Source organism: Paraburkholderia aromaticivorans, assembly GCF_002278075.1.
GTDB classification, from domain to species: domain Bacteria; phylum Pseudomonadota; class Gammaproteobacteria; order Burkholderiales; family Burkholderiaceae; genus Paraburkholderia; species Paraburkholderia aromaticivorans.
The window spans coordinates 1654710-1712380 of sequence record NZ_CP022989.1 but is presented as its reverse complement, the minus strand read 5'-3'; the positions used below and the strand labels follow the sequence as shown (position 1 = coordinate 1712380).

At 63.5% G+C, this 57671-nt stretch carries 53 protein-coding genes and 1 tRNA gene (2 of these 54 cut by a window edge); 23 read left to right on the top strand and 31 right to left on the bottom strand.

The features are described from left to right. The 9 genes from CJU94_RS07850 to CJU94_RS07810 all read left to right on the top strand — a co-directional run. Positions 1 to 186, top strand: partial view of a TlpA family protein disulfide reductase gene (locus CJU94_RS07850; RefSeq protein ID WP_095418202.1) — the final stretch only. The gene continues 366 nt to the left of window position 1, outside the view; the window shows 186 of its 552 coding nt (coding positions 367–552); its start codon lies off the left edge, out of view; it ends in the stop codon at positions 184 to 186. Between the two features lie 195 nt (positions 187 to 381). Then, positions 382 to 837, top strand: a complete 456-nt coding sequence (aroQ, locus tag CJU94_RS07845; protein WP_091799017.1) for a type II 3-dehydroquinate dehydratase — start codon at positions 382 to 384, stop codon at positions 835 to 837. Positions 838 to 905: 68 nt separating this feature from the next. Then, positions 906 to 1376, top strand: coding sequence for an acetyl-CoA carboxylase biotin carboxyl carrier protein (gene accB / locus CJU94_RS07840; RefSeq protein ID WP_012434379.1), 471 nt, complete (start codon positions 906 to 908; stop codon positions 1374 to 1376). 129 nt (positions 1377 to 1505) lie between these two features. Beyond that, positions 1506 to 2873: an acetyl-CoA carboxylase biotin carboxylase subunit gene (gene accC / locus CJU94_RS07835; protein ID WP_007180351.1), complete on the top strand. Its 1368-nt coding sequence runs from the start codon at positions 1506 to 1508 to the stop codon at positions 2871 to 2873. Positions 2874 to 2876: 3 nt separating this feature from the next. Continuing rightward, positions 2877 to 3779 carry a 50S ribosomal protein L11 methyltransferase gene (prmA, locus tag CJU94_RS07830; protein WP_095418201.1) on the top strand — a complete coding sequence of 301 codons (903 nt, stop codon included), beginning with the start codon at positions 2877 to 2879 and terminating at the stop codon, positions 3777 to 3779. A gap of 48 nt (positions 3780 to 3827) precedes the next feature. Further along, positions 3828 to 5096 carry a zinc-ribbon and DUF3426 domain-containing protein gene (locus tag CJU94_RS07825; RefSeq protein WP_095418200.1) on the top strand — a complete coding sequence of 423 codons (1269 nt, stop codon included), beginning with the start codon at positions 3828 to 3830 and terminating at the stop codon, positions 5094 to 5096. Between the two features lie 73 nt (positions 5097 to 5169). Beyond that, positions 5170 to 5670, top strand: coding sequence for a thiol peroxidase (gene tpx / locus CJU94_RS07820; RefSeq protein WP_091799005.1), 501 nt, complete (start codon positions 5170 to 5172; stop codon positions 5668 to 5670). A gap of 94 nt (positions 5671 to 5764) precedes the next feature. After that, positions 5765 to 6703, top strand: a complete 939-nt coding sequence (locus tag CJU94_RS07815; RefSeq protein ID WP_095418199.1) for a carbohydrate kinase family protein — start codon at positions 5765 to 5767, stop codon at positions 6701 to 6703. Between the two features lie 26 nt (positions 6704 to 6729). After that, positions 6730 to 7206 (top strand): outer membrane lipoprotein, encoded by a 477-nt coding sequence (locus tag CJU94_RS07810; protein WP_095418198.1) that lies wholly within the window; start codon positions 6730 to 6732, stop codon positions 7204 to 7206. 263 nt (positions 7207 to 7469) lie between these two features. Here the strand turns inward: CJU94_RS07810 and CJU94_RS07805 are convergent, their stop codons facing one another. From CJU94_RS07805 to CJU94_RS07775, 7 genes are all read right to left on the bottom strand, one after another. Continuing rightward, positions 7470 to 8087, bottom strand: coding sequence for a histone H1-like DNA-binding protein (locus CJU94_RS07805; RefSeq protein WP_095418197.1), 618 nt, complete (start codon positions 8085 to 8087; stop codon positions 7470 to 7472). 30 nt (positions 8088 to 8117) lie between these two features. Then, positions 8118 to 8444 carry a hypothetical protein gene (locus tag CJU94_RS07800; RefSeq protein ID WP_091798993.1) on the bottom strand — a complete coding sequence of 109 codons (327 nt, stop codon included), beginning with the start codon at positions 8442 to 8444 and terminating at the stop codon, positions 8118 to 8120. 86 nt (positions 8445 to 8530) lie between these two features. Further along, a complete protein-coding gene (locus tag CJU94_RS07795; protein WP_035518486.1) occupies positions 8531 to 9766 on the bottom strand; it encodes a ribonucleotide-diphosphate reductase subunit beta in 1236 nt (411 codons plus the stop codon). Between the two features lie 558 nt (positions 9767 to 10324). After that, on the bottom strand, positions 10325 to 13330 hold the full coding sequence (locus CJU94_RS07790) for a ribonucleoside-diphosphate reductase subunit alpha (RefSeq protein ID WP_095418196.1): 3006 nt from the start codon (positions 13328 to 13330) through the stop codon (positions 10325 to 10327). 563 nt (positions 13331 to 13893) lie between these two features. After that, complete coding sequence (gene ampD / locus CJU94_RS07785; RefSeq protein ID WP_095418195.1) at positions 13894 to 14490, bottom strand: 1,6-anhydro-N-acetylmuramyl-L-alanine amidase AmpD; 597 nt, start codon at positions 14488 to 14490, stop codon at positions 13894 to 13896. Then, the gene (locus tag CJU94_RS07780; RefSeq protein ID WP_095418194.1) at positions 14487 to 14813 is read right to left on the bottom strand and encodes a PP0621 family protein; all 327 of its coding nucleotides are present in this window, start codon (positions 14811 to 14813) and stop codon (positions 14487 to 14489) included. Before CJU94_RS07780 ends, ampD begins: the two co-directional genes overlap by 4 nt. Positions 14814 to 14822: 9 nt before the next feature. After that, on the bottom strand, positions 14823 to 15752 hold the full coding sequence (locus CJU94_RS07775; protein ID WP_095418193.1) for a cytochrome C assembly family protein: 930 nt from the start codon (positions 15750 to 15752) through the stop codon (positions 14823 to 14825). An 81-nt stretch (positions 15753 to 15833) separates the two neighbouring features. Between CJU94_RS07775 and ffh the strand changes: the two genes are divergently transcribed. Then, positions 15834 to 17201 carry a signal recognition particle protein gene (ffh, locus tag CJU94_RS07770; protein ID WP_095418192.1) on the top strand — a complete coding sequence of 456 codons (1368 nt, stop codon included), beginning with the start codon at positions 15834 to 15836 and terminating at the stop codon, positions 17199 to 17201. A gap of 142 nt (positions 17202 to 17343) precedes the next feature. Beyond that, positions 17344 to 17895, top strand: a complete 552-nt coding sequence (locus tag CJU94_RS07765) for a hypoxanthine-guanine phosphoribosyltransferase (RefSeq protein ID WP_007180337.1) — start codon at positions 17344 to 17346, stop codon at positions 17893 to 17895. A gap of 176 nt (positions 17896 to 18071) precedes the next feature. Here the strand turns inward: CJU94_RS07765 and CJU94_RS07760 are convergent, their stop codons facing one another. Together CJU94_RS07760 and CJU94_RS07755 are read right to left on the bottom strand one after the other, a co-directional pair. Further along, positions 18072 to 18671, bottom strand: a complete 600-nt coding sequence (locus tag CJU94_RS07760; RefSeq protein ID WP_095418191.1) for a MarC family protein — start codon at positions 18669 to 18671, stop codon at positions 18072 to 18074. A gap of 12 nt (positions 18672 to 18683) precedes the next feature. Then, entirely contained in the window at positions 18684 to 20420 is a 1737-nt protein-coding gene (locus CJU94_RS07755; protein ID WP_095418190.1) for a proline--tRNA ligase, read from the bottom strand. A 303-nt stretch (positions 20421 to 20723) separates the two neighbouring features. On the opposite strand from CJU94_RS07755, the gene CJU94_RS07750 reads away from it, so the two are divergent. After that, positions 20724 to 21464 (top strand): RNA pyrophosphohydrolase, encoded by a 741-nt coding sequence (locus CJU94_RS07750; RefSeq protein ID WP_095418189.1) that lies wholly within the window; start codon positions 20724 to 20726, stop codon positions 21462 to 21464. A gap of 77 nt (positions 21465 to 21541) precedes the next feature. After that, a complete protein-coding gene (locus CJU94_RS07745) occupies positions 21542 to 22099 on the top strand; it encodes a CNP1-like family protein (RefSeq protein ID WP_095418188.1) in 558 nt (185 codons plus the stop codon). Positions 22100 to 22231: 132 nt separating this feature from the next. On the opposite strand, the gene proB is transcribed toward CJU94_RS07745, so the two are convergent. The 4 genes from proB to rplU all read right to left on the bottom strand — a co-directional run bounded on the left by proB (position 22232) and on the right by rplU (position 25379). Further along, complete coding sequence (proB, locus tag CJU94_RS07740; protein WP_095418187.1) at positions 22232 to 23350, bottom strand: glutamate 5-kinase; 1119 nt, start codon at positions 23348 to 23350, stop codon at positions 22232 to 22234. A 69-nt stretch (positions 23351 to 23419) separates the two neighbouring features. Then, positions 23420 to 24541, bottom strand: a complete 1122-nt coding sequence (gene cgtA / locus CJU94_RS07735; RefSeq protein WP_095418186.1) for an Obg family GTPase CgtA — start codon at positions 24539 to 24541, stop codon at positions 23420 to 23422. A 237-nt stretch (positions 24542 to 24778) separates the two neighbouring features. Then, positions 24779 to 25042, bottom strand: a complete 264-nt coding sequence (rpmA, locus tag CJU94_RS07730; protein ID WP_095418185.1) for a 50S ribosomal protein L27 — start codon at positions 25040 to 25042, stop codon at positions 24779 to 24781. Positions 25043 to 25067: 25 nt separating this feature from the next. Next, positions 25068 to 25379 (bottom strand): 50S ribosomal protein L21, encoded by a 312-nt coding sequence (rplU, locus tag CJU94_RS07725; RefSeq protein WP_007180329.1) that lies wholly within the window; start codon positions 25377 to 25379, stop codon positions 25068 to 25070. Positions 25380 to 25618: 239 nt separating this feature from the next. On the opposite strand from rplU, the gene CJU94_RS07720 reads away from it, so the two are divergent. The 9 genes from CJU94_RS07720 (at position 25619) to yacG (ending at position 33773) form a co-directional block, all read left to right on the top strand. After that, positions 25619 to 26611: a polyprenyl synthetase family protein gene (locus CJU94_RS07720; protein ID WP_011489900.1), complete on the top strand. Its 993-nt coding sequence runs from the start codon at positions 25619 to 25621 to the stop codon at positions 26609 to 26611. A gap of 48 nt (positions 26612 to 26659) precedes the next feature. After that, a tRNA-Pro gene (locus tag CJU94_RS07715) sits at positions 26660 to 26736 on the top strand. Positions 26737 to 26967: 231 nt separating this feature from the next. Continuing rightward, entirely contained in the window at positions 26968 to 28266 is a 1299-nt protein-coding gene (locus CJU94_RS07710) for an HlyC/CorC family transporter (RefSeq protein WP_095418184.1), read from the top strand. A gap of 130 nt (positions 28267 to 28396) precedes the next feature. Beyond that, positions 28397 to 29692: a GspE/PulE family protein gene (locus tag CJU94_RS07705; RefSeq protein WP_095418183.1), complete on the top strand. Its 1296-nt coding sequence runs from the start codon at positions 28397 to 28399 to the stop codon at positions 29690 to 29692. Continuing rightward, positions 29689 to 30918: a type II secretion system F family protein gene (locus tag CJU94_RS07700; RefSeq protein WP_095418182.1), complete on the top strand. Its 1230-nt coding sequence runs from the start codon at positions 29689 to 29691 to the stop codon at positions 30916 to 30918. Before CJU94_RS07705 ends, CJU94_RS07700 begins: the two co-directional genes overlap by 4 nt. A gap of 27 nt (positions 30919 to 30945) precedes the next feature. Further along, complete coding sequence (locus tag CJU94_RS07695) at positions 30946 to 31896, top strand: prepilin peptidase (RefSeq protein ID WP_095418181.1); 951 nt, start codon at positions 30946 to 30948, stop codon at positions 31894 to 31896. Positions 31897 to 31899: 3 nt separating this feature from the next. Further along, positions 31900 to 32502, top strand: coding sequence for a dephospho-CoA kinase (coaE, locus tag CJU94_RS07690; protein ID WP_095418180.1), 603 nt, complete (start codon positions 31900 to 31902; stop codon positions 32500 to 32502). Between the two features lie 194 nt (positions 32503 to 32696). Then, positions 32697 to 33452 carry a cell division protein ZapD gene (zapD, locus tag CJU94_RS07685; RefSeq protein ID WP_095418179.1) on the top strand — a complete coding sequence of 252 codons (756 nt, stop codon included), beginning with the start codon at positions 32697 to 32699 and terminating at the stop codon, positions 33450 to 33452. Between the two features lie 123 nt (positions 33453 to 33575). Beyond that, entirely contained in the window at positions 33576 to 33773 is a 198-nt protein-coding gene (gene yacG, locus CJU94_RS07680) for a DNA gyrase inhibitor YacG (RefSeq protein WP_095418178.1), read from the top strand. 147 nt (positions 33774 to 33920) lie between these two features. Here yacG and mutT read toward each other — a convergent pair whose 3' ends face one another. The 4 genes from mutT to secA form a co-directional block, all read right to left on the bottom strand. After that, positions 33921 to 34346, bottom strand: a complete 426-nt coding sequence (gene mutT, locus CJU94_RS07675) for an 8-oxo-dGTP diphosphatase MutT (RefSeq protein WP_095418177.1) — start codon at positions 34344 to 34346, stop codon at positions 33921 to 33923. Positions 34347 to 34354: 8 nt separating this feature from the next. Beyond that, entirely contained in the window at positions 34355 to 35224 is an 870-nt protein-coding gene (locus CJU94_RS07670; protein WP_095418176.1) for an ATP-binding protein, read from the bottom strand. 54 nt (positions 35225 to 35278) lie between these two features. Continuing rightward, positions 35279 to 36520, bottom strand: coding sequence for a bifunctional glutamate N-acetyltransferase/amino-acid acetyltransferase ArgJ (gene argJ, locus CJU94_RS07665; RefSeq protein WP_095418175.1), 1242 nt, complete (start codon positions 36518 to 36520; stop codon positions 35279 to 35281). A gap of 151 nt (positions 36521 to 36671) precedes the next feature. Continuing rightward, positions 36672 to 39482 carry a preprotein translocase subunit SecA gene (secA, locus tag CJU94_RS07660; protein WP_095420254.1) on the bottom strand — a complete coding sequence of 937 codons (2811 nt, stop codon included), beginning with the start codon at positions 39480 to 39482 and terminating at the stop codon, positions 36672 to 36674. Positions 39483 to 39770: 288 nt separating this feature from the next. Between secA and CJU94_RS07655 the strand changes: the two genes are divergently transcribed. Further along, positions 39771 to 40256 (top strand): DciA family protein, encoded by a 486-nt coding sequence (locus tag CJU94_RS07655; RefSeq protein ID WP_095418174.1) that lies wholly within the window; start codon positions 39771 to 39773, stop codon positions 40254 to 40256. A gap of 86 nt (positions 40257 to 40342) precedes the next feature. Here the strand turns inward: CJU94_RS07655 and lpxC are convergent, their stop codons facing one another. The 14 genes from lpxC to CJU94_RS07585 form a co-directional block, all read right to left on the bottom strand. After that, positions 40343 to 41260, bottom strand: a complete 918-nt coding sequence (gene lpxC / locus CJU94_RS07650; protein WP_095420253.1) for a UDP-3-O-acyl-N-acetylglucosamine deacetylase — start codon at positions 41258 to 41260, stop codon at positions 40343 to 40345. 289 nt (positions 41261 to 41549) lie between these two features. Next, on the bottom strand, positions 41550 to 42053 hold the full coding sequence (locus CJU94_RS07645) for a peroxiredoxin (protein WP_095418173.1): 504 nt from the start codon (positions 42051 to 42053) through the stop codon (positions 41550 to 41552). A gap of 263 nt (positions 42054 to 42316) precedes the next feature. Continuing rightward, complete coding sequence (gene ftsZ, locus CJU94_RS07640; protein WP_095418172.1) at positions 42317 to 43513, bottom strand: cell division protein FtsZ; 1197 nt, start codon at positions 43511 to 43513, stop codon at positions 42317 to 42319. A gap of 162 nt (positions 43514 to 43675) precedes the next feature. After that, positions 43676 to 44908: a cell division protein FtsA gene (gene ftsA, locus CJU94_RS07635; RefSeq protein WP_007180311.1), complete on the bottom strand. Its 1233-nt coding sequence runs from the start codon at positions 44906 to 44908 to the stop codon at positions 43676 to 43678. Positions 44909 to 44935: 27 nt separating this feature from the next. Next, positions 44936 to 45688: a cell division protein FtsQ/DivIB gene (locus tag CJU94_RS07630; RefSeq protein ID WP_095418171.1), complete on the bottom strand. Its 753-nt coding sequence runs from the start codon at positions 45686 to 45688 to the stop codon at positions 44936 to 44938. A 24-nt stretch (positions 45689 to 45712) separates the two neighbouring features. Continuing rightward, positions 45713 to 46654, bottom strand: coding sequence for a D-alanine--D-alanine ligase (locus CJU94_RS07625; protein WP_095418170.1), 942 nt, complete (start codon positions 46652 to 46654; stop codon positions 45713 to 45715). 1 nt (position 46655) lies between these two features. Next, on the bottom strand, positions 46656 to 48059 hold the full coding sequence (gene murC, locus CJU94_RS07620) for a UDP-N-acetylmuramate--L-alanine ligase (RefSeq protein WP_095418169.1): 1404 nt from the start codon (positions 48057 to 48059) through the stop codon (positions 46656 to 46658). Next, a complete protein-coding gene (gene murG, locus CJU94_RS07615) occupies positions 48056 to 49174 on the bottom strand; it encodes an undecaprenyldiphospho-muramoylpentapeptide beta-N-acetylglucosaminyltransferase (RefSeq protein WP_095418168.1) in 1119 nt (372 codons plus the stop codon). The genes murC and murG overlap by 4 nt, the downstream gene beginning before the upstream one ends. Continuing rightward, positions 49171 to 50448: a putative lipid II flippase FtsW gene (gene ftsW / locus CJU94_RS07610; RefSeq protein ID WP_095418167.1), complete on the bottom strand. Its 1278-nt coding sequence runs from the start codon at positions 50446 to 50448 to the stop codon at positions 49171 to 49173. Before ftsW ends, murG begins: the two co-directional genes overlap by 4 nt. Further along, positions 50445 to 51959 carry a UDP-N-acetylmuramoyl-L-alanine--D-glutamate ligase gene (murD, locus tag CJU94_RS07605; protein ID WP_095418166.1) on the bottom strand — a complete coding sequence of 505 codons (1515 nt, stop codon included), beginning with the start codon at positions 51957 to 51959 and terminating at the stop codon, positions 50445 to 50447. Before murD ends, ftsW begins: the two co-directional genes overlap by 4 nt. Before the next feature lie 26 nt (positions 51960 to 51985). After that, positions 51986 to 53155, bottom strand: a complete 1170-nt coding sequence (mraY, locus tag CJU94_RS07600) for a phospho-N-acetylmuramoyl-pentapeptide-transferase (RefSeq protein WP_095418165.1) — start codon at positions 53153 to 53155, stop codon at positions 51986 to 51988. Between the two features lie 17 nt (positions 53156 to 53172). Beyond that, complete coding sequence (locus tag CJU94_RS07595) at positions 53173 to 54585, bottom strand: UDP-N-acetylmuramoyl-tripeptide--D-alanyl-D-alanine ligase (protein ID WP_095418164.1); 1413 nt, start codon at positions 54583 to 54585, stop codon at positions 53173 to 53175. Further along, a complete protein-coding gene (locus tag CJU94_RS07590) occupies positions 54582 to 56129 on the bottom strand; it encodes a UDP-N-acetylmuramoyl-L-alanyl-D-glutamate--2,6-diaminopimelate ligase (protein WP_095418163.1) in 1548 nt (515 codons plus the stop codon). Before CJU94_RS07590 ends, CJU94_RS07595 begins: the two co-directional genes overlap by 4 nt. Beyond that, a protein-coding gene (locus tag CJU94_RS07585) for a peptidoglycan D,D-transpeptidase FtsI family protein (protein ID WP_095418162.1) crosses the window boundary here: on the bottom strand, positions 56126 to 57671 show its 3' portion. Its footprint extends 320 nt past the window's final position; 1546 of the gene's 1866 nt are visible here — the last part of the coding sequence; its start codon lies off the right edge, out of view; it ends in the stop codon at positions 56126 to 56128. Before CJU94_RS07585 ends, CJU94_RS07590 begins: the two co-directional genes overlap by 4 nt.

The following is a 57671-nucleotide window of genomic DNA, read 5'->3' as shown; positions in this document are numbered from 1 at the left end:
AAAGTGAAAGTTGCCTACCCGGTTTATGTCACCGGCTTCGGCGGCGCCGACCTCGCGCGAGCCTTCGGCAATACGGCGGGCGGCCTGCCCTTCACCGTCGTAATCGACGCAAAAGGCGAGATTCGTTCGACAAAATTGGGACAAATCGACGCTCAAGCGCTGAAACAGACCCTCGACGCGCTTTAAATTTCACATTCTTTTGACACTCAATTAGCCTCCGAACGCGCGAAAAATACGCGCAAATCGCACGGATTTGAGAGAAGATGGGCGCCCGGTGCGGCGGCAAATCGCCGCCGTCATCCTGCGGTATGTTCGGGAAACTAGACAAGTTTCTCTAATCAGCGCTAAAGTGCGCCCAATTCCACGGAAAAAGAAGCGACCATGACGCGACTGCTGGTACTGCACGGACCCAACCTCAACCTTCTCGGCACCCGGGAACCCGAGGTCTACGGTCGCGTGACCTTGCCGCAGATCGATCAGGCGCTGGCGGACCGCGCAGCGGACGCCGGCGTCGAACTGGCGTCGTTCCAGAGCAATCATGAAGGCGCTCTGGTGGACCGCATCCAATCCGCCCGGACTGAACAGACCGATTTCATACTGATCAATCCCGCCGCGTACACGCACACCAGCGTGGCCATTCGGGACGCACTGGCGGGGGTCGGCATCCCGTTCGTCGAGATTCATCTGTCGAACGTGCATCGTCGCGAACCGTTCCGGCATCACTCGTATTTCTCCGACCAGGCAGAGGGCGTGATTTGCGGCCTCGGCTGGAAGGGCTATCTGTACGCGCTCGAATTCGCGCTCGACCGGCTCGCCGCCGGCTCGTCGCGCGGCTGATTCCAAACACGTCTAATTTGCGCCGGCTGCGTATGCGCCGGCACTTTTCGCATTGAAAGGGGCTCCTGATGGATCTACGTAAACTGAAAACTCTGATCGACCTCGTCTCGGAGTCCGGTATTTCCGAACTCGAAGTGACCGAGGGCGAAGGCAAGGTTCGCATCGTCAAGAATGCGCCGCCGGTTTACGTGCAACCGTCCGCCTCGTACGCGCCGCAATACGCGCAACCGGCGCCGGCTATCGGCGGCGAAGCGCCGGCCGCTGCCGCGGCTGCGCCGGCCACGCCGGCCGCCGCCGCGCCGCAAGGCCACGTGGTGACCTCGCCGATGGTCGGCACCTTCTACCGCGCACCGTCCCCGGGCGCCGACCCGTTCGTCCAGGTGGGCGACACGGTCAAGGAAGGCCAGACGATCTGCATCATCGAAGCCATGAAGCTGCTCAACGAAATCGAGTCGGACAAGTCCGGCGTGGTGAAGGAAATCCTCGTCGAAAACGGCCAGGCGGTCGAGTACGGCCAACCGCTGTTCGTGGTCGGCTGACGCGGCACGCCCAGCGCTCTGTTCTGCGCATGCCGCCCGCGCGCCCGCTATCCAGGGCGCGCGACCGATCCTCTGAGGCAGCCGGCGTTGTGATCAACCCGGCGCCCATTGATGAGTCGAAAACCCGCTATGTTTGAAAAAATCCTCATTGCCAATCGTGGCGAGATCGCGCTTCGTATCCAGCGCGCTTGCCGCGAGCTTGGCGTCAAGACAGTCGTCGTCTATTCGGAAGCCGACAAGGAAGCCAAGTACGTGAAGCTCGCCGACGAGGCGGTCTGTATCGGCCCTGCGCCTTCGAACCTGAGCTATCTGAACATGCCCGCGCTGATCAGCGCGGCGGAAGTGACCGACGCCGAAGCGATCCACCCCGGCTACGGCTTCCTCTCGGAAAACGCCGACTTCGCCGAGCGTGTCGAACAGTCCGGCTTCACCTTCATCGGCCCGCGCCCGGAAACCATCCGGATGATGGGCGACAAGGTCACGGCCAAGCAGACCATGATCAAGACCGGCGTGCCTTGCGTGCCGGGCTCGGAAGGCGCATTGCCGGAAGATCCCAAAGAGATCGTGAAGATTGCCCGCCAGGTCGGCTATCCCGTCATCATCAAGGCGGCCGGCGGCGGGGGTGGCCGCGGCATGCGCGTGGTCCACACGGAAGCGGCGCTCGTCAACGCGGTCAACATGACGCGCGAAGAAGCCGGCCGCGCGTTCGGCAACCCGCAGGTCTACATGGAGAAATTCCTGGAGAACCCGCGGCACATCGAAATCCAGGTGTTGGCGGATTCGTTCAAGAACGCCGTCTGGCTCGGCGAACGTGACTGCTCGATGCAGCGGCGTCACCAGAAAGTGATCGAAGAAGCGCCGGCGCCGGGTATTGCACGCCGCCTGATCGACCGCATCGGCGATCGTTGCGCGGACGCCTGCAAGAAGATGGGCTATCTCGGCGCGGGTACCTTCGAGTTCCTGTATGAAAACGGCGAGTTCTACTTCATCGAAATGAACACGCGCGTGCAGGTCGAGCACCCGGTGACCGAGTTGATCACGGGCGTCGACATCGTGCAGGAACAGATCCGCATTGCGGCCGGCGAAAAGCTCGCCTTCCGTCAGCGCGACATCGTGTTCAAGGGTCACGCGATCGAATGCCGGATCAACGCGGAAGATCCGTTCAAGTTCATTCCGTCGCCGGGACGCCTGACGTCGTGGCATATGCCGGGCGGCCCCGGCATCCGCGTCGACTCGCATGCATACAATGGCTATTTCGTGCCGCCGAACTACGATTCGATGATCGGCAAGCTGATCGCTTACGGCGCGACGCGCGAGCAGGCGATCAAGCGCATGCGCATCGCGCTCTCGGAGATGGTGGTGGAAGGCATTCAGACCAACATCCCGTTGCACCGCGAGCTGATGCTGGACGCGAAATTCGTCGAAGGCGGCACCAGCATTCACTACCTCGAAAACCGGTTGGCCGCGAAGCAGCAGGCCGCGCCGGAAGAAGCGTAACTCATGAGCTACCGGGAACTGATCGCCGAGCTGGCACGCGAGCACGCGGAGGAATTCTCCGACGCGCTGCTCGAGTTGGGCGCGCTGTCCGTATCGGTCGAAGATGCGGACGCCGATACGCCCGACGAACAGCCGCTGTTCGGCGAGCCCGGTCTCACGCCGGATCGCACGGCGTGGCAGCGTTCGCGCGTGATCGCGCTGCTCGCGCCGGAGCACGACCCGGCGGTGTTGCTGACCGCCGCGGCCAATGAAATCGGCCTGGAGGCGGCGCCGTCTTTCACCGTGCGTGAAGTCGAAGAGCAGGATTGGGTTCGGCTTACGCAGTCGCAATTCGATCCGATCAAGATCGGCGAACGCATCTGGGTCGTGCCGTCGTGGCACGATGCGCCGGACCCCGAAGCACTCGTGCTGGAACTCGATCCCGGCCTTGCGTTCGGCACCGGCAGCCATCCCACCACGCGGTTGTGCATGGAATGGCTGGAGCAATCGGTGACGCCCGGGCAGTCCGTGCTCGACTACGGTTGCGGCTCTGGCATCCTCGCGATCCTCGCGAAGAAGTGCGGCGCCGATCCGGTGTACGGCATCGACATCGACCCGCAAGCGGTGGAGTCGGCGCGTCATAACAGCGAGCGCAATCGCGCGGAAGTCACGTACGGTTTGCCCGACGCGTGCCCCACCGGCGAGTTCGATATCGTAGTCGCCAATATCCTGTCCAATCCGCTCAAGCTGATGGCGTCGATGCTCTCGTCGAAGGTCAAGCCGGGTGGCCGGATCGCGCTGTCGGGCATTCTGGCGCGGCAGGCGGACGAAGTCGCGCAGGTCTACGCACGATGGATCGACATCAGCGTCTGGCGCGAACACGAAGGTTGGGTATGTCTGTCGGGAACGCGCCGCGAAAGCCATTAGAATAAGGCGTATTGTCCAACCAACGGCCTTCCGGCTTATCGGCTCAATATGCTCCTGGCAACGCGTTGCCCCTTCTGCGAAACCGTCTTCCGCCTGCAAACGGAACAGCTCGCGCTACGCCGCGGGCTCGTGCGCTGCGGGCATTGCCACGAAGTGTTCGACGCGTCGAGCAGCCTGTTCGACATTACCGAAGGCGGCGACTTCTCCACCGCCAAACCGGTCGCCGCAGCCGCGGCGATCGAAGCGCTGTCGGGCGTGCGCCCGAAAGACCCTGACTTCAGCGCCGAAGCATGGGACCCGTGGGCGCCGGCCCCCGACGCGGCCATCGACAACCGTCTGCGCCACCACGCCGGCAATGTGCCGCTCTCGCCGGTGTCCACCGGCGCAGGCGTCGCGGTCACGCCGCGCCACGCCACCGAACCCGAACTGCCGCCCGGCGCGTTCACCGCGCCCGTTCCACCCGACCACGAACCGATGCTGGCGGACGCGCCGCTCGAGCCATTCGCCTATCAGGTCGATCCGCCTGTGGAAGAAGCGCCGCGCGTCTGGCACAAGACCGAGCGCGCTTCTGACGCTCCGCAGGAAGAGCCGGCGCCGGATGAATCGGCCACGTTGCATGGCATCCGCGACAACGAGCCGCGTTTCGGCGCGGGCGGCGTAGGTGCGGCTGCGGACGCGGCCGGCTTTGCTGCCGCCAGCCCGACCGCTGCCGCCGGCCCGGCGCCCATGAGCAACGCCCCGCTCGCCGCCAGCGGCGAGCCCTTCTCCGTGCAACCGGTCAACGATGGCACCGATCCCTTCCCGGTCGTGCGCGAAACGCGCCCGCCCGAGCCGCGGCGCATGGGCTGGGTCATCGTCGGCTCGGTGGTGGCGGGGCTGTTGATCATCGCGCTGCTCGCGCAACTCGCCTGGTGGCAGCGCGAAACGGTGATGGTGTACTTGCCGCGCTCCCAGACGCTCTACGCGAAGGCCTGCGCGACGCTCGGCTGCCTCGTCACGCCGCCGCACGACATCGACGGCTTGCAGGTCGAACCGTCCGATCTGCGGCAGATCGACGGCCCGCACAAGCTCGAACTGAAGATGCCGTTGCGCAACCGCTTCAATATTGCGCTCGCCTATCCGGCGATCGAACTCACGCTGCTCGACGACCAGAACAACGTCGCGGTGCGCCGCGTGCTGTGGCCGCAAGACTATGTCCCGCCCGGCACGCCGATCGCGGCCGGCCTGCCCGCGCACACGACTCAGACCATGATCGTGCATCTCGACACGGGCAATGCGGTCGCTTCCAATTTCCGCGTACAGATTTTTTATCCGTAACGCATTCATGCGTGCCCGGCACCGACCGGGTACGTCCACCGTCATTACTGACGAATTTTCGGAGCACAACAACATGAGTCAAGTCACGCTGGGTGGCAACCCGATTGAAGTAGCCGGCACGTTCCCGTCGGTCGGCCAGGCCGCTCCCGCTTTCTCGCTGGTCGGCAAGGATCTGAAGCCGGTGTCGCTGGCCGATTTCGCCGGCAAGCGCAAAGTGCTGAACATCGTCCCGAGCCTCGACACGCCGACCTGCGCCACCTCGACCCGCAAGTTCAACGAAGCCGCCGCCAAGCTGACCAACACGTCGGTGATCGTCGTGTCGGGCGATCTGCCGTTCGCCGCATCGCGCTTCTGCACGACCGAAGGCATCGAGAACGTCGTCACGGCATCCACGTTCCGTGGCCATGAGTTCGCGCAAGCCTACGGCGTCGACGTGACGAGCGGCCCGCTGACCGGCCTGACGGCTCGCGCCGTGGTGGTGATCGACGAGAACGACAAGGTCGTTCACGCTGAACTGGTCGGCGAAATCAAGAACGAACCGAACTACGACGCAGCACTCGCCGCGCTGAAGTAAACCCTTCGCGTACGAACTCCGGCGCCGCGCTTCATGCGCGGCGCTGTCGCATCGACGCTCCCTTTTCCTTTATCGTTTTTACAGGACGCTCGCCTTGGCTACGCTCATTTGCGGCTCGCTCGCCTACGACAACATCATGACTTTCGAAGGCCGCTTCCGGGAGCACATCCTGCCGGAGCAGGTCCACATTCTGAACGTGAGCTTTCTCGTGCCGACCATGCGCCGCGAGTTCGGCGGCTGTGCGGGCAACATTGCCTACTCGCTGCATCTGCTGGGCGGCGACGCGCGCATCATGGGCACGCTGGGCTCGGTCGACGCGCAGCTCTACATGGACCGCTTCAAGCAACTCGGCCTGTCGACGGAAAGCGTGCTGGTGGTGCCGGACACCTATTCGGCCCAGGCGATGATCACCACGGATCTGGAAAACAATCAGATCACCGCGTTCCATCCTGGCGCGATGATGCAGTCGCACCTGAATCGCGCCGATGAGGCGAAGGGCATCACGCTGGGTATCGTCGCGCCCGACGGCTACGACGGCATGATCCAGCATTCCGAGCATCTGGCAGCCGCGGGCGTGCCGTTCATCTTCGATCCGGGCCAGGGGTTGCCGCTCTTCGACGGTGCGTCGCTGCGGCGCATGATTGAACTCGCTACGTATGTAGCGGTCAATGACTACGAAGCCAAACTGGTGAGCAACAAAACCGGTTGGTCGATCGAAGAAATCACCGGCAAGGTCGAGGCGCTGATCGTCACGCTCGGCGAGCAGGGCGCGCAGATTTATCACGCGGGCGGCGTCGAAGCGATTCCGGCGGTCAAGGCACAGCAAGTGCTCGACCCGACAGGCTGCGGCGACGCTTTCCGCGGCGGCCTGCTGTACGGCATCGAGAACAAGCTTGGCTGGGCCACCACCGGCCGGCTCGCAAGCCTGATGGGCGCGCTGAAGATCGAACACCAGGGCCCACAAAACTACGCGCCCAGCCGGGCGGAGATCAACGAGCGGTTCAAGCAGGCGTTCGGATACGACCTGCCGTAATGCCGAGAGCTATTGGAGTGTAGGGAATGAGAACAACGAGTCGCCTGGTCGTGGCCGCCTTGATCGTCGGTTCGCTGACCATGTCGGGGTGTGCGTATAACAGCAGTTCCGCGGACGTGTACACGGCGTCGCAAGCACAGCGGGAAGAAACGGTCCGCATGGGCACGGTCGACAGCGTGCGCGCGGTGAAGATCAGTTCGAACAACGGCCAGCCGAGCGGTCTGGGCGCGATCGGCGGCGGCGCGCTGGGTGCGGTTGCCGGCAGCGCAATCGGCGGCGGGCGCGGCTCGATCGTCACGGGCATCATCGGCGGTCTCGCGGGCGCGGTCGCCGGCAACTCGATCGAGAACGGCGCTGCAGTGCACGACGGTCTCGAAATCACCGTGCGACTCGACAACGGCGACATGCGCGCCATCACCCAAAGCGCCACCGGCGAGATCTTCCGCGCGGGCGAGCGCGTGCGACTGCTCTCCAGCGGAGGCGTGACGCGCGTCACGCACTAAGTTTCCCCTCTCGCGCGGCGAGGCTTTATGCCGCCGCGACGACCTCACACGCATGCCCTCCCCTGTGCATGCGTTTTTTTCGCCTGCGGATTCTGAAGCGCATCCCGCAGCCACCGCTTGCGCCGGGGCAAAAAAAATCCCGTCGCCAGAAACCCGGCAACGGGACCCTGACCGAGTAGCGCTCGGTCATGCTGCTACTTAAGCGCTACTCGATCATCGACACGGAGTACGACGTGTCGAAGTACTTCTACCGCTCGTCCAACTTACGGACGGCTGCCCGTCGGGAACGGCCATGCCGCTGCCGGGTTCAGCGCGGTCTTCACCGTCGCCGCCGGTGCGCTCGAGACAGAAGTCGCCGCGGGAGCAGGAGCCGCCTTCTTGGCGACAGCCTTCTTCGCAGGGGCAGCCTTCTTGGCAGGAGCTGCGGCCTTCTTCGCGGCAGCCTTCTTGGCAGGCGCAGCCTTTTTCGCGGCAGCCTTTTTCGCGGGCGCAGCCTTCTTGGCAGCAGCCTTTTTCGCAGGCGCAGCCTTCTTGGCAGCAGCCTTCTTAGCCGGTGCAGCCTTCTTCGCTGCAGCCTTCTTGGCCGGTGCTGCCTTCTTTGCTGCAACCTTCTTCACTGCGGCTTTCTTCGCCGGTGCTGCCTTCTTCGCCGCAACCTTCTTCACTGCGACTTTCTTGGCTGCAACCTTCTTGGCCGGAGCAGCTTTCTTCGCTGCAACCTTCTTCGCCGGTGCTGCCTTCTTCGCTGCGACCTTCTTCACTGCCACTTTCTTGGCAGCGACTTTCTTTGCCGGAGCAGCCTTCTTGGCCGGAGCAGCTTTCTTAGCTACAACCTTCTTGGCTGCGGGTTTCTTAGCGGCGGCTTTTTTTGCAGTTGCCATCATTTTCTCCTTCAGGTTTTCAGATGAGAGTCAGTTCAAACTACACCCTTCGTCAAAACCCGCTTCCCGCGGACGCTTCTCAGGGCGCGCGCTACGAAGCGGGCTATTCATCGGCGTACGCAGGTGCTGCGCGCTTACGCTAATGAATGCGGTAAGGCGCGCCGTGCCACAAGGCACCGCGCGCCAGATCTGATCGGCGTTGATGCTCAACGCCGGCAATTGCTTGATCGAGCCGCCGGCGATCGCGCCAGCGGCTTTTTCCGGGGGGAAGTTTGCCCATCCCACTGAAGGGTTCGCAAAGTGCCTGTCATAGTTGTGGGCCGCGAAGGCACGCGGCGCACCGGGCATGCTTTGCATCAGGCGATTCTGCTCCTAACTAAAATTGCCGCGGCCCAAGCCTGCGGCATCCCCATCGATGAATGCATCTGCAGCACGAACCCGGATCACTCCCAAGTCAACGCGCCGCCAGTCTGATATTCGATCACTCGCGTCTCGAAGAAGTTGCGTTCCTTCTTCAAATCGATCATCTCGCTCATCCACGGGAACGGGTTTTCCTCGTTCGGGTACAGCGGATCGAGACCGATCTGCTGGCAACGGCGGTTGCAGATGAAGCGCAGGTAGCTCTTGAACATCGACGCGTTGAGGCCGAGCACCCCGCGCGGCATCGTGTCTTCTGCGTAACGATATTCGAGTTCGACCGCCTGCTGGAAGATCTCGCGGATTTCCGCGCGGAATTCAGCCGTCCAGAGTTGCGGGTTTTCGAGTTTGATCTGGTTGATCAGGTCGATGCCGAAGTTGCAGTGCATCGACTCGTCGCGCAGGATGTACTGGTACTGTTCCGCCGCGCCGGTCATCTTGTTCTGGCGACCCAGCGCCAGGATTTGCGTAAAGCCGACGTAGAAGAACAGCCCCTCCATCACACAGGCGAACACGATCAGCGAGCGCAGGAGCGTCTGGTCTGCCTCGAGCGTGCCGGTCTTGAAGGCCGGATCGGTCAGCACGTGGATGTACGGAATCAGGAATTCGTCTTTCGCGCGGATCGAGGAGACCTCGTGATACGCGTTGAAGATTTCGCCTTCGTCGAGGCCCAGCGATTCGACGATGTACTGGTAAGCGTGCGTGTGGATTGCCTCTTCGAACGCCTGGCGCAGCAGGAACTGGCGGCATTCGGGCGCCGTGATGTGGCGGTAGGTGCCCAGCACGATATTGTTGGCGGCAAGGGAATCGGCCGTCACGAAGAAGCCCAGGTTGCGCTTGACGATGCGGCGCTCGTCTTCGGTCAGACCGTTCGGGTCTTTCCAGAGGGCGATGTCACGCGACATGTTCACTTCTTGCGGCATCCAGTGGTTGGCACAACCCGCCAGATACTTTTCCCAAGCCCACTTGTATTTGAACGGCACCAACTGATTGACGTCGGTCTGGCCGTTGATGATGCGCTTGTCGGCGACGTTGACCCGCGCTTCCGAAACGGCAGCCGTTCCGGCCGCGGCGTTGGTCACATGAGCGACGGGAGCGACAGCAATGTCGTTCGCGAAGACGTCTTGAGCCGAGGGAGCATGAGGAGCGGAACGCGTTCCGACTTGCGAACCGACAGCCGATCCCGCAGCGTTGCGCAACACATTCTGTTGCGTAGCGCTCGAGGGAGTTACGGCAGTGATCTCGTCATCCCAGTTGAGCATAAATGTCACCATCAATTTAGAACGGTTTGTACCATCTTTTCACGAGCGATAAAAGAGTTCGCTGATGAAAAATCCTGTTTTCGATTCGCGTTGCTACGTTCATACAACACTTTGTTCAACAGAGTGTGTGTGTCACCTCATGTGAAGCGTGTTGAACGTGTGTCTTCGAGGTGCTTCGCGAACTCGAAGAGCAACGAGCCGAAGCATCGTTTCGCTGCTCTATCTATCTATATTGCGGAGCGTGCTTGTAGCGTCTTGCGACTGCTTGCCGCTATCCGGCCGGCGTGTCGATCGACCATCGATCGAAGCGTGTAGTGCGCGCACTGTGTCGCGCGCTTCGTCTGGTGCTGCCGACTGCTGACTGCTGATTGACCGCTTCACGACTTCAGCGAGCTGCGCCGCTTCGCTGCATCGCGACGAGCGGCGCGCTTCTATTTCACTCGCCGCGCCGCTCATCGACTTCTCTTCTACTTCACTTGCTTCAGCTTCGCTGCTCGCTGCATGCGGGTCATTACCTATGACTCGTCAGCAAGCAGCGATCCTGCTGTTTGCGACTTCTTACTGGCAGGCCTCGCATTCGTCGAAGCCAGGGTCGCCCGGACGCATCATGCACACCGGACCATCCGCTTCCGGCGCTGCTTCAACCGCGACTGCTGGCGCGGCCGCTGCAGCCTGAAAGCCACCCGCGGCACCACCAGCCGCGCCGTTGTTCGCACCGAAACCACCCGCTGCGCCACCCGCGGCACCGCCCGAACCTTCGCCGCCACCCGAGCTCACCGCGTTCAGCGCGCCGTGCGCCACGGTCGACTTCTCGACGTGGGTCGCCGCCATCGTGCGGAGGTAGTACGTGGTCTTCAAACCGCGCACCCAGGCGAGCTTGTAGATCTCGTCGAGCTTCTTACCCGACGCGCCGCCCATGTAAATGTTCAGCGACTGCGCCTGGTCGATCCACTTCTGACGACGCGAGGCCGCTTCGACCAGCCACTTCGGATCGACTTCGAACGCGGTGGCGTAGATCGCGCGCAGGTCGGCCGGGATGCGGTCGATGCGCGAGAGCGTGCCGTCGAAGTACTTCAGATCGGCGACCATCACTTCGTCCCACAGGCCGCGCGCCTTCAGGTCGCGCACCAGGTAGTCGTTGACCACCGTGAATTCGCCCGACAGATTCGACTTCACATAGAGGTTCTGGAAGGTCGGTTCGATACAGGCCGACACGCCGATGATGTTCGAGATCGTCGCCGTCGGCGCGATCGCGACGCAGTTCGAATTGCGCATGCCGTACTGGGCGATGCGCGAACGCAGTTCGGTCCAGTCCATCGACTCGCTCGAATCGACTTCCACGTACCCGCCGCGCGCTTCGGCGAGCAGCTTCACCGAGTCTTGCGGGAGGATGCCGCGATCCCACAGCGAGCCGCGGTAGCTGGAGTAACGGCCGCGCTCCTGCGCCAGCTCCGTCGACGCGTAGTAGGCGTAGTAGCAGACCGCTTCCATCGACGTATCGGCGAACTTGACCGCTTCTTCCGACGCGTACGGCGTGCGCAGCAGGTGCAGGCAGTCCTGGAAGCCCATGATGCCCATGCCGACCGGACGGTGCTTGAGGTTCGAGTTACGTGCCTTGGCGACCGCGTAGTAGTTGATGTCGATCACGTTGTCGAGCATGCGCATCGCCACGCTGACGGTGCGCTTCAACTTGTCGTGGTCGAGCACGAGCGTGCCGTCGGCCTGTTCCTTCAGGTGCGCGACGAGGTTCACCGAGCCCAGGTTGCAGACGGCGATTTCAGCGTCGCTCGTGTTCAGCGTGATTTCCGTGCACAGGTTCGACGAGTGGACGACGCCGACGTGCTGTTGCGGCGAGCGCACATTGCACGGATCCTTGAACGTGATCCACGGGTGGCCGGTTTCGAACAGCATGCCCAGCATCTTGCGCCACAGTTGCGCCGCCGGGATCTTCTTGAACAGCTTGATCTCGCCGCGCGCGACCTTGTCTTCGTAAGCCGTGTAAGCCGTTTCGAACTCAGCGCCGAACTTGTCGTGCAGGTCCGGGCAGGTGGACGGCGAGAACAGCGTCCAGTCGCCGCCTTCCATCACGCGCTTCATGAACAGGTCGGGAATCCAGTTCGCCGTGTTCATGTCGTGCGTACGGCGGCGGTCGTCGCCGGTGTTCTTGCGCAGCTCGAGGAATTCCTCGATGTCCAGGTGCCACGTTTCCAGGTACGCGCACACCGCGCCCTTGCGCTTGCCGCCCTGGTTCACGGCGACCGCTGTGTCGTTGACGACCTTCAGGAACGGCACGACGCCTTGCGACTTGCCATTGGTGCCCTTGATGTGCGAACCGAGCGCACGCACGCGCGTCCAGTCGTTGCCCAGGCCGCCGGCGAACTTCGAGAGCAGCGCGTTTTCCTTCAGCGCTTCGTAGATGCCGTCGAGGTCGTCGTCGACCGTCGTCAGGTAGCACGACGACAGTTGCGAGCGGCGGGTGCCCGAGTTGAACAAAGTGGGCGTGGACGACATGAAGTCGAAGCTCGACAGCACGTTGTAAAACTCGATCGCGCGCGCTTCACGGTCGATCTCGTTCAGCGACAGACCCATCGCGACACGCATAAAGAATGCCTGCGGCATTTCGATGCGCACGCCGTCGTGATGCAGGAAGTAACGGTCGTACAGCGTTTGCAGACCGAGGTAGCCGAACTGCAGGTCGCGGTTGTTGTCGAGCGCGGCGCCGAGACGCTTCAGGTCGAACTGCAGCAGCTTGTCGTCGAGCAGCTCGGCTTGCACGCCGCGCTTGATGAACTGCGGGAAATACTCGGCGTAGCGCTCGCCCATTTCCGTCTGCGTGACTTCCTCTTCGAGGATCTCGCGGCGGATCGTGTGCAGCAGGATGCGGGCGGTGACCTGGCTGTACGCCGGGTCCTTTTCGATCATCGTGCGGGCAGCCAGGATCGCCGAGTCGTAGACCTGGCTCATCGGCACGCCGTCGTACAGATTCTTGACCGTTTCCGCGATGATCGGATCGGCGCTCACCGCGTCGCCCAGATTCGAGCAAGCCAGTTCGATGATGCCGCGCAGCGCGGCCAGATCCAACGGACGCGTCACGCCGTTGTCGGTGACGTTCAGGCCCGGCGAGCTGGCGGCAACCTGCTCGTCATGACCGCGCGCCTGGCTGCGCTTCTCGCGATACAGCACGTACGCACGCGCGACGTTGTGCTCGCCGCCGCGCATCAGCGCGAGCTCGACCTGATCCTGAATGTCTTCGATATGGAACGTGCCGCCGTTCGGGCGGCTGCGCACGAGTGCGCGCACCACGTTCTGCGTGAGCTGCTCGACCAGTTCGCGCACACGCGCGGAGGCGGCGCCTTGACCACCGTTCACGGCCAGAAATGCCTTCGTCACGGCGATGGCGATTTTCGACGGTTCGAACGACACGACGCTGCCATTACGACGGATCACCTTGTAGTCGGCGAAGGTCGCTTGCGGCGCGAGCGCTTGTGCGCCTTGTGCCTGGCCGAAGGCCTGGCCAGTCGGTGAGCCCTCGTACCGGGTCGTCACGTTGTCGGTGGTTTGCATGTGCAAAGCTCCTGGTCCTGGAAATGTTGCGGGAAGATCCGCGGATTAAAACGAACGCTGCGCCGCCGCGTGCGCAAGCGATGGGGTGCAGGAAAAAGGCCGGCTAAGCCGGGTGGCGGGATGCGACAACGATGAAGCCTGATTCGAATTCGTAACGGTCTTCGTCGTGTGTGTCGCGATCACTGGCTGAGCCCTTTTCCTGAATGTTTTTCTGGATGCCGCCGGTGGTCTCTCCGGCTGCGCCACAGGAATTTTTTCGCTGCCCGGAATGCTTGCGGCGCCATGCTCGGGAGCGGGGCGCCGCTGACTTATACACTCGGTTATGCACTCAGTTATTCACATGGTTATGCACAGCACAACACAAGATATAGTGGAAAACTGAATTTGTGGCACCAAGTATAGTGGACTTTCGAGACAGGTCAAATCGATTTATTTGCTTTCGAAGTCTTGACTTTTGGCTAGCGCAACGCGAACACGGCGCCTAGCCGACTCCCCGGAGAACAAGGCCGCGCCTTGTTCTCCGCGCATCGCGCGAAGTCGCGAGAAGGGTCGCGAGGGGGCCGTTACGGGGTTTTGGAAAACTTGAGATAGGGGAAATACCGAGCGGCGAGCGAGGTGTCGCGCCGCAGGCGCTGCCACTCGAAATGCGGCCCTGGATCGGTCTTGCGACCGGGGGCGATGTCCGAGTGACCGGCGAGCGCCGTAACCGGATAGCGCGCCTTGAGCGCGCTCACGAGAGCGCCGAGCGTGCGGTATTGCGCCGCTTCGAAAGGCGTGGTGTCGCTGCCCTCCAGTTCGATGCCGATCGAGAAATCATTGCAACGCTCGCGGCCGAAAAAATTCGACGGCCCGGCGTGCCACGCGCGCTCGTTGCACGACACGAATTGCTCGAGCGCCCCGTCGCGATGAATCACGAAATGCGCGGACACGCGCACGCCACGCAGGTGCGAGTCGTAGTACGGGTGAGCGTCGCAGTCGAGCGTGTTGAGGAACAGTTCGGCGATCGCGGTGCCGCCGAACTCGTTGGGCGGCAGGCTGATGTTGTGGACGACGATCAGCGTCGGCTCGGCCCCTGCGGGCCGCGCTTCGAAATTCGGCGATGGCAGTTTGCGTGCGGCGGCGACCCAACCGTCGGTATCGACGGTGAACTCGACGCTCATCGAGCGTCGCGGCCCGTGGGCCGCGCGCCGTGACGCTGCGCGTGCGCGGCGCTGCAGAACGGCTGCCCCGCCACCACGACGGAATCGCTCCTGGGCGCGTGCACGCCGCATTCGACGCAACGGATCATCGGCTCGGCGAGCTGCGCCGGCGCGGGAGCGGACGCGCGCGCGCCGCCGTTCGGACCATTCGGGCCTTTCGCTCCGGCGGCGCCGTTTGCGCCAGTGCCGCTGCGTTGGGACGCCTGCGCGTCATGACGACGCAGCGCCTTCACCAGCCACTGGCCGACGATGAACAACAGGATCAGCAGAAATATTTGTCGCATGGGACACGCTCACACTACAGCACGGTGCAACAGCACCTCGAAAACAAAACGGCTGCCGACGTACGCCAGCAACAGCGCGACGAACGACGCCAGCACCCAGCGCAATGCCGCACGGCCGCGCCAGCCGGAAACCTTGCGCGCGGTCAGCAGCGCGCCGAACATCACCCAGGAAAGAATCGCGAACACGGTCTTGTGATCGAGCTGCAGCGCACGGTCGACCAGTTGCTCGCTGAACAGGATGCCCGACACCAGCGTCAACGTCAGCAGGACGAAACCCGCGCCGATCAGACGGAACAGCAACTTTTCCAGCGTGAGGAGCGGCGGCAGCGTATCGAGCCAGCTCGACAGCCAGCCGTTGCCCGCCGCGGCCGTATGCCGCTGCGCGACGCCGCCGCGCATGGCGTGCAGACGCCGCTCGACCAGCAGCATCAGAACGGCGTGCAGCGCCGCGATCGCGAACAGACCGTACGCGATGTTGGCGATCAGAAAGTGCAGCTTGAACATCGGCGCGGCGGAATACGGCAGCACGCGCACACCGTTGAACGCGAGCGGCAACAACGAGGCAACGCAGGCGAGCGGCAATACCAGCAGGCGCAGGCCGTCGAGCGGAAAAAAAAAGCTCTCGATCCAGTAGATGCCCGCGCCCAGCCAGAACATGGCCGACAGCGCGAACGCGAAACCGAACACCATCGCGTTTTGCGGAAAGATGGTGGTATGGAGCAGCACACCGTGGGCCAGCAGTGCCACGAACAGCAGCGCGCGACCCGAGCCGCTCATGCCCGACGCGGCCGACGGCGTAGACAGGCGCGCCGCGGCAGCGGGCACCGGCGGCACGCTTTCGAGCACGGGGCGCACGGCGGCTTGCCGGTGCGAGCGCCAGCCGGCCACGGCTAAACCGCCATAGAGGAGCGCAGTGAGGGCATACAGTACAATATCCATATTCGAAGTTTACACTAGGCCCCTACTCCGCGACGTCTTCTGCTTCGCGCGCTGCCCGGGCCGCACTGTTCATCGCTCCCCATGCTCGACAATCTGACTCAACGGATGGCGCGCGTCGTCAAGACGCTGCGCGGCGAAGCCCGGCTCACCGAGGCGAACACCCAGGAAATGCTGCGCGAGGTGCGTCTCGCGCTGCTCGAGGCCGACGTGGCGCTGCCCGTCGTGCGCGAGTTCATCGCCAAGGTGAAGGAAAAGGCGCTCGGCGAGGAAGTCATCAGCAGCCTGTCGCCGGGCCAGGCGCTGGTCGGCGTGGTGCAGCGCGAGCTGACCGCGATCATCGGCGGCGACTACGAAGGCAAGGCGGTCGAGCTGAACCTCGCCGTCACGCCGCCGGCCGTCATCCTGATGGCGGGCCTGCAAGGTGCCGGCAAGACGACCACCGTCGGTAAGCTCGCCAAGCTGCTGCGCGAGAAGTACAAGAAAAAAGTACTGACCGTGTCGTGCGACGTTTACCGCCCCGCCGCTATCGCGCAGCTGAAGACCGTGACCGAACAGGTCGGCGCGGATTTCTTCCCGTCCGAGCCGGATCAGAAGCCGGTCGACATCGCGCGCGCCGCCGTGGACTGGGCCAAGCGCCACTATCACGACGTGCTGCTGGTCGACACGGCCGGCCGTCTCGGTATCGACGAAGCGATGATGAAGGAAATCGCCGCGCTGCACACCGAGCTGAAGCCGGCGGAAACGCTGTTCGTCGTCGACGCGATGCTCGGACAGGACGCGGTGAACACCGCCAAGGCCTTTAGCGACGCGCTGCCGCTCACCGGCGTGGTCCTCACCAAGCTCGACGGCGACTCGCGCGGTGGCGCGGCGCTCTCCGTGCGCCACGTCACGGGCAAGCCGATCAAGTTCGTCGGCGTCGCGGAAAAGCTCGACGGGCTCGAAGTCTTCTACCCGGATCGCATGGCGAACCGGATTCTCGGCATGGGCGATATTCTCGCCCTCGTCGAAGAAGCACAACGCGGCGTGGACGTCCAAGCTGCGCAGAAGCTCGCCGACAAAGTCAAGAAAGGCGGTGACTTCGATCTGAACGATTTCCGTGCGCAACTGACGCAAATGAAGGGCATGGGCGGCCTGTCGTCGCTGATGGACAAACTGCCCGCGCAATTCCAGCAGGCCGCCGCCGGCGCCGACATGGGTCAGGCCGAGAAGCAGATGCGCCGCATGGAAGGCATCATCAATTCCATGACGCCGCTGGAACGCGCGAAGCCCGACCTGATCAAGGCCACGCGCAAGCGCCGCATTGCCGCGGGCGCGGGCGTGCAGGTGCAGGAAGTCAACCGCATGCTGAATCAGTACGATCAGATGCGCACCATGATGAAAAAGCTCAAGGGCGGCAATCTGCAAAAGATGATGCGCGGCATGAAGGGCATGTTGCCCGGCATGCGCTAAGCTTTAGCAAGACGGCGGCGCGCGCGTTCCGCGCATGGTCCAGGGAACGCGCGGCTGACTCCGGATTCGTGCGGGTTTGTTCTGTATCGCGCGCCGCCGATCCCACCCACACTATGTATACAGTTACCGCCTGTCAGACGTCATGAACCGCGAAGAAGCTCTCCACATTTTTAGCCACTCCGAAGAAATCGTTTCGGCCGACGACGTCAACGCGTCGATCAGCGGCATGGCGGCCGCCATCCGCGACGAGATGAGCGAGGACTTCCCGCTCGTGCTGTCGGTCATGGGCGGCGCGGCGGTCTTCACCGGCATGCTGTTGCCGCACCTCGATTTCCCGCTCGAGTTCGACTACATCCATCTCACCCGCTACCGCAACACCACCAAGGGCGGCAATGAGATGCAATGGCGCGTGGCGCCGGCGGAGTCGGTGAAGGATCGCGTCGTGCTGGTGCTCGACGATATCCTCGACGAAGGCGAGACGATGGCCGCGATCCGCGACCGCATTCTCGCGATGGGCGCGAAACGCTTCCTGAGCGCGGTGCTGTGCGAAAAGATCATTCCGAAGGCCAAGCCGCTGCGCCCGGATTATTGCGGGTTCGAAGTGCCTGACCGTTATGTGTTCGGCTGCGGCATGGATGCGAAGGGTTACTGGCGTAACCTGCCCACGATTCGCGCGCTGACCGAGGGCGCGTAAGTTACCTGATTTTCTCGCCGCCGCCTGGTGTATCGCGGCGTGTCGATGAGACGAAAAAGCGGCCCTCATGGGGCCGCTTTTTTCATGGGAGATCGCGGGGCTTTGCTGCGCTGTCCGTATTGCGTTGCGCTAAGCGTTGCGAGACTCGGATTATCCGGCGCGACAGCGAGCGCCTTTCAAAGTTGATGCACGAACGACCGGATACCGCCGAGCATCATCTCCACCGAAATCGCCACCAGCACGAGCCCCATCAAGCGTTCGAAGGCCATCATGGCGCGCTCGCCGAGCCACGCCTGAATGCGCTCGGCCAGCATGAGCACGATCGCGCAGACGATCATCGTCACGGTCAGCGCGCCGATCCACTCGAACATCTTGCCGGGCGCCTGCGACGTCAGCAGCATCACGGTGGCCAGCGCTGACGGCCCCGCGAGCGCCGGAATGGCGAGCGGCACGATCAGCGGTTCGCCGCCGCGCGTGTCGCCGCCGAACGGACCGTCCGGGTGCGGAAACACCATTCGGAGCGCGATGAGGAACAACACGATTCCACCGCCGATGCGCAACGACTGGTCGGTCAGGCTCATCGCGCGCAGAAAGCCGTCGCCGACCACCATGAAGATCAGCAGAATCGCGAAAGCGATCGCCACCTCACGGAGAATGACGACCGTGCGCCGTTTCGGCGACACGCCGCGCAGACAGCTGATGAAGAGCGGAATGTTGCCGAGCGGGTCGGTGATCAGAATCAGCAGGATGGTCGCGGACAGGAAGGTGTACTCCACCGTCCGCTCCGCTTAGCGCGCCAACGCTGCGCGAACCTTCCCGATCACCGTTTGCGCGGCGTCTTCGATCGGCAGCAGCGTCGCCTCGGCGTCGCGGCGGCCCTGGTATTCGAGCTTGCCGTCCTTGAGGCCACGGTCGCCGATCACGAGACGATGCGGCACGCCGATCAGTTCCCAGTCGGCGAACATCACGCCGGGGCGCTCGCCGCGGTCGTCGAGAATCACGTCGATGCCCGCTTCGACCAACGTTGCGTACAGCGTGTCGGCCGCCTCGCGCACGGCTTCGCTGCGGTCATAGCCCATCGGGCACAGTACGACTTCGAACGGCGCGATCGATTCCGGCCAGATGATGCCCTTGTCGTCGAAATTCTGTTCGATCGCGGCGCCCAGAATACGCGTGACGCCGATACCGTAGCAGCCCATTTCCATCGGCCGCGGCTTGCCCGTTTCGTCGAGGCAGGTCGCGTTCATCGCTTCCGAATACTTGGTGCCGAGCTGGAACACGTGGCCCACTTCGATACCGCGGCAGATGTCGATCACGCCCTTGCCGTCCGGCGACGGATCACCTTTCTTCACGTTGCGAATGTCGGCGACGACCGGTTCCGGCAGATCGCGGCCCCAGTTCACGCCGGTGGTGTGGTAATCCACCTCGTTCGAGCCGACCACGAAGTCGCTCATGTTCGCGACCGTGCGATCCGCGACGACCTTGACCGGCTTCTTCGTGCCGATCGGACCGAGGTAACCCGGCGGCGTACCGAAGGTTTCGATGATTTCAGCCTCGGTCGCCATGCGGAAGTCGGCCAGCCCCGGCAGCTTGCTCGCCTTGATCTCGTTCAGATCGTGGTCGCCGCGCAGCATCAGCAGCCAGATGGTCGGCTCGGCGCCTTCGTTTTCGGTCGCGAGAATGATCGACTTGATGGTGCGCTCGAGCGGAATGTTCAGGAGCTCGGCCACCGCTTCGCACTTCGCCTTGCCCGGCGTGGCGGTCTTCTTCATCTCTTCGGCGGGCACCGCGCGTTCCGCGTAGAGCGGCAGCGCTTCGGCCGCTTCGACGTTCGCCGCGAAGTCGGAGGTCGGGCAGTAGGCGATCGCGTCTTCGCCGGTCTCGGCGATCACGTGAAATTCGTGCGAGCCGCTGCCGCCGATCGAACCGTTGTCCGCCGCCACCGCGCGGAAGTCCAGACCGAGGCGCGTGAAGATGCGCACGTACGCGTCGTACATCTTGCGATACGACTCGCGCAGGCCATCCATGTCCTTGTCGAACGAGTACGCGTCTTTCATGATGAACTCACGGCCGCGCATCACGCCGAAACGCGGACGGATCTCGTCGCGGAACTTGGTCTGGATCTGGTAGAAGTTCACCGGCAACTGGCGGTAGCTCTTGATCTGATTGCGCGCAATGTCCGTGACCACTTCCTCGTGGGTCGGTCCGATCACGAAATCGGACTGCTTGCGATCCTTGAAGCGCAGCAACTCGGGGCCGTATTTTTCCCAGCGGCCCGATTCCTGCCACAACTCGGCCGGCTGCACCGCCGGCATCAACAACTCGATCGCGCCTGCGCGGTTCATTTCTTCGCGAACGATGGCTTCCACCTTGCGGATCGAGCGCAGGCCGACCGGCAGGTAGTTATAGATACCGCCGGCGACGCGCCGGATCATGCCGGCGCGCACCATGAGCTTGTGGCTGACGATCTCTGCGTCGGCGGGAGCTTCTTTCAGGGTACCGATAAAGAAACGGGAAGCTTTCATTCAGATTTTCCAAAAGCGGCGGCTCCGGAGGGACCGCCCGAAAGGTGAAAACGGTGGGAATATCGACACAGATCCGGTCCGGGCCAGCGCGGTCAGCTCGACACCGTGCACGGCGCCGCTCGCCCGCAGCGCCGAAGCCGCCGCGCAAAGCCTTTGCACAAGGGATAAGGCACGGAAAGACTGACAGGCTACCGCAAACGCGGGCCTTTTGCGGCGAATCGTTCCAATCTGGTGCGAATCGGTGCGTCGGGTCCGTTATCTGTTTATAATCAAAGCAATTTTAAAGGATTCGAAGGTGGTTGTATGCTGGATCGTGAAGGCTTTCGCCCGAACGTCGGCATCATCCTCTTGAACGCGCACAACGAGGTGTTTTGGGGCAAACGGCTCCGTGAACATTCCTGGCAGTTTCCGCAAGGGGGCATCAAGTACGGAGAGACCCCCGTGCAAGCGATGTATCGGGAGTTACACGAAGAAACCGGGCTGCTTCCTGAGCACGTCAAGGTGATCGGTCGCACGCGCGACTGGTTGCGTTACGAGGTGCCTGACAAGTTCATCAAGCGCGAAGTACGCGGTCATTACCGCGGCCAGAAACAAATCTGGTTTTTGCTCCGGATGGTTGGACGCGACTGCGACATCTGCTTGCGCGCCACCGACCACCCTGAGTTCGATGCATGGCGCTGGAACGAGTACTGGGTGCCGCTCGACTGTGTGATCGAGTTCAAGCGGGATGTGTATCAGTTGGCGCTGACGGAGCTATCCCGTTTCATGCGCCGGGCTGCGCCGCGTGCGGAAAAACCTGGCGGGCACCATGGGCCGCGCTATCCCCGGATAGCGTCGTCCATGGAGAGTCCGCCGGATTCCACGGTGATGACGGTGACTTCTGTGACCACCGTCAGCATCGAAACATCGGTTCACGCAACGTTCGCGTCCGATTGCGGTCCGGGCTCCGGGTCAACGGCCGAAGTAGGCGCCGCGCCGGAGCCGGAAGACGAATCGGCGCGCGAAACGGCCGGCTCGTTGTTCCGCTCGGGCGTGCGCAATTAACAACTCTGTGCGGCTGTCCACGCCGCCACTCCCTGGCGCGGCTCGTCGAGCCGCGCCAGTGTTTCGAGGAAATCATATTGAAAGCACTTGCTCTCGTCGTGGCGTGCGTCGCCACGGGCGCCCTGCTGGCTGGCTGTTCGAGCGCCGGCAAACCTACCAATAAAGACGACAGCGCGTTTACCTATTTGCTGGATCGGCAGGGCAATTGGGTGGAAAACAAAGTGGACACCCTGCCGCCTCTTCCGCAAGACGCCAATCTGCTGCCTTTCGAAGTCTCCGGCAATACGCCGCTGCAGTTCGCGGTCGATCGGAATTCGCTCACCGTCGGTACAGACGGCGTGGTTCGTTTTACCGTCGTCGTGGCAAGCCCGAGCGGCGCTCGTAACGTGATCTATGAAGGGATTCGCTGCGACACGTATGAGTGGCGCCAATACGCGAGCCTGAATTCAGATCACGACGGCTGGGACACGACGGTTGCGAACGATTTCACGCGCATCGAGAATGGCGCGCTGAACGCCTATCAGGCGGCGCTGTATCAGGATTATCTGTGCGCGAACAAGATGCCGATGGGTAACGCGAAATCGATTCTGGAGAACATCCGGTACAAGCGCACGGCAAGTTCGTTGATCCACTGAGATACTTTGCCGGGCGCGCCTCGAGTCCGGGCGCGTTTGGGTAGTAGACAAGAAAAAGCCGTTCCAGCTTCCTGCTGGAACGGCTTTTTTGTTTGCCGTGTTCGTGTGCGCGCGCCCGCGCCGGTCAGTGACTCAGACCAGCACCAGATTGTCGCGGTGAATCAACTCAGGTTCCAGCATATAGCCGAGCACCGATTCGATTTCGCCACTCGGACGCCGCTGGATCAGCTTGGTTTCGGCGCTGCTGTAGTTCGTCAGGCCGCGCGCCACTTCACGCCCCGCGGCATTGAGGCAGGCAATCACTTCGCCGCGCGCAAACGCGCCCTGAACGCCGACGATACCGATGGGCAGCAGGCTCTTGCCGCCGTCGGTGAGCTTTTCGACTGCGCCGTCGTCGATCACCACATGGCCACGCACCTGCAGATGATCGGCCATCCATTGCTTGCGCGCGGCCATTCGTGCCGTGCGCGCGATCAACTGCGTGCCGATCGCCTCTCCCGAAGCCAGCCGCGACAGCACGTCCGCCTCTCTCCCGCTCGCGATCACCGTGTTGGCGCCGCTGTGGGCCGCGCGCTTGGCGGCGAGGATCTTGGTCAGCATACCGCCGCGCCCGAGGCTCGAACCCGCGCCACCCGCCATGGCTTCGAGCTCCGGCGCGCCGGCATCGGCCTGCTGGACCAGCGTGGCGGACGGATCCTTGCGCGGGTCGGCGGTGAAGAGCCCCTGCTGATCGGTGAGGATAACTAGTGCGTCGCCCTCGATCAGATTCGCGACGAGCGCGCCTAACGTGTCGTTGTCGCCGAATTTGATTTCGTCGGTGACGACCGTGTCGTTCTCGTTGATGATCGGCACCACGCCCAGGCGCAGCAACGTGAGCAGCGTGGAGCGCGCGTTCAGATAGCGTTCGCGGTCGGCCAGATCGGCGTGGGTCAGCAGAATCTGCGCAGTTTGAATGGAGTGCTCGGCAAAACGGCTTTCATAAACCTGCGCGAGCCCCATTTGGCCGACGGCCGCCGCCGCTTGCAGTTCGTCGATCTCGCGTGGCCGCTTGGTCCAACCGAGCCGTTGCATTCCTTCGGCAATGGCCCCCGAACTGACGAGCACCACTTCCTTGCCTTGCGCGCGCAGGGCGGCAATCTGCGCGGCCCAACGGCCGATTGCAGCATGATCGAGGCCGCGCCCGTCATTCGTGACGAGGCTCGAACCGACTTTCACTACCAATCGCCGTGAATCTGCGATGACGGAACGCATTGTGCGCAGTCTCCCAAGATGACGCGTGATCCAGACCGGCCCCCCTCGGGCGCCGGCGCTCGAGCTTTCTTATTGCTGCGGGTCGGCGGTGGAGTCGTCCGCTGCGACCGGGTCTTCGGGCTTCGCGCGAAAACGCACGTCGGCGGCGAGATCTTCGGCTTCGGCCGCGCGCTGTGCGTCCGAATGCGCGGCGATGTGGTCGAACACCGCGTAGCAAAGGTTTTCACAGCCCTGGCCGGTCAGCGCCGAGATTTCGAACACCGGGCCGTCCCAGCCGAAGCCCTCGAGAAAGGCCGAGACACGCGCTTCGCGCTCGTCTTCCGGCACCATATCCAGCTTGTTCAATACCAGCCAGCGCGGCTTTTCATACAGCAGCTCGTCGTACTTGCGCAATTCGTTGACGATCGCCTTGGCTTCCGCGACCGGATCGACCGATTCGTCGAACGGCGCAAGGTCGACGATGTGCAGCAGCAAGCCCGTGCGTTGCAGGTGGCGAAGGAACTGGTGACCGAGGCCCGCGCCTTCCGCGGCGCCTTCGATCAAGCCGGGAATGTCCGCGATCACGAAGCTCCGGCTCGGCCCGACACGCACCACGCCGAGGTTCGGCGCGAGCGTGGTGAACGGGTAATCGGCGATCTTCGGCCTTGCGTTCGACACCGAAGAAATAAACGTCGACTTGCCGGCGTTCGGCATGCCGAGCAGACCGACGTCCGCCAGCACCTTCAATTCGAGGCGCACCATGCGGCGCTCGCCCGGCTTGCCGTCGGTCTTCTGACGCGGCGCGCGGTTCGTGCTGGACTTGAAATGCAGGTTGCCGAGACCGCCCGCGCCGCCCTGAGCGATCTGCACGCTCTGGTTGTGCTCGGTCAGATCAGCGATCAGTTCGCCGGTTTCCATGTCGGTGATGGTGGTGCCGACCGGCATGCGCAGCGTGATGTCGTCGCCGCCCTTGCCGTAGCAGTCCGCGCCGCGACCGTTCTCGCCGTTGCGCGCGAGGTGTTTCTTCGCGTAGCGGTAGTCGATCAGCGTATTGATGTTGCGGTCCGCAACCGCGATCACGCTGCCGCCCCGGCCGCCGTCGCCGCCATCCGGGCCGCCGAACGGAACGAATTTCTCGCGGCGCATCGACGCGCTGCCATCCCCTCCGTCGCCGGCGATGACTTCAATCCTCGCTTCGTCAATGAACTTCATGCGTAACTCCGTCCCGTGGTGTGCTGCCAGATAGTGCTGCTAGATTGGGTTGCTACTGAATAATGCTATTTTGCCGCGCCCGCCGTGAGCTGATCAATCGACCGAACGGCATAGGCATGCGGTATGAGCGCATGGATTCACGCCCAGTTCATCCGGCGAAAAACCGCCGGAATAAAAAAAGCCCCGCTAACTTCGCGGGGCCTTTTTTCCGGTCCTGAAGCCCGTGCCTGAGTAAGCTCAGACTGCTGCCGGGACGACGTTGACCGTGTGCTTCTTCGCTGCGCCCTTCGTCGAGAAATTGACGTGGCCGTCCGTCAGCGCGAACAAGGTGTGATCCTTGCCCATACCGACGTTTTCGCCCGGGTGCATACGCGTGCCGCGTTGACGAACGATGATGCCGCCGGCGTTGATAGCCTGACCGCCGTAAACCTTCACGCCGAGACGCTTCGATTCAGAGTCGCGGCCGTTGCGGGATGATCCGCCTGCCTTTTTGTGTGCCATTTGATTTGCTCCTTAACCGGTGCGCTTACGCGTTGATCGCGTCGATGCGCAGTTCGGTATAGTTCTGGCGGTGGCCGCCATGCTTCTGGTAGTGCTTCCGGCGACGCATCTTGAAGATGGTCACTTTTGCGTGACGACCTTGCGACACGACGGTAGCCTTGACGGAAGCCCCACTGACCAGCGGCGTACCGAACTTAATCGATTCGCCTTCGCCCACTGCGAGAACCTGGTCGAGCGTGATTTCAGCGTCAATGTCTGCCGGTATCTGTTCTACTTTAAGTTTTTCGCCGACGGCAACTTTATACTGCTTGCCACCGGTTTTTATGACCGCGTACATTGAGAACCTCACTCTGTGTTCATTTTTCCCACGCACCGCGCGCGGAAACCCGTGATTATACATAGAGTTAGCTGCTCGGTCAAAACTCATTGAGCGCCGCCGCGCGTAGCACCCGGCGCCCTGCCGCACGCCTCGGCGCGCGGCCCTGCCACAGCCCCGGAGCGCGCCGCGCCGCAGCCAGCGACCCGGAACTGTCGCGATTCGCCTTATAATTCGCGGCACTACCCAATTCAGCCATCATGTCGTCGACTGCCACCCCCTCCTCCAACGCCGCCAGCCTGCTCGCTCCGATCGCCGAAGACATGCAGCAGGTCAATCGCGTCATACGGCACCGTCTTGCGTCCGACGTGATGCTGATCAACCAGATTTCCGAGTACATCATCAGTGCCGGCGGCAAGCGGCTGCGGCCCGCGCTGCTGTTGCTGGTGGCCGGCGCGCTGGGCGAAACCACGGGGCACCGGCACGAATTGGCGGCGGTCGTCGAGTTCATCCATACGGCTACGCTGCTGCACGACGACGTGGTCGACGAATCCGACCTGCGGCGCGGCCGCCAGACCGCCAACGCGCTGTTCGGCAATGCCGCGAGCGTGCTGGTAGGCGATTTCCTGTACTCGCGCTCGTTCCAGATGATGGTCGGCGTGGGCAAGATGCGCGTGATGGAGATTCTGTCGGAGGCGACCAACATCATCTCCGAAGGTGAAGTGCTGCAACTCCTCAACATGCACGACGCCGACGTGGACGAAGCCCGCTATATGCAGGTGATTCGCTACAAGACCGCCAAGCTGTTCGAAGCCGCAGCCCAACTCGGCGCGGTGCTGGCCGGCTCGGACGCAAAAACCGAAGCGGCAGCGGCGGAGTTCGGCCGGCGCATCGGCACCGCGTTCCAGATCATGGACGACTGGCTCGACTACACGGGCACGGCCGAATCGATGGGCAAGAACGCCGGCGACGATCTTCGCGAGGGCAAACCCACACTTCCGCTGATCTATCTGATCGAACGCGGCACGCCGGAGCAATCGGCGCTGGCACGGGAAGCGATCGAGCAAGGCGGCACGGACCGTTTCGACACCATTTTCGAGGCGATCACTCGGTCCGGCGCGCTGGATCACACGCTCGAATGCGCGAAACAGGAAGCTCAGGCAGCCGCAGCAGCAATTTCTTCGTTTCCCGATTCCATTTTCAAAGATAGCCTGCTAGAATTATGTTCTTACTCGACGGCAAGACAGTCTTGAACGGGACTGAAAGGCCGGCTTAGTCTGAATCGAGTCCGCAGTACAAATCGGGGTGTAGCTTAGCCTGGTAGAGCGCTACGTTCGGGACGTAGAGGCCGGAGGTTCGAATCCTCTCACCCCGACCAGATTCGCCTTGTTAGTTCAAGGCTCAAAAAACCGCCCAGCTTGCTCGGCGGTTTTTTGTTTTTGGCTTGCAGATATCCTTCCATCGTTTCGCACGTCATTGCGTTTCACCCGCGTGCCCCGAGCCGCTGCCGTTGCCGCCGCCCGCCCTGTCTTCAGCCGCCAGCCCCGACGGCTCGCGCAAGCCCCTCTGCTATATTCTCTCCATCCTTTCCCCTACTCCTTCACGACGCGTGGAACAACTTCCCTTATGGGCGCAGATCGGCGCCGTCTTTCTGTTGCTCATCTGCTCGAGCTTCTTTTCGAGTTCAGAAACGGCGATGATGGCCATCAACCGCCACCGCCTGAAACATCTTGCCAACCAGAACGCGCTTGGTGCAAAGACCACTCAGGGCCTGCTGGCGCACACCGATCAACTGCTAAGCGTGGTGCTGATCGGCAACAACCTCTTCAACACCGTCATTCCGGTGCTCACCACCTCGATCGCGCTGCACACATTCGGGCATAACAACGTGGTGCTGTCGATCGCGACCGGTATCGTCGCGTTTCTCATTATCGTGTTCGCGGAGATCACGCCGAAGATCGTCGGCGCGACGTTCCCGGAAAAGATCGCACTGCCTGCGAGCCTGCTGATCGCGCCGATGATGCGCGTCGCCAGGCCGCTCATCTGGTTCGTCAATCTGTTTGCGAACGGCATCCTGCGCGTGCTGCACATCAATACGAAAGGCGCGCGCGATCAGCGTCTTTCGACCGAAGAGCTGCGCACCATCGTGCTCGAGTCCGGCAGCTTCATGCCGACCAAGCACCGCAGCATTCTGCTGAATCTGTTCGACCTCGAAAACATTTCCGTCGACGACGTGATGATCCCGCGCCGCCGCATCGAGGCGCTCGATTTCGACGCGCCGTTCGAACAGATCCTGCATCAGTTGGAAACCTGCTATCACAACAAGCTGATTGTCTACCAAGGCGACATCGACCGGGTGCTCGGCGTGTTGCACGTGCGCAAGACACTGGCGGCGCTGCACAACCAGGAACTCGAACGCGAGACGCTGCGCGAACTGCTGGCCGAGCCGTACTTCGTGCCGAGCGGCACACCCGTGTTCCAGCAACTGCAATACTTCCAGGAGAGCCGTCACCGCACGGCGCTCGTCGTCAACGAATACGGCGAGTTGCAAGGCCTCGTCACGCCGGAAGACATTATCGAAGAACTGATCGGTGAATTCACCACGTCGATTCCGCGTAGTGCCAACTCGCGCGGCGGCTGGAACGAGAAAGGCGAATGCATCGTGGCGGGCAGCATGCCGCTGCGCGAGTTGAACCGCTGGCTGCAACTCACGCTGCCCACCGACGGGCCGAAAACGCTCAATGGCCTGATCCTCGAAATTCTCGAAGACATTCCCGACGGCGACGTGTGCGTGCAGATCGGCGAAGTCAAACTCGAAGTCATGCGTAGCGACGATCAGGCAATTCGCACCGTCAAGCTGTTCAAACCGCCGGCGCGCGCGAAAGCCGGCAAGGTATTGCGCAGCTAAACGCGACACGGCGCAGCATCGCACATGCATGCGGGGCGCGCCATTAGCCGAACGGCTGAATGGCGGCACCCAGCGACGTACCGGAAGATGAAGCGGTTGTGTTCTACAGGCGGCTCATCACCGGTTCCTCATGCAAGCTTCGTTTCAACCCGCGGCGGCATCGCCGCGTCCCATCCCAACCGCTCACGAGATCGAAGTCCGGACGAAGCCGAAGGCATTCGCCCGCGACGCCGGCACAGCAAGTCTCGCCCATTCCGACGACGCCCCCGCCGTGCGTCTGCTGACCGAGACGTTGCAGGAGGCAACCCGCCGCAACGCGTCGGACCTTCACATCGAACCGGCGGAACACGGCTGGCGCGTGCGCTTGCGTATCGACGGCGTGCTGCACGAGATCCCGCCGCCGCCCGCGCATCTGCGCGATGCATTCATTACTCGCGTGAAGGTGCTCGCTCGCATGGATATCGCGGAGCGGCGCGTGCCGCAGGACGGGCGGCTGCGCATTTCCACGGCGCCCGGCCGCGTGGAAGACTATCGCGTCAATTCGCTGCCCACGCTGTTCGGTGAAAAGCTCGTGCTGCGCAGACTCGACGCACTGCCCGCCGATCTTTCACTCGACTCGCTCGGCCTCGATGCGCGCCAACGCGACACGGTCGATGCCGCGATTCGAGCGCCGCACGGCCTCGTGCTCGTCACCGGGCCCACCGGGAGCGGCAAGACGCTGTCGCTTTACTGCTTCCTGAACCTGCTCAACGGCGAAGCGCGCAATCTGTGTTCGGTGGAGGATCCCGCGGAGATCCAGCTGGCCGGTATCAATCAGGTCAGCGTGCGCGAAAAAGCCGGGCTGACTTTCGCGGTGGCATTGCGCGCCTTTCTCCGGCAGGATCCCGACGTCATCATGGTCGGCGAAATCCGCGACGAAGAGACCGCCGATGTCGCCGTGAAAGCCGCGCAAACCGGCCACCTCGTCCTGTCGACCCTGCACACGAACGACGCGCCCGCTGCGATCGCACGCCTGATCGATATCGGCGTGGAACCATACAACCTCGCGGCCGCGTTGCGGATGGTGACCGCACAACGGCTGGTGCGGCGCCTCTGCGCAGCGTGTCGCGTGCCTGCGCCGCAGTCGGCGGCGGCGCTTCGGGCAGCGGGCTTCACCGTGTCTCAACTCGACGGCTGGCAGCCCTACGCCGCCCGCGGATGCGCGGCGTGCCACGGCATCGGGTATCGCGGCCGCGTCGGCGTTCATCAGGTGATGCCCGTGTCCGATGCGATGCGCGAACTGATCGTGGCAAGCGCCGGCACACATGAACTGGCGCGGCTCGCGCAGACTGAACAGGTGGCCACTTTGCGAGACGCCGCGTTGGCCCGTGTGCGCGACGGCACCACCAGTCTCGCTGAAGCGCTCGCCGCCACCGAGGTCGCATGAACCCCGCCGCGACTCACCGGCCGCTAGATGCCGACATGCGTTTCAAATGGCGCGGCGTCGACGCCGACGGCGCGCAAAAAAGCGGCTCGCTCATTGCACCGGACGCGGCCACCGCACGCGCGGTGCTTAAACGCGACAATCTCTTTGTCACCGAGCTGACGGCGCACGGACCGGCACCGCGCCCGAGCGCCCGCGCAGCGGACATCACGCTATTCACCCGGCAGCTCGCCAGCCTGCTGCGCGCCGGCCTGCCGCTCGCGCCCGCGCTGGATCTGCTCGCGCAAGCGCAAACTTCACGCCGTCAGGGCATGCCGAGGATCGTCGGCGCTCTCGCGCGCGACATCACCGGCGGGCTGCGTTTCTCGGCGGCGTTACAGCGGCATCCCGCGCAGTTCAATGCGCTGTACTGCCAGCTCGTCGAAGTCGGCGAGGCGGCCGGCGCGCTCGCGGCAGTCCTCGCCCGCATCGCCGAGGACCGCGAACGCGCCGCCGCGCAGCGCGCCAAAGTGCGCGCGGCGCTGACCTATCCCGTCGCGATACTCGTGCTGGCCTTGGCGATAACCGCCGCCTTGCTCGTGTGGGTCGTGCCGACCTTCAAACAGATCTTCGACGGCTTCGGCGCCAGACTGCCCGCGCCGACGCAATTCGTACTGGCGTTGTCGTCGGGCGTGGCGCAATGGAGCGTACCGGCATTCGCCATGATCTTCGCGGCCAGTTCGGCAGCGACGTTTCTGCTGCGACGTTCCGAAGCGGCCCGCATCCGGTTCGCGCGCGTATCGCTGACAATACCGGTTGCCGGTCCGCTGCTGCGCACGTTGTGCGCAGCGCGCTGGAGCCGCGCGCTCGGCACGTTGCTATCGGCCGGCACACCGCTCGCCGACGCGTTCGATTCGCTGACCCACGCCACCGGCAACGCCTTCTTCGACCGGGCCACGGCGGAAATCGCCGCGCGGCTTCGGCGCGGCGAGCGCCTCGCCGCCGCCATGCGCGAGGCGCACTGCTTTGCGCCCGAGGTCGTGCAGCCCATCGCGGTTGCCGAGGAGTCCGGAGCACTCGACACCATGCTGATCGATGTGGCGTCGCTCGCCGATCGTCAGGTAGACGAAAAGATCGGCACGCTGTCGAGCCTGTGCGAGCCCCTCGTCATCATCGTGCTGGGCACGCTGGTCGGCGGCCTCGTGATCGCGATGTATCTTCCCATTATTCAACTTGGCAACGTGGTGTAGGATCGCAGCCGAATCCATTATTTATCCATGCGGGCGACAACTCTTCTCGTGCCAGACACTTCTTCCAGCCTGCTGTCGGGCCTATTGCCCGGCCGTATCGATCACTTCGCAACCGGTCTCGGTTTCGCGTTCGGCGGCTTGCCCACGGGGCTGCAGATGACGTTCGCCGTCGTGTTCGGCCTCGTGATCGGCAGCTTTCTGAACGTGGTCGTGCATCGGCTGCCCATCATGCTCGATCGCGCATGGCGAGCGGAATTCAGCGAGGCCGCCGGAAAACCCCTGGAGCAGGACGGTCTGCCGGAACGCTACAACCTGTGGGTGCCGCGCAGCGCCTGCCCTCATTGCGGCCATGTGTTGAGCGCGTGGGAGAATCTCCCGGTGCTGAGTTATGTGCTGTTGCGCGGGCGTTGTTCCGCGTGCAAGGCCCATGTGAGCCTGCGCTATCCGCTGCTCGAACTTGCCAGCGCGGCGCTCGCGGCCGGCTCGCTTGCGCTGTTTGGCCCGACCCTCACGGCACTCGCCGCTTTCGGATTGTGCGCTGCGCTGCTCGCCATGAGCGCGATCGACATCGACACCCATCTGCTGCCCGACTCGTTGACGCTGCCGTTGCTGTGGGCGGGCATCATCGTCAACTTCAACGGCATGTTTGCGAATCTCCACGACGCGGTGCTCGGCGCGATCTTCGGCTATTTGGTGCTGTGGGTCGTGCATTGGCTGTTTCGCCTCGCACGCGGCGTCGAAGGCATGGGCTACGGCGATTTCAAACTGCTCGCGGCGCTCGGCGCGTGGCTCGGCTGGGCCGCGCTCCCGCAGATCGTGCTGATCGCGGCGGTAGCCGGCGCCGTGGTCGGCTTGCTGGCAACGTGGCGTGGCCGCATGCGCTTCGAAGAGCCATTGCCTTTCGGACCGTTTCTCGCGGCAGGCGGCGCACTGACGCTGTTTCTCGGCACACCGCTTTATCTGGCTCTGGGAGGCTGAAGCATGTTTGTTGTCGGATTGACCGGCGGCATCGGCAGCGGCAAATCGACTGTCGCCGACCTGTTTGCCGCGCACGGCGTGCCGCTGGTCGACACGGACCTGATCGCGCATCGCATCACCGCCCCGCATGGCGTTGCAATGCCGCAGATCGCTACCGAGTTCGGCGAAGCGTTCGTCGCCCCTGACGGTTCGCTGGACCGCGCCCGCATGCGCACGCTCGTATTCAGCGACGACAGCGCGCGCAACCGCCTCGAGGCCATCACGCATCCGTTGATTCGCGCGGAAACCGAGCGCGAGCAGCGCGAGGCGCAGGGGCCTTACGTGATCGTGGTGGTGCCGTTGCTGGTCGAGTCCGGCAGTTGGAAAACCCGGGTGAATCGCGTGCTGACGGTGGACTGCAGCGTGGAAACGCAGATTTCACGCGTGATGAGCCGCAACAATTTCAGTCGCGAACAGGTGCTGGCGATCATCGCCCGTCAGGCCACTCGCGAAGCGCGCCTTGCCGCGGCCGACGACGTGATCGACAACGACAACGTGCCGCTCGACGCGCTCAAGGCGCAAGTCGACGCACAGCATCGCGTGTATCTATCGCTTGCCGCAGCATGAGGGCGACGCGTCATTCCGGGAAATCCCGGTTGAACTTCGCGGCGATGCGCATGCCAAAAGCGCGTTGAAAACCGCCCGAAACACGCGAAAAAAGTTGCGAATGCGCGCTGAAAAAGTGCGTGATTGCTAGGGTAGTCTCACGGCATTAGAATGTTCTGCATTCCCGTCACCGACCACGCCCGAGGCGAGCCCGCTTGATCCTTTACGAGTATCCCTTCAACGAGCGAATCCGGACGCTTTTGCGCCTCGAAGATCTGTTCGAGCGCTTCACGTTCTTTCTGACTCAGGAAGACGCCAGGGAACATCACGTCGCACTGACCACGCTGTTCGAAATCTCCGAGGTTGCGGGTCGGGCGGATCTGAAGTCGGATCTGATGAAAGAGCTCGAACGCCAACGGCAAACGCTGGCGCCGTTTCGCGGCAATCCGGGAATCGAACAGAACGCGCTTGAGGCCGTACTCGGCGAGATCGAGCAAACCCTCGCGGGCCTGGCGCAAATGCAGGGCAAGACCGGCCAGCATCTTGCGGACAACGAGTGGCTCGCCAGCATCCGCAGCCGCGCGATCATTCCGGGCGGCACCTGCAAGTTCGATTTGCCGTCCTACTACGCGTGGCAACAGATTCACCCCGATCAGCGCCGCCAGGACATCGCCAAGTGGGTGACGCCACTGCTGCCGCTGCGCGACGCTGCCACCATCGTTCTGCGGCTCGCGCGCGAATCCGGCCAGGCGTCGAAGGTCATGGCCATGCAGGGCAGCTATCAGCAAATGCTGTCCGGCCGTTCGTATCAATTGATGCAGGTACGGGTGGCACCGGAATTGCGCGTGATTCCCGAGGCGAGCGCCAACAAGTACATGCTGTGGGTGCGCTTCACCGTGCAGGACGGCGATCTGCGTCCGCGTGCGGTGGATGTCGACGTGCCGTTCCAGCTCACGCTTTGCAGCCTGTAGCAACGCTCGCAAGCCCGTTATGTTTGCCCGGTAATGCCCGGACAGAAGGGGCGCGCCTTTAAAGCGGCGAGAAATGCCCCTATATTCGTTACTTGTTCTGTTTGCGATTGACTGCCTGACCGTATGCCTACTGTCGTCAAATGCCCCACTTGCGGAAAGGAAGTCCGCTGGACACCTGAAAACCGCTTCCGCCCCTTCTGCTCCGACCGCTGCAAGCAGATCGATCTCGGCGCCTGGGCCGCTGAGAAGTACAAGATCGGTGGATCCGAGCAGGAAACCTCGTCGGACGAGACGCCTGGCGGGGATTACACCCCGCATTGAGCGTGGTTCGCTGTTGGGGTCGCGCAGACAGGGGCTGCTGGTGCAGCACCCCCTGTCTGCGCGCGCGGCATTGCTGATTGGCGACTCTGATCGGCGTTGCCCACCCAGCGCCAGCCAACCGCGCACCGCCATTTCTTTTTTCCCCTGTCAGTTCTTCTCGGCCGCGAGCCACTCCAGCACGGGGATGGTCGCCGGCAAGAGCGGCTCGACATCGGCAGGCAGCGTCTGCCAGACAAACGCCTGGCCTTCGCGGCCGTGCGGCTCGCCGGACCACCGCGTCACCTTGCAGAAAAAGAGTCGCACATAGGCATGCGGGTAATCGTGTTCGAGCGTATGCCAGAGATGGCTCGCCTCGACGTCGATACCCAGTTCCTCGTGCAACTCGCGGGCAAGCGCGGCCTCGACCGACTCGCCCATTTCCAGCTTGCCGCCCGGAAACTCCCAGTAACCCTCGTACGGCTTGCCGGCGGGGCGCTGCGCCAACAGATAGCGCCCGTCGGGCTGAACCAGCACGCCGACGGCGACTTCCGTCACTTTGCGGCCGGCGGCGTTCTTCTGGGTGTCGTCGCTCATGCCAACGCTCATGCTGAGGTCTTGCGGCCGGACCAGTCGCGCGCGAACTGCCACGCCACGCGCCCCGAACGCGAGCCACGCTCCAGTGCCCACACCAGCGCATCGCCGCGCGCCGCTTCGACTTCGGCGTCGTCGCAGCCGAAATGCCGCAGCCAGTGCGCGATGATCGACAGGTAGTCGTCCTGTTTGAACGGATAGAAGCTGACCCACAGCCCGAAACGCTCGGACAGCGAGATCTTTTCCTCCACCAGTTCACCCGGGTGAATCTCGCCGTCGGCCGTGTGTTTGTACGTCTCGTTGTCGCTCATGTATTCGGGCAACAGATGGCGGCGGTTCGACGTCGCGTAAATCAGCACGTTGTCCGACTGGGCGGCGATCGAGCCGTCGAGCGCGACCTTGAGGGCCTTGTAGCCCGATTCGCCGTCTTCGAACGACAGATCGTCGCAAAACACCACGAAGCGCTCCGGCCGCTGCGCGATCAGGTCGACAATGTCGCCGAGATCGTGCAGATCGTCCTTATCCACTTCGATCAGACGCAGGCCGTCTTTCGCATACGCATTCAGGCACGCCTTGATCAGCGACGATTTGCCGGTGCCGCGCGCGCCGGTGAGCAGCACGTTGTTGGCCGGCTGCTTGTGCACGAATTGACGCGTGTTCTGCTCGATCAAACCTTTCTGGCGATCGATGTTCTGCAGGTCGTCGAGCGTGATCGCCGAGATGGCCGGCACCGGCTGCAGGTAGCCGCGCCCCTGGCGCTTGCGCCAGCGGAAGGCGACCGCCGCCGACCAGTCGATATCCGGTGCGGCGGGCGGAAGCATGGCCTCCAGGCGGACGAGCACGGCTTCGGCCCGCGTCAGAAACTGTTCGAGTTTGTCCATGGCTGTGTGGAGAGCGGCCCGCAGGCCGCCTTAAAACCCCAATGAGAAACCTGGTTACGAACGATAGTCGGCGTTGATGCTCACGTAGTCGTGCGACAGATCGCAAGTCCAGATCGTGGCTTGCGCATCGCCGCGGCCGAGTACGACACGGATGCCGATCTCGCTCTTCTTCATGACGCGCTGGCCGTCTTCTTCACGGTAGGCCGGATTGCGGCCGCCGGCAGTCGCGACCAGCACGTCGTCCAGATACAGATCGATCTTGCCGACGTCGAGATCGTCCACGCCGGCATAGCCGATGGCCGCCAGAATGCGGCCGAGATTCGGGTCCGATGCATAGAAGGCCGTCTTCACGAGCGGTGAGTGGCCGATCGCGTAGGCGATCTGGCGGCATTCGCCGACGCTCGAACCGCCTTCGACATGCACGGTCATGAATTTGGTCGCGCCTTCGCCGTCGCGCACGATCAGTTGCGCGAGGGTCTGAGCGACTTCCGTCACCGCGTCGCGCAACGCTGCATAAGCGGGCGAGTCGGTGGACGTGATTGCCGGCAGGCTCGATTTGCCCGATGCGATCAGGATGAACGAATCGTTGGTCGACGTATCGCCGTCGATCGTGATGCAGTTGAACGAACGGTCCGCTACGTGCTTGACGAGCGCATCGAGCACCGGCTGCGCAACGGCGGCGTCGAACGCGAGAAAGCCGAGCATGGTCGCCATATTCGGCTTGATCATGCCGGCGCCCTTGCTGATGCCGGTCAGCGTGACCGTGTGGCCCTCGATCGTGACCTGGCGCGACGTGGCCTTGGGCAGCGTGTCCGTGGTCATGATCGCCTGTGCGGCGTCGTACCAGTTCGCTTCCTTGCGGTTGGCCAGCGCAGCCGGCAGACCCGCCTTCAGACGATCGACCGGCAGCGGCTCCAGAATCACGCCCGTCGAAAACGGCAGCACCTGCTCCGGCGTGATATCCGCAAGACGCGCGAGCTCGGCGCAGGTTTCGCGCGCCGCCACGAGGCCGGGTTCGCCCGTGCCCGCGTTCGCATTGCCAGTGTTGATCACCAGCGCGCGGATCGGCTTGCCGCCTGCGCGCACGCGGTCCAGATTCTCGCGGCAAACGGTGACGGGCGCCGCGCAAAAACGGTTCTGCGTGAACACGCCGCCGACCGTAGCGCCTTCGCCCACGGAAATGACGAGCACGTCCTTGCGGTTCGGCTTGCGGATATTCGCCTCCGCCCAGCCGAGCGAAACGCCGGCGACGGGGTGGAGTTGAGCGGGATCGATCGAGGGGAAATTGACAGCCATGGTCGCGACCTGTCGAAGAAAATGCCGGCAGGCGCCGGCATCGAGGGAAACGGAAACTGATGGCCCGGGGGTGTTGCCGGACCACCGCGAAATCAAGGCAAGGTGCCGCGCAACACGACGCGGCGCGCCTCACAGCGCGCCGCCTTCGGCATTACACGATCTTGCCGTGGCACTGCTTGTACTTCTTGCCGCTGCCGCACGGGCACGGGTCGTTACGGCCGACCTTCGGCACGTTGTCCGCGCTCAGGTTCGCTGCAACCGGCTGCGACGAACCGTGGCTCATCGCATCGCCGATCATGGCAGCGGTGGCCGCTTCCGCGGCAACCGGCGCCGCCGCTGCGGCTTCGGCAAATTCGGCGTGACGGAACTCGACGTTTTCGAGGTGGCTGCCCTGCTCTTCCAGCTGTTCGGCGGCCTGTTCCAGCTGTTCCGGCGACTGGATCTGCACGTTCATCACCACGCGGGTGACTTCGAGCTTCACGGCGTCGAGCATCGCGGCGAACAGTTCGAACGCCTCGCGCTTGTATTCCTGTTTCGGGTTCTTCTGCGCATAGCCGCGCAGATGGATGCCCTGACGCAGATGGTCGAGCGCGGCCAGATGTTCGCGCCAGCTACGATCCAGCGTTTGCAGCATGATCGAGCGTTCGAACGCGCTGAACGACTCGCGGCCGACCAGTTCGACCTTCGCTTCGTACGCTTCGTCCGCAGCGGCTTCAACCGCTTCGAGAATCTCGTCCGCGCTGATCGAGTTCGACTCGTTGATCATTTCCTGGATCGCGAGATCCAGCTGCCATTCGTTGCGCAGCACTTCCTCCAGCTCGGGCACGTCCCACTGCTCTTCGATGCTGCCTGCCGGCACGAACTGATGGACGATATCGGCGATCACGCTCTGGCGCATCGCACCGATGGTCTCGGTAATGTCGTTCGCTTCGAGCAATTCATTGCGCTGCTGGTAAATCACCTTGCGCTGATCGTTCGACACGTCGTCGTATTCGAGCAATTGCTTGCGAACGTCGAAGTTGCGCGCTTCCACCTTGCGCTGCGCCGATTCGATGGAGCGCGAGACGATGCCTGCCTCGATCGCTTCGCCTTCCGGCATTTTCAGGCGGTCCATGATGGCCCGCACGCGGTCGCCGGCGAAAATGCGCAGCAGCGGATCTTCCAGCGACAGATAGAAGCGCGACGAACCCGGGTCGCCCTGACGGCCGGCACGGCCGCGCAACTGGTTGTCGATCCGGCGCGACTCGTGGCGCTCGGTGCCGATAATGTGCAGACCGCCCGCGGCCTTCACCTGATCGTGCAGCGCTTGCCATTCGTCGTGCAGCTTCTGGATACGGCGTTGCTTCTCATCTTCAGCCAGCGTTTCGTCCAGCTCGAGGAACGACGCCTGTTTTTCCGCGTTGCCGCCGAGCACGATGTCCGTACCGCGACCGGCCATGTTGGTGGCGATCGTGATGCGCTTCGGACGGCCGGCTTCGGCGACGATCTCGGCTTCACGCGCGTGCTGCTTGGCGTTCAGCACTTCGTGCGGCAGACCGGCCTGCTTCAGCAGATGCGACAGCAACTCGGAGTTTTCGATCGACGTCGTACCGACCAGCACCGGCTGCCCGCGCTCGTAGCAATCGCGGATGTCGCGGATCACCGCGTCGTAGCGTTCCTTGGCCGTCTTGTAGATCTGATCCTGCTTGTCGATCCGCTTGGGCGGACGGTTGGTCGGAATCACGACCGTCTCGAGACCGTAGATCTCGTTGAATTCGTACGCTTCCGTATCCGCCGTGCCGGTCATGCCGGACAGCTTCGCGTACATACGGAAGTAGTTCTGGAACGTGATCGACGCGAGCGTCTGGTTCTCGCTCTGAATCTTGACGTGCTCCTTCGCCTCGACAGCCTGGTGCAAGCCGTCCGACCAGCGGCGGCCTGACATCAGACGACCGGTGAATTCGTCGACGATCACCACCTCGCCGTTCTGCACCACGTAATGCTGGTCTTTGAAGAACAGCGTGTGCGCGCGCAGCGCGGCGTACACGTGGTGCATCAGCGTGATGTTCTGCGGCGCGTACAGGCTTTCGCCCTCGCCGATCAGGCCCCATTCGGCGAGCAGACGCTCCGCCTTTTCGTGGCCGGATTCCGTCAGGAACACCTGGCGGCCTTTTTCATCCAGCGTGTAGTCGCCCGGCTTTTCGACGCCGGTGCCGTCCGCTTTCTCTTCGCCGATCTGGCGTTCGAGCAGCGGCGGCAGCGCATTCATGCGCACGTAGAGTTCGGTGTGATCTTCGGCCTGGCCGGAGATGATCAGCGGCGTACGGGCTTCGTCGATCAGGATCGAGTCGACCTCGTCGACCACCGCGAAATTCAGGGCTCGCTGCACGCGCGCGTCGGTCTCGTAGACCATGTTGTCGCGCAGGTAGTCGAAGCCGAATTCGTTGTTGGTGCCGTAGGTGATGTCAGCGGCGTAAGCTTCCTGCTTCGCGCCGTGATCCATCTGCGACAGATTGATGCCGACCGACAGACCGAGGAAGTTGTACAGGCGCGCCATCCATTCGGCGTCGCGCTGCGCAAGGTAGTCGTTGACCGTGACCACGTGCACGCCGCGGCCCGACAGCGCATTCAAATAGACCGGCAGCGTGGCGACGAGCGTCTTGCCCTCGCCGGTGCGCATTTCGCCGATCTTGCCGTAGTGCAGAACCATGCCGCCGATCAGCTGCACGTCGAAGTGGCGCATTTTCAGCACCCGCTTGCTGGCCTCACGGCACACCGCGAAGGCTTCCGGCAGGAGCTTGTCGAGCGACTCGCCGCTCGCGACGCGCTGGCGGAATTCACCCGTTTTGGCGCGCAGTTGATCGTCCGTCAATTGCTCGATCTGCGGCTCGAGCGCATTGATCGCCGCGACGGTCTTTTGATATTGCTTGACTAGCCGCTGGTTGCGGCTGCCAAAAATCTTCTGTAGAAAACCGGTGGTCATCGGATCGGTGTCTGCGTCGCGGCTTCGGCTGGGTCGCGCCGTGCGGTTCGTGCACATGCGCTCCGGGGTCGGAAGGGCCTCGGCGGCTTAGTCCAAGAGTGAATTCGAATCGGGCATTTTAGCACGCGCCCCCGCCCGCGCTTGTGTCAGCAACGAGACGGCGGCAGGGCATCCGAAGCCCGCCACAGCGCGCACAGCCTACGCATTGAGGCAGGTCCGCGTGCATCCCGCACGGTACAATCGCGACGTGAACGCGCATAGGGTGCGAACACGCCGTCACCATCGAACATGAGCCGCTTTCCTTCCTTTTCAAGGCCGCCGCCCCAGCAGTTCAAGGCGCGCCGTCCGCAGCCGGTCGCCGAAGTGCTCAACCGCACGGACGCATTCGCGGCCCTGCGCGCGGGCGTCGAGCAGATCGCGGCGTTGGAGAAGGATCTGCGCGCGCTGCTGCCCGACTATCTGGCCACCAGCGTCGAACCCGGCTTTATCAAGGAAGGCGTGCTGGCCCTGTTTGCCGGCCATAACGCGCTGGCGGCACGGCTTCGGCATCTGGAGCCGCGGTTGCTGTCGGATCTGCAGCAGCGGGGCTGGCCGGTCAACGCGCTGCGGATTCGGGTGCGGCCGCAGCCGGTCAAGGAACCGCCGCCGGTCAAACAGGCGCGCATGACGCCGGCCGGCGCGGACGCGCTGCACGCGCTGAGCGAATCGCTGGCGCCGTCGCCGTTGCAAGAAGCCTTGGCGAAAATGGCGGCGAGGCATCGGCGAAATCGCTAGGCAAAAGAAAAGCGGCCCGACTGGGCCACTTACTTTTCGTACACCTGCTTCGGAAATTTCACCCGAAAGCGTTACACCCGAAAGCGTTAGGCAAAAGCCGTCTGGGTTTCGTAGGCAAAACCGCGCGGTGCCTTCTGCGTATCGTCGAAGGTGACGATTTCATACGAATCTTCGTGCGCGAGCAGTTCGCGCAGCAGCGCGTTGTTCAGGCCGTGGCCCGACTTGTACGCGTTGTACGAGGCCAGCAGCGGATGACCGATCACATACAGATCGCCGATCGCGTCGAGCATCTTGTGCTTCACGAACTCGTCGTCGTAGCGCAGGCCGTCGTTGTTCAGAATGCGGTACTCGTCGAGCACGATCGCGTTGTCCATGCTGCCGCCGCGTGCGAGACCCAGTTCGCGCATCATTTCCACTTCATGCGCAAAACCGAAGGTGCGGGCACGCGCGATTTCGCGCACGTACGACGTATTGGCAAAATCCACTTCCAGCGCCTGACCGGTCTTATCCACCGCCGGGTGACGGAAATCGATCGTGAATTTGAGCTTGAAACCGAAATACGGGTCGAGACGCGCGAATTTATCGCCGTCGCGGATTTCGACCGGCTTGGTAACCTTGATGAATTTCTTCGCCGCGTTCTGCTCTTCAATCCCTGCCGATTGAATCAGAAACACGAACGAACCGGCACTACCGTCCATGATGGGAATTTCTTCCGCGGTGACGTCGACATACAGGTTGTCGATGCCAAGACCGGCGCAGGCGGACATCAGATGCTCGATGGTCGAGACGCGCGCGCCGTCTTTCTGCAATACGGAAGCCAGACGCGTATCGCCAATCGCCATCGCCGACGCAGGAATGTCCACCGGCGTGGGCAGATCCACGCGCGAAAACACGATGCCCGTGTCCGGGCCGGCCGGCCGGAGCGTCAGTTCGACTTTACGGCCGGAATGCAGGCCGATGCCGACCGTCTTGACGATTTGCTTGATTGTGCGCTGCTTCAACATGGTGATCTTCTGTTCGATTGAAAATCCCAATCGGGACTTTTTATTCCATAGCGCGAAGTATACTCCAATACCCTAAGGAGCGTCGTTGCGCGGAACGTATCAATCTGTTTCGCTGCGTTACCCTTTGGGCGCCCGTCAGGGAAGCGTGACGGGCCGATGTCCCGGAACGGAGGCGTTTCCGGTCATCGGCCCGCGTAACGGCCTGTCACAAAAGCGTCTTATACACCGTTGCCCTGGCACAACGCGCTCATCGCGCATGTCCACGGCGAAGGCCACGACGCCACCGTGGCTAGCTCAACGTAGCGAGAATACTCCCTGCATCGCTGACTTCGAATTTGCCGGCAGCCTCGACGTTCAACGTCTTGACCACGCCGTCGTCGACCACCATCGCGTAGCGCTGGGAACGGATTCCCATGCCGCGCGCCGACAAATCCTGCTCGAGACCGAGCGCTCGCGTGAAAGCCGCACTGCCGTCCGCCATCATGCGCACCTTGCCCGAGGCGTGCTGATCGCGTCCCCACGCGCCCATTACGAACGCGTCGTTGACGGACACGCACCAGATTTCGTCGATGCCGAGCGCGCGCAACTGCTCGGCATGCTCGACATAACCCGGTACATGTTTGGCTGAACAGGTCGGCGTGAATGCGCCCGGCAATCCGAAGATCACCACGCGCCTGCCCGCCGTCTGCTCGCGCACGTCGAAGCTGTTAGGCCCGATCGTGCAGCCCGCCCGCTCGTCTTCGATCAACTCGAAGAGCGTTGCGTCGGGCAGCTTGTCACCTGCTTGAATCATGCTCAGTCCTTTGCATCGATGCGAAGCACGCTCGCACGTCGTCGTGTCGCAGTGAAAAATCCGACGAGAACCGAACTACACGCTCCGCCGTCCGGCGACAGTCGCCCACTCCGCTTCGCGAATCCGAAGAGGGCAGTCGTCCTTGCCGCGAATCTGACGATACGCGACTTGTTTGCCGTTCACCCGCCACGCTCGTGCATTCGTTCGCCAACGCTGCACTGCTGTCCAACCCGCAGCGCGGCAACGAAAGCCTGCTCGTGCGCTCAGTCCGCCTGCTTGCGCAGGAAAGCCGGAATGTCGTACGTGTCGACGCCCTTTTCCTGCAGCGCCTGCACGTGCGAAGCGGCCGTATCGCGCGAGGTGCGCCACACTGCCGGCGTATCGAGCGCGCCGTAGTCCGCCGTGCTCGCGTGCGACGACTGCGGCGCGTAAGCAGCGTGCGCGTTGATCGGCTGGTTGTCGGTGCCGGTGCGCAGCAGCGTCATCGGTGCCGATTGCTGCTTCTTCGCCGCACGGCCCAGACCCGTTGCCACGACCGTCACGCGCAGCGCGTCGCCCATTGCATCGTCGTACACCGCGCCGAAGATCACGGTTGCGTCTTCTGCGGCATAGCTCTTGATGGTGTTCATCACTTCGCGCGTTTCCGACAGACGCAGCGAACGGCTCGACGTGATGTTCACCAGCACGCCACGCGCGCCCGACAGATCCACACCTTCCAGGAGCGGGCTGGCGACAGCCTGCTCAGCAGCGAGGCGTGCGCGATCGACGCCGGCAACCGTCGCCGTGCCCATCATCGCCTTGCCCTGCTCGCCCATCACCGTCTTCACGTCTTCGAAGTCGACGTTCACCAGACCGTCGACGTTGATGATTTCCGCGATGCCGGCAACTGCGTTGTTCAGAACGTCGTCTGCGCACTGGAAGCACTTGTCCATCTCGGCGTCATCGCCCATCACCTCGAACAGCTTGTCGTTCAGAACGACGATCAGCGAGTCGACGTGATCCTCCAGTTGCTGCGAACCGGCTTCCGCGACGCGCATGCGCTTGCCGCCTTCGAATTCGAACGGCTTGCTGACCACGCCAACGGTCAAGATACCCATTTCCTTGGCGATCTGCGCGACCACGGGTGCTGCGCCCGTGCCCGTGCCGCCGCCCATGCCGGCCGTGATGAAGACCATGTGCGCGCCGCGCAGTGCGTCGGCAATACGCTCACGCGCTTCTTCCGCTGCGGCGCGGCCCATTTCCGGCTTGGCGCCGGCGCCCAGACCCGTGTTACCGAGCTGGATCACCGCGGACGCGCGCGAACGCGACAGCGCCTGCGCGTCCGTGTTCATCACGATGAAGTCGACGCCTTGCACGCCTTTGTTGATCATGTGCTGAACGGCATTGCCGCCAGCGCCACCTACTCCGATCACCTTGATGATGGTGCCGTTCGTTTCGGTTTCCAGCATTTGGAAATCCATGATGCCTCCGTCAAGATAAAAAATTACAGCCACTCGGCCGTTATTCGGCAGGAGATCGGGCAACCCCCTGTCGCGCGCCGGCCGCCGGCACCAGCGCGTATTCCTAAAACCCGTTTGAAACCTGTTCGACAACCCGTTCTGTGCAGCGATACAGCGAATGCGTTAGAAGTTGCCGAGGAACCAGTCCTTCATGCGCGTGAAGACCTGGCCCATGGAGCCCGACTGCACGGCGACCTTGCGGCCGCGCATGCGTTGCGAGCGTCCTTCGACGAGCAGGCCCATCGCCGTCGAGTAGCGCGGATTGCGCACTACGTCAGCGAGACCGCCCGCGTATTCCGGCACGCCGATACGCACCGGCTTCAGGAAAATGTCCTCGCCGAGTTCGACCATGCCGAGCATCATGGACGCGCCGCCGGTCAGCACCACGCCGGAGCTCAGCAGTTCCTCGTAACCCGACTCGCGCACCACCTGCTGCACGAGCGAAAACAGTTCTTCGACGCGCGGCTCGACCACCGCCGCCAGCGCCTGGCGCGACAGCGTGCGCGGGCCGCGCTCGCCGAGTCCCGGCACTTCGATCATTTCGTCCGGATCGGCCAAAGCCTGCTTGGCGATGCCGTAATCCACCTTGATGTCTTCCGCGTCCGGCGTGGGCGTGCGCAACGCCATCGCGATGTCGCTCGTGATCTGGTCGCCGGCGATCGGAATCACCGCGGTATGCCGGATCGCGCCTTCGCTGAAAATCGCGATGTCCGTCGTGCCGCCGCCGATATCGACCAGCACCACGCCGAGTTCTTTTTCGTCTTCCGTCAGCACCGCGAGCGACGACGCCAGCGGTTGCAGAATCAGATCGTTCACTTCGAGCCCGCAGCGGCGCACGCACTTCACGATGTTCTGCGCCGCGCTCACCGCGCCGGTGACGATATGCACCTTCACTTCGAGGCGAATGCCGCTCATGCCGATCGGCTCGCGCACATCTTCCTGCCCGTCGATGATGAATTCCTGCGTCAGGATGTGCAGCACCTGCTGATCGGTCGGGATGTTGATCGCTTTCGCCGTTTCGATCACGCGCGCCACGTCGGTCTGCGTGACTTCCTTCTCCTTGATCGCCACCATGCCGCTCGAATTGAAGCTGCGGATATGGCTACCGGCAATCCCGGTAAATACATTGGTGATCTTGCAGTCGGCCATCAGCTCGGCTTCTTCGAGCGCGCGCTGAATGGACTGCACGGTGGCTTCGATGTTCACCACCACGCCTTTTTTGAGCCCCTTCGATTCGCTCTGGCCGAGGCCGATCACCTCGTAGTGACCTTCGCCCTTCAACTCGGCGACGATGGCCACGACCTTCGACGTCCCGATGTCGAGGGCGACCAGCAGATCTTTATAGTCTTTACTCATAGCGTGCTCATTGCGTGTGATGTCCGTTTACTTCTTGCCCTTGTCGGGTTCGCTGATGAAGCGCATGCCAGCGGCACGAATCGCGAAACCGTTCGGATAGCGCAAGTCCGCATACTCGATATCCTTTCCCCAACGTTGCGTCACCGCGTTCCACGCCGCGGTCAGGCGGCGGCTCCGATCGAGCAGCGTGTCCTGATTGCGTTCGCGCCCAAGTTCCACCTGCGTGCCGTTCGAGAGCTTCACCGTCCACGCGTAGCGCGGCGACAGCGTCACTTCTTCAGGCGTCGCGCCCAACGGCGCAAACCATTTCTGGAAGTCGTGATAACGCGTGACCACCTCTTTGGCCGTGCCGTCCGGACCGTCGAACGCGGGCAGATCCTCTTCGAGCTCGCCCTGATTCGCCGTAAACAACTCGCCGTCGACGCTCACCAGCTGATCGCTGCCCCACGTCCCCAGCGGTTTGTACTCCTCGAGCGTGACAGCCAGCGCATTCGGCCAGACGCGCCGCACGCTCGCATGACGCACCCACGGCATCTGCTCGAAGGCCTGACGCGCGACGTCCAGATCCACCGTAAAAAAGTTGCCCTTCAACCGCCCAACCACACCCGCGCGCACCGTCGGCGAATTGATGTGCTCGGTATCGCCGTCGATCTGGATTTCGTGCAGCGCGAAATTCGGGCGCTGGATCAGCCAGTAACCGCCCGCCGCCAGCAGCACGAGCACCAGCAACACATGCAATGCGTTGGCGGCGAAATTGAGCTGGCGAACGTTGTTCCACATGGTGTTGCTTTCGGGTCGCCCCGGTTAGTCCTTCAGCGTCAGCGCCAACACGCCGACAACCAGTTCCTGATAGCTGATGCCCACCGCGCGCGCCGCCTTCGGCGGCAGCGAGTGATCGGTCATGCCAGGCGCCGTGTTCACTTCGAGGAAATACGGGTTGCCGTCGGCGTCGAGCATGAAATCCGCGCGGCCCCAGTCGGTACAGCCGAGCACGTCGAAGGCACGGCGCGCCAGCACTTTCAGGCGCGCTTCCTCGTCCGACGCCAGACCGCATGGGATCAGGTACTGCGTGTCGTTCGCGATGTACTTCGCGTGATAGTCGTAGAACTCACCGGCCGGCACGATGCGAATCACCGGCAGATCGAGATTGCCGGCGATGCACGCGGTATATTCGCCGCCGCCTTCGATGCTCTTTTCGACCACCACGATCTTGTCGTACTTGACCGCTTCGACGAGCGCGGCGGGCAGCGCGTCGGCGCTCTTCACCTTGATCACCGCGACGCTCGAGCCTTCGCTCGCCGGCTTTACGAAAAGCGGCAAGCCGAGCTTCGCGACAATCTCTTTCGCGCGCGCTTCGTAGTCGTCGCCGCGCAGCACCGCTTCGAACGGCGGCGTCGGAATGCCCAGTTGCTGCCACACGAGCTTGGTGCGGAACTTGTCCAGACCGAGCGCCGAGCCGAGCACGCCGCTGCCCGTGTAACGGATGCCGTAAAAGTCGAGCGCGCCCTGGATCTGGCCGTTCTCGCCGTATCCGCCGTGCAGCGCGTTGAACGCGCGCACAAAGCCTTCTTCCTTCAATGCGGCGAGCGGACGCTCGGCCGGATCGAACGGATGTGCGTCGATACCGGCGTCGCGCAGACCTTGCAGCACGAGGCGGCCGGAATTGAGCGACACCTCGCGCTCGGCGGAATTGCCACCGAGCAGCACTGCCACTTTGCCGAATTGTTTCGGGTCGATACTGCTCATCTCACACCTTCGTTTCCTGAGCGAGGCGACCCGGCACACCGCCGATCGAACCCGCGCCCATCGTGATCACCACATCGCCGTCGCGCACTATCGCTGCGAGCGCGTCCGGCACTTCATCCACCGTATCGACAAACACCGGCTCGACCTTGCCCGCCACCCGCAGCGCACGCGCGAGAGCACGGCCGTCCGCGGCGACGATCGGCGCCTCGCCGGCGGAATAGACTTCGGTCAGCACGAGCGCGTCTACGGTCGACAGCACCTTCACAAAATCCTCGAAACAGTCACGCGTGCGCGTAAAGCGGTGCGGCTGGAACGCCAGCACCAGACGCCGGCCCGGAAATGCGCCGCGCGCCGCCGCCACCGTGGCCGCCATTTCGACCGGGTGATGACCGTAGTCGTCCACCAGCGTGTAGGCGCCCGTCGCTTTGCCTTCGGACACGACCGGCACTTCGCCGTAGCGCTGGAAGCGTCGGCCCACGCCGTTGAAATCCGCCAGCGCTCGCTGGATATCGGCATCTTTCACTTCAAGTTCAGTCGCAATTGCAATCGCGGCCAAAGCGTTCTGCACGTTGTGCTCGCCCGGCAGGTTCAAAACGATGTCGAGCGGCGCGGCATCTTCACGCATGGCGGTGAAATGCATCTTGCCGCCGAGCGCTTCCACATTGACCGCGCGCACCTGCGCATCCGGCGCGAAGCCGTAGCGGATGATCGGCTTCGACACGAACGGCAGGATCTCCTTCACGTTCGGATCGTCGACGCACAACACCGCGATGCCGTAGAACGGCAGACGATGCGTGAATTCGATGAACGCCTGCTTGAGCCGCGCAAAGTCGTGGCCGTAGGTGTCCATGTGATCGGCGTCGATGTTCGTGATGACTTCGATCACCGGGAACAGATTCAGGAACGACGCATCCGACTCGTCGGCTTCCGCGACGATGAAGTCGCCCGTACCGAGCCGCGCATTCGCGCCCGCGCTGATCAGCCGGCCGCCGATCACGAAGGTCGGGTCGAGTCCACCGGCGGCGAGCACGCTCGCCACCAGCGAGGTGGTCGTGGTCTTGCCATGCGTGCCGGCAATCGCGATGCCCTGCTTCAGGCGCATCAGTTCCGCGAGCATCACCGCGCGCGGCACGATCGGAATGCGGCGATGGCGCGCGGCCAGCACCTCCGGATTGTCGCTGCGCACCGCGGTGGAAACGACCACCGCGTTCGCGCCTTCAATGTTCTCCGCCGCGTGACCGATCGCGATCCGCGCGCCGAGTGCGGCGAGGCGATCGGTAATCGCGTTGCTCGACAGATCCGAGCCGCTCACCTGATAGCCGAGGTTGACCAGCACCTCCGCGATGCCGCTCATGCCGACACCGCCGATGCCGACAAAGTGAATATGTTTGACGATGTGTTTCATTGCTTTCCTTCTGGGCTCGCGCCCGAAATCGAACCCGCCACGGTCGCGCAAATCTGCGCGACTTGCTCCGTGGCGTCGGGTTTCGCGAGCGAGCGCGAACGCTCCGCCATTTCCGCGAGGGTCTCCCGCGTCTGGCTGCGCAACCAGTCGGCGAGGGTCTGCGCCGACAGATCGCGTTGCTGCACGACCAGCGCCGCGCCGTGGTCGGCGAGGAACGCTGCATTAGTGGTTTGGTGATCGTCTACTGCATACGGGAACGGCACGAAGAACGCCGCAACGCCTACTGCTGAAATCTCGGACACCGTCATCGCGCCGGAGCGGCAAATCACCAGGTCCGCGTTCGCGTAGGCGCTCGTCATGTCGTCGATGAACGGCACGAGTTCGACGTCGGCGCCCGCTTGCAGACCCGCTGCCGCATAGTTCTCGCGCAGCGCTTCAATGTGCTTCGCGCCCGCCTGATGCACGATGCGCGGCCGTTCGTTCGGCGCCAGCAAAGCCACCGCGCGCGGCACGACTTCATTCAATGCGGCCGCGCCCAGACTGCCGCCCACCACCAGCACATTCAACGGACCGCTGCGCTGCGCGTAGCGTGCTTTGGGTGCAATTGCGCGCGCAAGTTCCGCACGAATCGGATTTCCCGTCCATTCGCCATGCGGCAGCGCATTCGGGAACGCAACCAGCACGCGTTTGGCGACTTTAGCGAGCACCTTGTTCGCCAGACCGGCAATCGAATTCTGTTCATGCAGCACCAGCGGACGGCCGCTCAACGCGGTCATCAAACCGGCCGGAAACGTGATATAGCCGCCCATGCCGAGCACGACGTCCGGCTTCACGCGACGCAGCACGCTCAGGCTTTGCGTGCAGGCACGCAGCAGGTTCAGCGGCAACATCAGCTTGGTTTTCAAACCCTTGCCGCGCAGTCCGCCAAAGCGCACGTATTCCATCGGGATGCCGTGCTTGGGCACCAGCGTCGCTTCCATGCCCGCGGGATTGCCGAGCCATACGACCTTCCAGCCCCACGCCTGCATCAGATGAGCGACCGCGAGCCCCGGGAACACGTGTCCCCCGGTGCCACCGGCCATCACCATCAGCGTGCGTTGCGGCAGAGCGGTCATACCTTCCCTCCGCGCATGAGCACCCGGTTCTCATAATCCACGCGCATCAGCACAGCAACGGCCACGCAGTTCAGCAAAATGCCCGAGCCGCCGTAACTGACGAGCGGCAACGTGAGACCTTTGGTCGGCAGCAAGCCGAGGTTCACGCCCATGTTGATGAAGGTCTGCGCGCCGAACCAGATGCCCACGCCCTTCGCGACGAGACCCGCGAACGTGCGGTCGAGTGCGAGCGCCTGGCGGCCGATCTCGAACGAGCGGCGCACGATCCAGTAAAACATCAGGATCACGACCAGCACGCCGACAAACCCCAGTTCCTCGCCGATCACCGCGAGGATGAAGTCGGTATGCGCTTCCGGCAGATAGTTCAGCTTCTCGACGCTGCCGCCGAGTCCCACGCCGAACCACTCGCCGCGGCCGAACGCGATCAGTGAGTGCGTCAATTGATAAGCCTTGCCCTGGGCGTAACGGTCGTCCCACGGATCGAGGTACGCGAAAATCCGCTCGCGACGCCACGGCGACGCCCACACCAGCAAGCTGAAAGTGCCGACCGCGGTCGCCACCAGACCGCCGAACAGCTTGCCGTTCACGCCGCCGAGAAACAGCAGGCCCATCGCGATCGCCGCGATCACCATGAACGCGCCCATGTCCGGTTCGAGCAGCAGCAACGCGCCGACGAGGCCCACCGCCACCGCCATCGGCAAAAAGCCTTTGGCGAAGCTGTGCATGTATTCCTGTTTGCGCACGGTGTAGTTCGCCGCGTAGATCGTCACCGCGAGCTTCATGATTTCCGACGGCTGCATGTTCGTGATGCCGAGCGGAATCCAGCGGCGCGCGCCGTTCACGCCCTTGCCGACGTGCGGGATCAGCACGATCACCAGCGCGACCAGCGAAATCAGAAATAGCTTGGGCGCGTACTTGTCCCACGTCGCGATCGGAATCCGGAACGACACGATGCCGACCACCGCGCCCATGACCACGAAGATGATCTGGCGCACGAGGAAAGCGTAGTCGCGGTACGACGCGTACTTCGGCGAATCGGGCATGGCGATCGACGCCGAATACACCATCACCACACCGAGACCGAGCAGCGCGACGACCACCCACAGCAGGGAGTGATCGTAGTCGAGCATGCGCGAGCGCAGCGGACGCACGCCGTTGACGGCGCTCGCAAGACCGCTGCCGCCCGTGCGGCCACCGACGCGAGCCCCGCCGCCCGAACCGCCTGCCTCGCCGGCGGCGGCCTGACGTGAACCGAAACGTTCCGACCAGCTCATATCATCGTCCCCCGTTCGGCCGCGATGTCTTCCACCGTGCTGCGGAACACCGCGGCGCGGTGCGCGTAACCCTTGAACATGTCGAAGCTCGCGCAAGCCGGCGACAGCAGCACGGCGTCGCCCGGCTCCGCCAGCGCGGTCGCGGCGCGCGTCGCTTCTTCGAGCGTGGCGTGGTCGGTCATCGCGATGCCCGTGTCTTCCAGCGCGGCGCGGATTTGCGGCGCGTCGCGGCCGATCAGCATCACCGCGCGGCACCAGCGCATGACCGGCGCGGCAAGCGGTTCGAAATCCTGGCCCTTGCCGTCGCCGCCGGCAATCAGCACCACGCGCTGCGCGAGTCCGTCGAGCGCGGCGACCGTCGCGCCAACGTTGGTGCCCTTGCTGTCGTCCACATAGTCGATACCGTCGATCGACGCGATCAATTCCACGCGGTGCGGCTCGCCGCGATATTCGCGCAGGCCGTGCAGCAGCGGCGCGCCCGGCAGGCCGATCGCACGCGCGAGCGCGTAGGCGGCGAGCGCATTGGCGGCGTTGTGCAAACCGCGAATGCGCAACGCGTCGGCGGGCATCAGGCGCTTGAGCGCGATGTTCGGCGGCGTCACCACTTCGTTCTTGCGACGGCGCTTCGGCACCGGCTCGTCGCTCGCGTCGCGGTCATGGGCTTCGACCAGCCAGATCATGCCGTTGTCGCGCAGCAAGCCGTAGTCGCCGTCGTTCTTCGGCTCGGTGACGCCGAACGTGACCATCCCGGCTTCGCTGTCTTCCGAAGGCGCGAGCTTCATGACGCGCGCGTCGTCGCGATTCAGCACGCGCACGGTCTGTGTACCGAAGATACGGCCCTTCGCGGCGGCGTACGCGTCGAGACCGCCGTGCCAGTCGAGGTGATCCTGAGTGATGTTCAGCACGACCGCCGCGTCGGGCGTAAACGTGTGGGCGGTTTCGAGCTGGAAGCTCGAGAGCTCCAGTACCCACACGTCCGGTAGCGCGGTTTTGTCGATCGCTTCCGATAGCTTGTCGAGCAGCGCCGGGCTGATATTGCCCGCTACCGCGACCTTCTTGCCGGCGCGTTCGCACAGCAGACCGGTCAGGCTCGTGGTCGTGGTCTTGCCGTTGGTGCCGGTGATGGCGATCACTTTCGGCGCGTAGCCGCTTTCACCGAGCGTCTTCAGCGCTTGCGAGAAGAATTCGAGTTCGCCCCACACGGGGATGCCCTGCTCGCGCGCCGCCGTGACCAGCGGCAACAGGTCGGCGGCAAGCGGCGACAAGCCCGGGCTGATGGCGACGAGTTCGACGCCTTCGAGCAGCACTGGGGAAAACGGGCCGCCGACGAATGCGGCGTCGATGCCGTGCGCTTCGAGCGCGGACAGGTTCGGCGGGACTTCGCGCGTGTCGGCCACACGCAGCCGACAGCCGTGCCGCGCGCACCAGCGCGCCATGGCGAGACCGGATTCACCCAGTCCCAGCACGAGCACCATCGGCTTTTGCCGATCCCGAAACTTCTCGCCGAACATCGCCTGCTTCCTTAATTACCTGCTGCTTAACGCAGTTTGAGCGTGGACAAACCAAAGAGACACAACATCAACGTGATGATCCAGAAACGCACGACCACCTGCGTTTCCTTCCACCCCGACAACTCGAAATGGTGATGCAGCGGCGCCATCTTGAAGAGACGCCGCCCTTCGCCGAAACGGCGCTTGGTGAATTTGAACCACGTGACCTGCAACATCACGGACAGCGTCTCCGCGACAAAAATGCCGCCCATGATGAACAGCACGATTTCCTGACGCACGATCACCGCGACCGTGCCGAGCGCGCCACCGAGCGCGAGCGCGCCGACGTCGCCCATGAACATCTGCGCCGGGTGCGTGTTGAACCAGAGGAACGCGAGCCCTGCCCCGCCCATTGCCGAACAGAAGATCAGCAATTCGCCCGCGCCGGCGATATGCGGAAACAGCAGGTATTTCGAGTAGACCGAACTGCCCATCACGTAAGCGAACACGCCGAGCGACGCGCCGACCAGCACGACCGGCATGATCACGAGACCGTCGAGACCGTCGGTGAGGTTGACCGCGTTGCTCGCGCCGACGATCACCAGGTACGTCAGCACGATGAAGCCCCACACGCCGAGCGGATAACTGATCGACTTGACGAACGGCAGCATCAGGTCGGCGCGCGCCGGCAAGCCCATCGAAAGGCCGCTCCTCACCCATGCCATGAACAGGTCGAACACGCGCACGTTGCTCGCTTCGGACACACTGAACGCGAGGTACACGGCAGCGAACAGGCCGATCACCGACTGCCAGAAATACTTTTCGCGCGACGACATGCCGCGCGGATCCTTGTAGACCACCTTGCGGTAATCGTCGACCCAGCCGATCACGCCGAAACCGAACGTGACGAGCATCACGATCCAGATGAAGCGGTTGGTCAGGTCGGCCCACAACAGCGTGGCCACGGCAATGCCGAGCAGAATCAGCACGCCGCCCATGGTCGGCGTGCCAGATTTGACGAGGTGAGTTTGCGGGCCGTCTTTACGAACGGCCTGACCGACCTTCATGGCGGTCAGCTTGCGAATCACCGCCGGGCCGCAGACGAGCCCGATCAGCAGCGCGGTGATGGTCGCCATCACCGCGCGGAAAGTCAGATAACTGAACACGCGCAAGAAGCTTGCGTCATTCTGCAGCCATTGCGCCAGCGCCAGTAGCATGCTTCGGTCCTTCTATTTCAATGTGCGGCGGGCGTACTGCCCGCGGCGTTGGGTTGTGGACTCGTTACGGCGTCCACCACGCGCTCCATCTGCATGAAACGCGAGCCTTTCACGAGAAGCGTTGCGGCAGAACCGAAACCGGCCTGCTGCAATTGCGCGACCAGCGTGCCGATATCGGCAACGTGATGCGCGCTCGTGCCATACGCGGTGCAGGCGTCGCGCGAGGCGTCACCCATGGCGTACAGCGCGTCGATACCGCGCTCCCTGGCGTAAGCGCCGATTTCGCGGTGAAACGCCGGACCGTTGTCGCCGACTTCGCCCATGTCGCCCATCACCAGCACGCGAGGCGCGGCGCATGAGGCGAGCACGTCGATCGCGGCGCGCATCGAATCGGGGTTGGCGTTGTAGGTGTCGTCGATCACGGTGGCGCCGGCGAGCGTGCCAAGCACCGCCTGCTTCACCTGCAAGCGGCCTTTCACGGCGCCGAACGATTCGAGACCACGCTTGACGGCGTCGAGCGACACGCCCGCGGCCAACGCCGCCGACGTTGCGGCCAACGCGTTGTGCGCGTTGTGATTGCCGAGCACTTGCAACGTGACTTCGAGCCGGCCTTGCGGCGTGCCGATACTCAAGAGGTTGCCGGCGAACGTGCCGGTGACTGCCGCTTCGGTGGTCCGCTCGGCGGAATTCAGCGCGAAGTCCATGATCCGGTTGCCGGTTGCGGCCACACGCCAGATGCTCGCGTAGGCGTCATCCGCCGGGAACACCGCGACGCCTTCCGGCGAGAGCGCGTGAATCACGCTTGCGTGTTCGAGCGCGACCGCTTCGACCGTGGCCATGAATTCCTGATGCTCGCGCTGCGCGTTGTTCACCACGGCAACCGTCGGCTCCGCGATCTTCGCGAGCAGCGAGGTTTCGCCGGGATGGTTCATGCCGAGTTCGACCACCGCCAGTTGATGCGCGGCGTGCAGACGAAACAGCGTGAGCGGCAAGCCGATGTCGTTGTTGAAGTTGCCCGCCGTGGCAAGACGCGCGTCGGCGCCGACCGCGGCCGCAAAGATCGACGCGATCATTTCCTTGACCGTGGTCTTGCCGTTGCTGCCCGTCACGGCGACGAGCGGCATGCTGTACTGGCGGCGCCAGCCGCGTGCGAGCGCACCGAGACCGACGCGCGTGTCCGTGACTTTGAGCGCCGGCACATGCCACGCTTGCGGCGTGCGCGTGACGAGCACGGCCGTCACGTTGCGCGCGGCCACGTCCGGCAGGAAGTCGTGCGCGTCGAACCGGTCGCCCTTGATCGCGACGAACAGGTCGCCCGGTCCGGCGCTGCGGCTGTCGGTGGAAACGCGCTCGAACGCGACTGTATCGTCGCCGAGCACGGTCGCGCCTGGAATCAGCGCGGCGGCTTCACGCAGCGAGAACATGCTCATTCGCCACCTCCGCGTGCATGCGTCGCGCGCGCGGCCAGCGCAAGGCGAGCGTGATCCTGATCGGAGAAAGCGCGTTTCTTGCCCATGATTTCCTGTGTTGCTTCGTGCCCCTTGCCGGCCAGCACGATGACGTCTTCGCGCGCGGCGCTGCGGATCGCTTGCAGGATCGCGCTTGCGCGGTCCTCGATACGGCGCGCTTTCGACGCGTCCTTCATGCCCGCCGCGATCTGCTCGATGATCGATTGCGGATCCTCGCTGCGCGGATTGTCGCTGGTCACCACCACGCCGTCTGCGAGCTTCTCGGCGATCGCGCCCATTAGTGGACGCTTGGTCGCGTCGCGGTCGCCGCCGCAGCCGAACATGCAGATCAGTTCGCCACCGCGCGCGGCCGCCATCGGGCGCAGCGCTTCCAGAGTCTTTTCCAGCGCGTCCGGCGTGTGCGCGTAATCGATCACGACGAGCGGCTCGTCGTTCTGCAAGCGGCCACCCAGACGCTGCATGCGGCCGTTCACCGATTCGAGCTTCGCCAGTTCGGCCAGCGCGGCCTCGAACGGCACGTCGGCGGCGAGCAACGCGCCCAGCACGCCGAGCAGATTGCTCACATTGAACTCGCCGAGCGTTTGCACTTCGACTTCGGCGTCGCCCCACTCCGAGGTGCTCAGATGGAAGGCAGTGCCCGTGGCGGTGGCGCGCACATTCGAAGCGAGCAGCAATGCATCGGCTTGCGGCGCATCTTGCACCGTGCCGTCGAGCCCGTAGGCGATCGTGCGTGCGTGGCCTTGCGTGCTGGCGAGCAAACGGCGGCCGGCCGCATCGTCGCGGTTGATCACCGCCGCGCGCAGGTCCGGCCAGGCGAAGAGGCGTGCCTTCGCGGCTTCGTAGGCTTCGAACGTGCCGTGATAGTCGAGATGGTCCTGGGTGAGGTTCGTGAACACGGCGATGTCGAACGCCGTGCCGTTCACGCGCCCCTGGTGCAGCGCGTGCGACGACACCTCCATGGCGACCGCCTGCGCGCCGGCGTCGCGCAATTGCGCGAGGCTGCGTTGCAGTTGCGGGGCGTCGGGCGTCGTGAAGCCGGTGTGCACGAGGTGGCCAGGCAGACCCGTGCCGAGCGTGCCGATGATCGCGCAACGCGTGCCGAGCGCGGTCAACGCCGCCGAGACCCACTGGCTGCACGAGGTCTTGCCGTTCGTGCCGGTGACGCCGACCGTCAGCATGCTGTCGCTCGGGTTGTCGTACCAGCCGCTCGCGATCGAACCCGCGAGTTCGTTCAACGCCGGCACGGCGAGCGTGTTGGACGGATCGATCGCGCCGCTGAAGCCCTCGGGCTGAACCAGCACGGCGGAGGCACCCCGTTCGATCGCACCCTCGATGAACGCGCGGTTGTCCGCGCCGTCCACGGCGTAGGCGAAAAACGCGTCGCCCACCGCCAGCGAACGCGTGTCGGCGTGCAGATGCTCGCCTGGCTGCACGTGCGCGTGCAGCCAGGCGAGAGCGTCGGCGATTTGCCGCTGCGCGGGATGCTTCTGACGCAGCAAGCTCATCGCACGACTCCCGGGTGGCTTTTCGCGTTCGCGGAAATCGTCATCTTTTTAGCGCCGGCGCTGGTGGAGAGTTTCTTGGCCGTGGCAGGCGTGGCGGGCGCGCCCGGCGCGGCCGGGGCGGAGTCGTCGGACACCACCATTTGCTTGACCGGCATGTCCGGCGGCACATTCAACGAACGCAACGTATCGCCGACGATGCCCGAGAACACCGGACCCGACACCTGGCCGCCGAAGTGGCTGCCCGCCGTCGGTTCGTCGACCGAAACGGCCACGACGATGCGCGGATTCGGCATCGGCGCCATGCCGACGAACGACGCGCGATATTTGGAGTGGTCGTAGCCGTGCGCGCCGTGCTTGTACGCCGTACCGCTCTTGCCGCCGACACGATAGCCCGGCACCGCCGCATCCGGCGACGTGCCGCCCGGCGCCGTGACGGTTTCGAGCATCGCGCGCACTTCGCGCGCGGTGGTGGGCGCAAAGATTTGCGGGCCGGTAGCCGGCTGATCGCCAGGCGTGCGGAAGATCGACACCGGCATGATCTCGCCGTCATGCGCGATCGCGGTGTAAGCGCGGCCCAACTGGAACAGCGACACCGACAGACCATAGCCGTACGACATGGTCGCCTGTTCGATGCGGCGCCAGTTCTTCCACGGACGCAGACGGCCTGCCGCCGCGCCCGGGAAGCCGACCTTCGGCGCCTGGCCGAGACCGATGCTGGTGTACATGTTCCACATCTCTTCGGGCTTGAGCTGCATGGCGATCTTCGTCGCGCCGATGTTGCTCGACTTCTGGATCACGCCGCCCACCGTCAGCACGCCGAACGCGCTGTCGTCGGTAATCGGCGCACCGTCGAGCACGAACCGGCCCGGCCCCGTATCTACCAGTGTAGTCGGCGTGACGCGGTGCAGATCGAGCGCAAGCGAGACCGTGAACGGCTTCATGATCGAGCCGGGCTCGAACGTGTCGGTCAGGATGCGATTGCGCAGCTGGTCGCCGGTCAGGTGGGAACGGTCGTTCGGGTTGTACGTGGGGTAATTGACGAGCGCCAGCACCTCGCCGGTACGCACGTCGATCACCATCGCCGCGCCGGCCTTCGCCTTGAATTTTTCGACGGCTGCCTTCAGGTTCGTATAAGCGATGTATTGAATCTTGCTGTCGATCGAGAGATCCACGTCCTTGCCGTTGTGCGGCACCACCTGCTCGTCCACGTCCTCGATGATGTGGCCCATGCGGTCCTTGATCACGCGGCGGCTGCCCGACACGCCGGCGAGCAGCTTCTGATCGCCGAGTTCGACGCCTTCCTGGCCTTCGTCTTCCACATTGGTGAAGCCGATCAGGTGGGCCGTGATCTCGCCTTCCGGATAGAAGCGCTTGTACTCGGCGCGCGCGTAAATGCCGGGAATCTCCAGCGCGGTGACTTTTTCCGCGATGTCCACCGGCACCTGGCGTTTCACGTAGACGAAGGTTTTGTCCTCCGACAACTTGGTGCGCAGTTCCTTGTTCGTCATGCCCAGCAACTTGCCGAGCGAAGTCAGCTTGTCG

Coding starts and splice junctions, on each gene's coding strand:
- aroQ (WP_091799017.1), top strand. CDS start 382: ATGACGCGACTGCTGGTACTGCACGGACCCAACCTCAACCTTCTCGGC.
- accB (WP_012434379.1), top strand. CDS start 906: ATGGATCTACGTAAACTGAAAACTCTGATCGACCTCGTCTCGGAGTCC.
- accC (WP_007180351.1), top strand. CDS start 1,506: ATGTTTGAAAAAATCCTCATTGCCAATCGTGGCGAGATCGCGCTTCGT.
- prmA (WP_095418201.1), top strand. CDS start 2,877: ATGAGCTACCGGGAACTGATCGCCGAGCTGGCACGCGAGCACGCGGAG.
- CJU94_RS07825 (WP_095418200.1), top strand. CDS start 3,828: ATGCTCCTGGCAACGCGTTGCCCCTTCTGCGAAACCGTCTTCCGCCTG.
- tpx (WP_091799005.1), top strand. CDS start 5,170: ATGAGTCAAGTCACGCTGGGTGGCAACCCGATTGAAGTAGCCGGCACG.
- CJU94_RS07810 (WP_095418198.1), top strand. CDS start 6,730: ATGAGAACAACGAGTCGCCTGGTCGTGGCCGCCTTGATCGTCGGTTCG.
- CJU94_RS07805 (WP_095418197.1), bottom strand. CDS start 8,087: ATGGCAACTGCAAAAAAAGCCGCCGCTAAGAAACCCGCAGCCAAGAAG.
- CJU94_RS07800 (WP_091798993.1), bottom strand. CDS start 8,444: ATGCAAAGCATGCCCGGTGCGCCGCGTGCCTTCGCGGCCCACAACTAT.
- CJU94_RS07795 (WP_035518486.1), bottom strand. CDS start 9,766: ATGCTCAACTGGGATGACGAGATCACTGCCGTAACTCCCTCGAGCGCT.
- CJU94_RS07790 (WP_095418196.1), bottom strand. CDS start 13,330: ATGCAAACCACCGACAACGTGACGACCCGGTACGAGGGCTCACCGACT.
- ampD (WP_095418195.1), bottom strand. CDS start 14,490: ATGAGCGTCGAGTTCACCGTCGATACCGACGGTTGGGTCGCCGCCGCA.
- CJU94_RS07780 (WP_095418194.1), bottom strand. CDS start 14,813: ATGCGACAAATATTTCTGCTGATCCTGTTGTTCATCGTCGGCCAGTGG.
- CJU94_RS07775 (WP_095418193.1), bottom strand. CDS start 15,752: ATGGATATTGTACTGTATGCCCTCACTGCGCTCCTCTATGGCGGTTTA.
- ffh (WP_095418192.1), top strand. CDS start 15,834: ATGCTCGACAATCTGACTCAACGGATGGCGCGCGTCGTCAAGACGCTG.
- CJU94_RS07765 (WP_007180337.1), top strand. CDS start 17,344: ATGAACCGCGAAGAAGCTCTCCACATTTTTAGCCACTCCGAAGAAATC.
- CJU94_RS07755 (WP_095418190.1), bottom strand. CDS start 20,420: ATGAAAGCTTCCCGTTTCTTTATCGGTACCCTGAAAGAAGCTCCCGCC.
- CJU94_RS07750 (WP_095418189.1), top strand. CDS start 20,724: ATGCTGGATCGTGAAGGCTTTCGCCCGAACGTCGGCATCATCCTCTTG.
- proB (WP_095418187.1), bottom strand. CDS start 23,350: ATGCGTTCCGTCATCGCAGATTCACGGCGATTGGTAGTGAAAGTCGGT.
- cgtA (WP_095418186.1), bottom strand. CDS start 24,541: ATGAAGTTCATTGACGAAGCGAGGATTGAAGTCATCGCCGGCGACGGA.
- rpmA (WP_095418185.1), bottom strand. CDS start 25,042: ATGGCACACAAAAAGGCAGGCGGATCATCCCGCAACGGCCGCGACTCT.
- rplU (WP_007180329.1), bottom strand. CDS start 25,379: ATGTACGCGGTCATAAAAACCGGTGGCAAGCAGTATAAAGTTGCCGTC.
- CJU94_RS07720 (WP_011489900.1), top strand. CDS start 25,619: ATGTCGTCGACTGCCACCCCCTCCTCCAACGCCGCCAGCCTGCTCGCT.
- CJU94_RS07705 (WP_095418183.1), top strand. CDS start 28,397: ATGCAAGCTTCGTTTCAACCCGCGGCGGCATCGCCGCGTCCCATCCCA.
- CJU94_RS07700 (WP_095418182.1), top strand. CDS start 29,689: ATGAACCCCGCCGCGACTCACCGGCCGCTAGATGCCGACATGCGTTTC.
- CJU94_RS07695 (WP_095418181.1), top strand. CDS start 30,946: ATGCGGGCGACAACTCTTCTCGTGCCAGACACTTCTTCCAGCCTGCTG.
- coaE (WP_095418180.1), top strand. CDS start 31,900: ATGTTTGTTGTCGGATTGACCGGCGGCATCGGCAGCGGCAAATCGACT.
- yacG (WP_095418178.1), top strand. CDS start 33,576: ATGCCTACTGTCGTCAAATGCCCCACTTGCGGAAAGGAAGTCCGCTGG.
- mutT (WP_095418177.1), bottom strand. CDS start 34,346: ATGAGCGACGACACCCAGAAGAACGCCGCCGGCCGCAAAGTGACGGAA.
- CJU94_RS07670 (WP_095418176.1), bottom strand. CDS start 35,224: ATGGACAAACTCGAACAGTTTCTGACGCGGGCCGAAGCCGTGCTCGTC.
- argJ (WP_095418175.1), bottom strand. CDS start 36,520: ATGGCTGTCAATTTCCCCTCGATCGATCCCGCTCAACTCCACCCCGTC.
- secA (WP_095420254.1), bottom strand. CDS start 39,482: ATGACCACCGGTTTTCTACAGAAGATTTTTGGCAGCCGCAACCAGCGG.
- CJU94_RS07655 (WP_095418174.1), top strand. CDS start 39,771: ATGAGCCGCTTTCCTTCCTTTTCAAGGCCGCCGCCCCAGCAGTTCAAG.
- lpxC (WP_095420253.1), bottom strand. CDS start 41,260: ATGTTGAAGCAGCGCACAATCAAGCAAATCGTCAAGACGGTCGGCATC.
- CJU94_RS07645 (WP_095418173.1), bottom strand. CDS start 42,053: ATGATTCAAGCAGGTGACAAGCTGCCCGACGCAACGCTCTTCGAGTTG.
- ftsZ (WP_095418172.1), bottom strand. CDS start 43,513: ATGGATTTCCAAATGCTGGAAACCGAAACGAACGGCACCATCATCAAG.
- ftsA (WP_007180311.1), bottom strand. CDS start 44,908: ATGAGTAAAGACTATAAAGATCTGCTGGTCGCCCTCGACATCGGGACG.
- CJU94_RS07630 (WP_095418171.1), bottom strand. CDS start 45,688: ATGTGGAACAACGTTCGCCAGCTCAATTTCGCCGCCAACGCATTGCAT.
- CJU94_RS07625 (WP_095418170.1), bottom strand. CDS start 46,654: ATGAGCAGTATCGACCCGAAACAATTCGGCAAAGTGGCAGTGCTGCTC.
- murC (WP_095418169.1), bottom strand. CDS start 48,059: ATGAAACACATCGTCAAACATATTCACTTTGTCGGCATCGGCGGTGTC.
- murG (WP_095418168.1), bottom strand. CDS start 49,174: ATGACCGCTCTGCCGCAACGCACGCTGATGGTGATGGCCGGTGGCACC.
- ftsW (WP_095418167.1), bottom strand. CDS start 50,448: ATGAGCTGGTCGGAACGTTTCGGTTCACGTCAGGCCGCCGCCGGCGAG.
- murD (WP_095418166.1), bottom strand. CDS start 51,959: ATGTTCGGCGAGAAGTTTCGGGATCGGCAAAAGCCGATGGTGCTCGTG.
- mraY (WP_095418165.1), bottom strand. CDS start 53,155: ATGCTACTGGCGCTGGCGCAATGGCTGCAGAATGACGCAAGCTTCTTG.
- CJU94_RS07595 (WP_095418164.1), bottom strand. CDS start 54,585: ATGAGCATGTTCTCGCTGCGTGAAGCCGCCGCGCTGATTCCAGGCGCG.
- CJU94_RS07590 (WP_095418163.1), bottom strand. CDS start 56,129: ATGAGCTTGCTGCGTCAGAAGCATCCCGCGCAGCGGCAAATCGCCGAC.